This window comes from Kocuria sp. CPCC 204721 (assembly GCF_040980945.1).
Lineage (GTDB): Bacteria > Actinomycetota > Actinomycetes > Actinomycetales > Micrococcaceae > Kocuria > Kocuria marina.
Genome location: NZ_JAVKPO010000008.1, coordinates 1 through 54,831, shown reverse-complemented (window position 1 = coordinate 54,831; position 54,831 = coordinate 1). Strand labels below are relative to the sequence as shown.

The 54,831-nt window shown below is 69.2% G+C and carries 60 protein-coding genes (1 of these 60 only partly in view); 30 read left to right on the top strand and 30 right to left on the bottom strand.

Translation table 11 applies throughout. From position 1 onward, the window contains the following. Together RF637_RS09085 and RF637_RS09080 are read right to left on the bottom strand one after the other, a co-directional pair. Window positions 1-488, bottom strand: partial view of a glycosyltransferase gene (locus tag RF637_RS09085; RefSeq protein WP_167318914.1) — the 5' portion only. Its footprint begins 628 nt before the window's first position; only the first 488 of its 1,116 coding nucleotides appear in the window; its start codon is at window positions 486-488; the stop codon falls past the left edge of the window. A gap of 5 nt (window positions 489-493) precedes the next feature. Beyond that, the gene (locus RF637_RS09080; RefSeq protein ID WP_368844668.1) at window positions 494-1,030 is read right to left on the bottom strand and encodes a DapH/DapD/GlmU-related protein; all 537 of its coding nucleotides are present in this window, start codon (window positions 1,028-1,030) and stop codon (window positions 494-496) included. A 564-nt stretch (window positions 1,031-1,594) separates the two neighbouring features. Between RF637_RS09080 and RF637_RS09075 the strand changes: the two genes are divergently transcribed. From RF637_RS09075 to RF637_RS09055, 5 genes are all read left to right on the top strand, one after another. Then, window positions 1,595-2,941, top strand: a complete 1,347-nt coding sequence (locus tag RF637_RS09075) for a Wzz/FepE/Etk N-terminal domain-containing protein (RefSeq protein ID WP_368844667.1) — start codon at window positions 1,595-1,597, stop codon at window positions 2,939-2,941. Between the two features lie 17 nt (window positions 2,942-2,958). Beyond that, window positions 2,959-4,371 (top strand): hypothetical protein, encoded by a 1,413-nt coding sequence (locus RF637_RS09070; protein ID WP_368844666.1) that lies wholly within the window; start codon window positions 2,959-2,961, stop codon window positions 4,369-4,371. Between the two features lie 68 nt (window positions 4,372-4,439). Beyond that, the gene (locus RF637_RS09065; RefSeq protein WP_368844665.1) at window positions 4,440-5,294 is read left to right on the top strand and encodes a glycosyltransferase family 2 protein; all 855 of its coding nucleotides are present in this window, start codon (window positions 4,440-4,442) and stop codon (window positions 5,292-5,294) included. Then, on the top strand, window positions 5,288-6,547 hold the full coding sequence (locus tag RF637_RS09060; RefSeq protein ID WP_064845616.1) for a lipopolysaccharide biosynthesis protein: 1,260 nt from the start codon (window positions 5,288-5,290) through the stop codon (window positions 6,545-6,547). The genes RF637_RS09065 and RF637_RS09060 overlap by 7 nt, the downstream gene beginning before the upstream one ends. 173 nt (window positions 6,548-6,720) lie before the next feature. After that, the gene (locus tag RF637_RS09055; protein WP_238400109.1) at window positions 6,721-6,936 is read left to right on the top strand and encodes a phosphatase PAP2 family protein; all 216 of its coding nucleotides are present in this window, start codon (window positions 6,721-6,723) and stop codon (window positions 6,934-6,936) included. Here the strand turns inward: RF637_RS09055 and RF637_RS09050 are convergent. From RF637_RS09050 to RF637_RS09030, 5 genes are all read right to left on the bottom strand, one after another. Further along, window positions 6,923-7,384 (bottom strand): zinc-binding dehydrogenase, encoded by a 462-nt coding sequence (locus tag RF637_RS09050; RefSeq protein WP_368844664.1) that lies wholly within the window; start codon window positions 7,382-7,384, stop codon window positions 6,923-6,925. The genes RF637_RS09055 and RF637_RS09050 overlap by 14 nt on opposite strands. Before the next feature lie 10 nt (window positions 7,385-7,394). Further along, on the bottom strand, window positions 7,395-7,601 hold the full coding sequence (locus RF637_RS09045) for a hypothetical protein (protein ID WP_197493074.1): 207 nt from the start codon (window positions 7,599-7,601) through the stop codon (window positions 7,395-7,397). A gap of 121 nt (window positions 7,602-7,722) precedes the next feature. Next, on the bottom strand, window positions 7,723-8,724 hold the full coding sequence (locus RF637_RS09040; RefSeq protein WP_186317211.1) for a GDP-L-fucose synthase: 1,002 nt from the start codon (window positions 8,722-8,724) through the stop codon (window positions 7,723-7,725). Window positions 8,725-8,783: 59 nt separating this feature from the next. Then, window positions 8,784-9,824: a GDP-mannose 4,6-dehydratase gene (gene gmd / locus RF637_RS09035; protein WP_035964951.1), complete on the bottom strand. Its 1,041-nt coding sequence runs from the start codon at window positions 9,822-9,824 to the stop codon at window positions 8,784-8,786. Window positions 9,825-9,875: 51 nt separating this feature from the next. Continuing rightward, complete coding sequence (locus RF637_RS09030) at window positions 9,876-11,135, bottom strand: glycosyltransferase family 4 protein (RefSeq protein ID WP_368844663.1); 1,260 nt, start codon at window positions 11,133-11,135, stop codon at window positions 9,876-9,878. A gap of 523 nt (window positions 11,136-11,658) precedes the next feature. Between RF637_RS09030 and RF637_RS09025 the strand changes: the two genes are divergently transcribed. The 8 genes from RF637_RS09025 to RF637_RS08990 all read left to right on the top strand — a co-directional run bounded on the left by RF637_RS09025 (window position 11,659) and on the right by RF637_RS08990 (window position 21,264). After that, a complete protein-coding gene (locus tag RF637_RS09025; protein ID WP_368844662.1) occupies window positions 11,659-13,332 on the top strand; it encodes a hypothetical protein in 1,674 nt (557 codons plus the stop codon). Further along, complete coding sequence (locus RF637_RS09020) at window positions 13,320-14,465, top strand: alpha/beta hydrolase (protein ID WP_368844661.1); 1,146 nt, start codon at window positions 13,320-13,322, stop codon at window positions 14,463-14,465. The genes RF637_RS09025 and RF637_RS09020 overlap by 13 nt, the downstream gene beginning before the upstream one ends. Then, complete coding sequence (locus RF637_RS09015) at window positions 14,462-14,917, top strand: holo-ACP synthase (protein WP_368844660.1); 456 nt, start codon at window positions 14,462-14,464, stop codon at window positions 14,915-14,917. Before RF637_RS09020 ends, RF637_RS09015 begins: the two co-directional genes overlap by 4 nt. Window positions 14,918-14,999: 82 nt before the next feature. Next, window positions 15,000-15,254 carry an acyl carrier protein gene (locus tag RF637_RS09010; RefSeq protein WP_064845610.1) on the top strand — a complete coding sequence of 85 codons (255 nt, stop codon included), beginning with the start codon at window positions 15,000-15,002 and terminating at the stop codon, window positions 15,252-15,254. Further along, window positions 15,247-16,452, top strand: a complete 1,206-nt coding sequence (locus RF637_RS09005; protein WP_368844659.1) for an acyl-CoA dehydrogenase family protein — start codon at window positions 15,247-15,249, stop codon at window positions 16,450-16,452. Before RF637_RS09010 ends, RF637_RS09005 begins: the two co-directional genes overlap by 8 nt. Further along, window positions 16,449-17,390, top strand: a complete 942-nt coding sequence (locus tag RF637_RS09000; protein WP_085106552.1) for a hypothetical protein — start codon at window positions 16,449-16,451, stop codon at window positions 17,388-17,390. Before RF637_RS09005 ends, RF637_RS09000 begins: the two co-directional genes overlap by 4 nt. Next, a complete protein-coding gene (locus RF637_RS08995) occupies window positions 17,387-18,493 on the top strand; it encodes a DUF1839 family protein (RefSeq protein ID WP_368844658.1) in 1,107 nt (368 codons plus the stop codon). Before RF637_RS09000 ends, RF637_RS08995 begins: the two co-directional genes overlap by 4 nt. 5 nt (window positions 18,494-18,498) lie before the next feature. After that, on the top strand, window positions 18,499-21,264 hold the full coding sequence (locus tag RF637_RS08990) for a glycoside hydrolase family 2 protein (protein ID WP_368844657.1): 2,766 nt from the start codon (window positions 18,499-18,501) through the stop codon (window positions 21,262-21,264). A 162-nt stretch (window positions 21,265-21,426) separates the two neighbouring features. Here RF637_RS08990 and RF637_RS08985 read toward each other — a convergent pair whose 3' ends face one another. Next, window positions 21,427-23,178 (bottom strand): alpha/beta hydrolase, encoded by a 1,752-nt coding sequence (locus tag RF637_RS08985; protein WP_368844656.1) that lies wholly within the window; start codon window positions 23,176-23,178, stop codon window positions 21,427-21,429. Window positions 23,179-23,393: 215 nt separating this feature from the next. Continuing rightward, window positions 23,394-24,347, bottom strand: a complete 954-nt coding sequence (locus RF637_RS08980; RefSeq protein WP_368844655.1) for a hypothetical protein — start codon at window positions 24,345-24,347, stop codon at window positions 23,394-23,396. A 124-nt stretch (window positions 24,348-24,471) separates the two neighbouring features. On the opposite strand from RF637_RS08980, the gene rlmC reads away from it, so the two are divergent. Next, entirely contained in the window at window positions 24,472-25,611 is a 1,140-nt protein-coding gene (gene rlmC, locus RF637_RS08975) for a 23S rRNA (uracil(747)-C(5))-methyltransferase RlmC (RefSeq protein WP_368844654.1), read from the top strand. 167 nt (window positions 25,612-25,778) lie between these two features. Here rlmC and RF637_RS08970 read toward each other — a convergent pair whose 3' ends face one another. The 3 genes from RF637_RS08970 to RF637_RS08960 are packed head-to-tail and all read right to left on the bottom strand — an operon-like array spanning window position 25,779 to window position 27,990. After that, the gene (locus tag RF637_RS08970; RefSeq protein ID WP_260850644.1) at window positions 25,779-26,309 is read right to left on the bottom strand and encodes a gluconokinase; all 531 of its coding nucleotides are present in this window, start codon (window positions 26,307-26,309) and stop codon (window positions 25,779-25,781) included. A gap of 5 nt (window positions 26,310-26,314) precedes the next feature. Further along, window positions 26,315-27,544: a D-mannonate dehydratase ManD gene (manD, locus tag RF637_RS08965; protein WP_368844653.1), complete on the bottom strand. Its 1,230-nt coding sequence runs from the start codon at window positions 27,542-27,544 to the stop codon at window positions 26,315-26,317. 44 nt (window positions 27,545-27,588) lie between these two features. Continuing rightward, window positions 27,589-27,990 (bottom strand): hypothetical protein, encoded by a 402-nt coding sequence (locus RF637_RS08960; protein ID WP_368844652.1) that lies wholly within the window; start codon window positions 27,988-27,990, stop codon window positions 27,589-27,591. Between RF637_RS08960 and RF637_RS08955 the strand changes: the two genes are divergently transcribed. From RF637_RS08955 to RF637_RS08945, 3 genes are all read left to right on the top strand, one after another. Further along, window positions 27,967-28,494, top strand: coding sequence for a rhomboid-like protein (locus RF637_RS08955; RefSeq protein ID WP_368844651.1), 528 nt, complete (start codon window positions 27,967-27,969; stop codon window positions 28,492-28,494). The genes RF637_RS08960 and RF637_RS08955 overlap by 24 nt on opposite strands. Window positions 28,495-28,755: 261 nt before the next feature. Next, entirely contained in the window at window positions 28,756-29,367 is a 612-nt protein-coding gene (locus tag RF637_RS08950) for a GntR family transcriptional regulator (protein WP_064845601.1), read from the top strand. Next, window positions 29,364-30,587, top strand: coding sequence for an MFS transporter (locus tag RF637_RS08945; RefSeq protein ID WP_368844650.1), 1,224 nt, complete (start codon window positions 29,364-29,366; stop codon window positions 30,585-30,587). The genes RF637_RS08950 and RF637_RS08945 overlap by 4 nt, the downstream gene beginning before the upstream one ends. A gap of 79 nt (window positions 30,588-30,666) precedes the next feature. On the opposite strand, the gene RF637_RS08940 is transcribed toward RF637_RS08945, so the two are convergent. Then, on the bottom strand, window positions 30,667-31,416 hold the full coding sequence (locus tag RF637_RS08940) for a TSUP family transporter (RefSeq protein ID WP_368844649.1): 750 nt from the start codon (window positions 31,414-31,416) through the stop codon (window positions 30,667-30,669). A gap of 149 nt (window positions 31,417-31,565) precedes the next feature. On the opposite strand from RF637_RS08940, the gene RF637_RS08935 reads away from it, so the two are divergent. Next, a complete protein-coding gene (locus tag RF637_RS08935) occupies window positions 31,566-32,582 on the top strand; it encodes an urea transporter (RefSeq protein WP_368844648.1) in 1,017 nt (338 codons plus the stop codon). On the opposite strand, the gene RF637_RS08930 is transcribed toward RF637_RS08935, so the two are convergent. From RF637_RS08930 to RF637_RS08885, 10 genes are all read right to left on the bottom strand, one after another. Continuing rightward, window positions 32,543-33,604, bottom strand: coding sequence for a HoxN/HupN/NixA family nickel/cobalt transporter (locus RF637_RS08930; RefSeq protein ID WP_368844647.1), 1,062 nt, complete (start codon window positions 33,602-33,604; stop codon window positions 32,543-32,545). The genes RF637_RS08935 and RF637_RS08930 overlap by 40 nt on opposite strands. Before the next feature lie 18 nt (window positions 33,605-33,622). Then, window positions 33,623-34,624 carry an urease accessory protein UreD gene (locus tag RF637_RS08925; RefSeq protein WP_368844646.1) on the bottom strand — a complete coding sequence of 334 codons (1,002 nt, stop codon included), beginning with the start codon at window positions 34,622-34,624 and terminating at the stop codon, window positions 33,623-33,625. Then, a complete protein-coding gene (gene ureG, locus RF637_RS08920; RefSeq protein ID WP_368844645.1) occupies window positions 34,621-35,232 on the bottom strand; it encodes an urease accessory protein UreG in 612 nt (203 codons plus the stop codon). Before ureG ends, RF637_RS08925 begins: the two co-directional genes overlap by 4 nt. A 34-nt stretch (window positions 35,233-35,266) precedes the next feature. Next, window positions 35,267-36,088 (bottom strand): urease accessory protein UreF, encoded by an 822-nt coding sequence (locus tag RF637_RS08915; protein WP_368844644.1) that lies wholly within the window; start codon window positions 36,086-36,088, stop codon window positions 35,267-35,269. Continuing rightward, window positions 36,088-36,573 (bottom strand): urease accessory protein UreE, encoded by a 486-nt coding sequence (gene ureE / locus RF637_RS08910; protein WP_368844643.1) that lies wholly within the window; start codon window positions 36,571-36,573, stop codon window positions 36,088-36,090. The genes RF637_RS08915 and ureE overlap by 1 nt, the downstream gene beginning before the upstream one ends. A gap of 146 nt (window positions 36,574-36,719) precedes the next feature. Then, the gene (gene ureC, locus RF637_RS08905; RefSeq protein ID WP_144931617.1) at window positions 36,720-38,447 is read right to left on the bottom strand and encodes an urease subunit alpha; all 1,728 of its coding nucleotides are present in this window, start codon (window positions 38,445-38,447) and stop codon (window positions 36,720-36,722) included. Continuing rightward, window positions 38,444-38,767 (bottom strand): urease subunit beta, encoded by a 324-nt coding sequence (locus RF637_RS08900; protein ID WP_085106537.1) that lies wholly within the window; start codon window positions 38,765-38,767, stop codon window positions 38,444-38,446. The genes ureC and RF637_RS08900 overlap by 4 nt, the downstream gene beginning before the upstream one ends. Before the next feature lie 13 nt (window positions 38,768-38,780). Next, the gene (locus RF637_RS08895) at window positions 38,781-39,083 is read right to left on the bottom strand and encodes an urease subunit gamma (RefSeq protein ID WP_035964916.1); all 303 of its coding nucleotides are present in this window, start codon (window positions 39,081-39,083) and stop codon (window positions 38,781-38,783) included. A 330-nt stretch (window positions 39,084-39,413) separates the two neighbouring features. Next, window positions 39,414-39,710 (bottom strand): hypothetical protein, encoded by a 297-nt coding sequence (locus RF637_RS08890; RefSeq protein WP_144931611.1) that lies wholly within the window; start codon window positions 39,708-39,710, stop codon window positions 39,414-39,416. A 46-nt stretch (window positions 39,711-39,756) separates the two neighbouring features. Continuing rightward, complete coding sequence (locus RF637_RS08885; RefSeq protein WP_368844642.1) at window positions 39,757-41,088, bottom strand: DUF2254 domain-containing protein; 1,332 nt, start codon at window positions 41,086-41,088, stop codon at window positions 39,757-39,759. A 120-nt stretch (window positions 41,089-41,208) separates the two neighbouring features. Here RF637_RS08885 and RF637_RS08880 point away from each other — a divergent pair, with 120 nt between their 5' ends. Continuing rightward, entirely contained in the window at window positions 41,209-41,814 is a 606-nt protein-coding gene (locus RF637_RS08880; RefSeq protein WP_368844641.1) for a class I SAM-dependent methyltransferase, read from the top strand. A 33-nt stretch (window positions 41,815-41,847) separates the two neighbouring features. On the opposite strand, the gene RF637_RS08875 is transcribed toward RF637_RS08880, so the two are convergent. Genes RF637_RS08875 through RF637_RS08865 form a run of 3 tightly spaced genes read right to left on the bottom strand, consistent with a single transcriptional unit; the run spans window position 41,848 to window position 43,759 of the window. Further along, entirely contained in the window at window positions 41,848-42,195 is a 348-nt protein-coding gene (locus tag RF637_RS08875; protein WP_085106532.1) for a GNAT family N-acetyltransferase, read from the bottom strand. A gap of 44 nt (window positions 42,196-42,239) precedes the next feature. Further along, a complete protein-coding gene (locus RF637_RS08870) occupies window positions 42,240-43,250 on the bottom strand; it encodes a pirin family protein (RefSeq protein ID WP_368844640.1) in 1,011 nt (336 codons plus the stop codon). Continuing rightward, complete coding sequence (locus RF637_RS08865) at window positions 43,247-43,759, bottom strand: carboxymuconolactone decarboxylase family protein (protein WP_206479094.1); 513 nt, start codon at window positions 43,757-43,759, stop codon at window positions 43,247-43,249. The genes RF637_RS08870 and RF637_RS08865 overlap by 4 nt, the downstream gene beginning before the upstream one ends. A 295-nt stretch (window positions 43,760-44,054) precedes the next feature. On the opposite strand from RF637_RS08865, the gene RF637_RS08860 reads away from it, so the two are divergent. Both RF637_RS08860 and RF637_RS08855 read left to right on the top strand, forming a co-directional pair. Then, on the top strand, window positions 44,055-44,525 hold the full coding sequence (locus tag RF637_RS08860; RefSeq protein WP_368844639.1) for a MarR family winged helix-turn-helix transcriptional regulator: 471 nt from the start codon (window positions 44,055-44,057) through the stop codon (window positions 44,523-44,525). Between the two features lie 129 nt (window positions 44,526-44,654). Beyond that, on the top strand, window positions 44,655-45,785 hold the full coding sequence (locus RF637_RS08855) for a DUF808 domain-containing protein (RefSeq protein ID WP_144998483.1): 1,131 nt from the start codon (window positions 44,655-44,657) through the stop codon (window positions 45,783-45,785). Here the strand turns inward: RF637_RS08855 and RF637_RS08850 are convergent. After that, a complete protein-coding gene (locus tag RF637_RS08850; RefSeq protein WP_368844638.1) occupies window positions 45,763-46,902 on the bottom strand; it encodes a trans-acting enoyl reductase family protein in 1,140 nt (379 codons plus the stop codon). The genes RF637_RS08855 and RF637_RS08850 overlap by 23 nt on opposite strands. 88 nt (window positions 46,903-46,990) lie before the next feature. Further along, window positions 46,991-47,734, bottom strand: a complete 744-nt coding sequence (locus RF637_RS08845) for a hypothetical protein (RefSeq protein ID WP_368844637.1) — start codon at window positions 47,732-47,734, stop codon at window positions 46,991-46,993. Window positions 47,735-47,863: 129 nt separating this feature from the next. Here RF637_RS08845 and RF637_RS08840 point away from each other — a divergent pair, with 129 nt between their 5' ends. From RF637_RS08840 to RF637_RS08800, 9 genes are all read left to right on the top strand, one after another. Next, window positions 47,864-48,703 (top strand): arylamine N-acetyltransferase, encoded by an 840-nt coding sequence (locus tag RF637_RS08840; protein WP_368844636.1) that lies wholly within the window; start codon window positions 47,864-47,866, stop codon window positions 48,701-48,703. Between the two features lie 241 nt (window positions 48,704-48,944). Beyond that, complete coding sequence (locus RF637_RS08835) at window positions 48,945-50,408, top strand: hypothetical protein (protein ID WP_368844635.1); 1,464 nt, start codon at window positions 48,945-48,947, stop codon at window positions 50,406-50,408. A gap of 195 nt (window positions 50,409-50,603) precedes the next feature. Beyond that, a complete protein-coding gene (locus RF637_RS08830) occupies window positions 50,604-50,981 on the top strand; it encodes a DUF2087 domain-containing protein (protein WP_368844634.1) in 378 nt (125 codons plus the stop codon). A 689-nt stretch (window positions 50,982-51,670) separates the two neighbouring features. Further along, window positions 51,671-51,799: a hypothetical protein gene (locus RF637_RS08825; RefSeq protein ID WP_368844633.1), complete on the top strand. Its 129-nt coding sequence runs from the start codon at window positions 51,671-51,673 to the stop codon at window positions 51,797-51,799. A 3-nt stretch (window positions 51,800-51,802) separates the two neighbouring features. Then, entirely contained in the window at window positions 51,803-52,063 is a 261-nt protein-coding gene (locus RF637_RS08820) for a hypothetical protein (protein ID WP_368844632.1), read from the top strand. Window positions 52,064-52,203: 140 nt separating this feature from the next. Then, window positions 52,204-52,689 (top strand): TIR domain-containing protein, encoded by a 486-nt coding sequence (locus RF637_RS08815; protein WP_368844631.1) that lies wholly within the window; start codon window positions 52,204-52,206, stop codon window positions 52,687-52,689. Continuing rightward, a complete protein-coding gene (locus tag RF637_RS08810; RefSeq protein WP_368844630.1) occupies window positions 52,680-53,132 on the top strand; it encodes an HIT family protein in 453 nt (150 codons plus the stop codon). The genes RF637_RS08815 and RF637_RS08810 overlap by 10 nt, the downstream gene beginning before the upstream one ends. Next, window positions 53,125-53,610, top strand: coding sequence for a hypothetical protein (locus RF637_RS08805; RefSeq protein WP_368844629.1), 486 nt, complete (start codon window positions 53,125-53,127; stop codon window positions 53,608-53,610). The genes RF637_RS08810 and RF637_RS08805 overlap by 8 nt, the downstream gene beginning before the upstream one ends. A gap of 69 nt (window positions 53,611-53,679) precedes the next feature. After that, complete coding sequence (locus RF637_RS08800; RefSeq protein WP_368844628.1) at window positions 53,680-53,868, top strand: hypothetical protein; 189 nt, start codon at window positions 53,680-53,682, stop codon at window positions 53,866-53,868. Between the two features lie 19 nt (window positions 53,869-53,887). Here the strand turns inward: RF637_RS08800 and RF637_RS08795 are convergent, their stop codons facing one another. Next, window positions 53,888-54,049, bottom strand: coding sequence for a hypothetical protein (locus RF637_RS08795; protein WP_368844627.1), 162 nt, complete (start codon window positions 54,047-54,049; stop codon window positions 53,888-53,890). Between the two features lie 129 nt (window positions 54,050-54,178). After that, window positions 54,179-54,403 carry a DUF2188 domain-containing protein gene (locus tag RF637_RS08790; protein WP_368844626.1) on the bottom strand — a complete coding sequence of 75 codons (225 nt, stop codon included), beginning with the start codon at window positions 54,401-54,403 and terminating at the stop codon, window positions 54,179-54,181. Window positions 54,404-54,831: the final 428 nt, after the last annotated feature.

The following is a 54,831-nucleotide window of genomic DNA, read 5'->3' as shown; positions in this document are numbered from 1 at the left end:
TCCTGTTCCTCCTGAGGGGTGAGATAGCAGACCCGGTGCGCGTCCCGCAGCACCCGTCGGGTCAGCAGGGCGTCCAGGGGCCCCGCGAGGGGATTCTCGGACGGGTCGATCATCCCGTGGGTCTGCAGGACGGTTCGGGTGCCCGCGCGCTCCGCGAGCCACGCGGCCGGCAGGGTCAGCAGGTCACGCGCCGTGTGCACGTGCACCACGTCCGCGGTCGGCGCGACCCGGCGCAGCCACGACAGCATGGCCGGCGATGTGAGACCCGCGAAACCCGCACCCGGCAGGGCCTGGACGGGACGGAAGAGCTGCGTGCGCACGCCGTCGCGTTCGGTGGGCAGAGGCGCGCCCAGATCGGAGCCGGTCGCGGCGAGGATCACGTCGTGTCCGGCGTCGGCGAGCGCGCGGCACTGGTTGAGGGCCACCGTGGTGGGCCCGCCGTACGCGTTGGTGCCCGAGACCAGGGCGACGACCTGCAGGATCCGCATGCCGCTCACGCCTTCGTGGCCACGGGGGCGAGCACGCGCGCCCCGGCCGGGACGTCCCGCGTGATGAGCGCGGTGGCTCCCACGACGGCGCCCTCGCCCACCGTGACGCCGCGCAGGACGGTGGCTCGCAGGGCGATCCATGCGCCGTCGGCCACGGTGATGGGGGCGTTGTCGAACTCGAAGGCCGGGTCGTCCGCGCGGTGGCTGCCCGTGCACAGCATGGCGCCCTGCGACACGCACACGTCCGAGCCGATCGTGATGGGCTCCAGGTTGAGCAACCATGCGCCCACGCCGATCCACGAGTTCTCGCCCACGGTCAGTTTCCACGGCCAGTGGATCCGCACGTCGTGGCGGATCAGTGTGCCCTCCCCGATCTGCGCGCCGAAGGCCCGCAGGATGCGGGTGCGTACGCTCGGCGGGCACAGGACGGACCGTTGCAGCGGTTCCGCCACGAGGGCCCACGCGGCGCACTGCAGTGTTCCCCGGCCCTTGTCGTAGCCGCGGCCGGTGAAGGTGGCCAGGCGTCTCGTCGTGTGTGTCATGGTCTCCCCCTGTCGTCGAGCCGCAAATAGGGCTGCGCGCTGCGCGCAACCGGTCCGCTCTCCCCGCGGGCGCGCGGCTACGGGATCCAAGCTTGGCACACTGCGCCCGTCGATCCGCCTGCTTCTGACCCCATAAGTGGAGACACCGGGACTAATGCCGTCGCTTCGTCCTCGATATCTCCTCGACGCCGACGGGCGCCTGGGTCGGGGTCCTTGCCCGCATGCGTCCGGGAAGACTTTCCGCAACGGCGCAGGTCGCGCACTGTCTCGTTGCTGAGGGCAACGTACTTGTCGTGGGAATGATTCTGCTTCTGCGAACAGTTTTGCAGCCCTCATTTCTTGCGGGTTCAAATTGCTGTCGAGATCTGCCGATGAAGGTTTATCCCCCAATTCGGGTACAAAATAATTCTACAGAAACTATCTGCGTGTTCATCGACATGATTTCGCGCGTTAGACTGAGGCCCATTACAGGGGAGCGATGAAGAGACTGGCGGGACGTGCTCGGGGGCTGGGCAGCGTCCGAAACGAACCGTCTTTCATTGTGATCAGGGGCTGGGAGGGCACATGACGCTGCATGATTACGTCAATATTTTGAAGAAATGGTGGAAAACCGTCATCACACTGACCGTGGTGGGCTTGTTGGCCGGGGGGATCTACGCCTTGGTGTCTCCGGACATGTACAAGGCCACGTCATCCCTCTACGTCTCCATTCCCGCGAGTGACTCCGCCACGGAGTTGAACCAGGCAGCCACGTACCTTTCGCGAGAGCTGAAGTCGTACGCGACCGTGGCGACGTCCCCCTACATCCTCAAACCCGTCGTCGAGGACACGGGTGTGGATAAGACGGTCGCGCAATTGCAGGACATGTTGGACGTCACCAATCCGACGGCCACCTCCATCATCCAGGTCGATGCCACCGCGGACTCGCCTCAGGAGGCCCAGACGGTTGCCAACGGGGTCGCGGATCAATTGACCAGAGGGGTCGGGTCACTGTCCCCCGAGGTCGCCAACCGGGGAGGCACCGTTCAGGCCACGGTTCTTAGCCGGGCGCAGCTCCCGGATGAAACCAGTGGCCTGCCGTCGTGGCTCTATCCGTTGTTCGGTGTGGTCGGTGGCGCGCTGTTGGGCGTGATCCTCGCCTTCGTGTTGGAGAGTCTGGTTCGGCGGCCGCGGACCACGACGGAGCTGCGTCGTGTGCCGGGTGCATCGCTGGTCGCGTCCGTTCCGCGACTGAAGCACAGGACTGACGCGCGCAGCTTCTTTCCCGCGGGTGGCGAATCCGCGCCGGCGCGGGAGGTGTCACCTCACGTCACTTCGCTGCGCTCGCGCATCCAACAGGGTCATGCCGAGGTCCTGCCCCATGTGGCCGGCTGCGCGGTACTGGTGGTGACCGGTCAGCGTTCGGGCGACGGTGCCACCACGGTCGCCGTGGAACTCGCGCGTAGCTTTGCCGGTCTGGGCAGCCGCGTGGCTCTCGTGGATGCCAACCTCTCCGACCGCGGGGCAACTGTTTTGCTGGCCCAGCACAATCACCTCGGTGTCTCGGATCTCGTGGAACGTCGGGCCGGCGCAGACCAGAGCACTGTTCGCCTCGAGATGGGGCTGACCTTCTTACCCGCGGGTACGCCGACGCCGCGCCCGAGTGACCTGGTGTGCTCGGAACCGATGGCTGCGTTGGTGGGTGAGTTGCGTTCGGAATTCGACGTTGTCGTCCTCGATTGTTCCCCGTTGCAGGACTCCGTGGACGCGGCGGTGCTGGGCGAACTGGCGGATGAGGTCCTGCTGGTCACGGTGCCCGGGAAGACCTCGACCGATCAGCTGCAGTTCTCGGTTCAGGGATTCCGCGAAACGCCCGTGGCATTGGTGGCCAACCAGGTGCGCCCTTCGCGCGCACACTCCGGCGTTCTCTGAAGCCCACGATGAACACGATGACTCCTTTCGGCTGGGCCGTGTTCCTCCTGGGGGCCACGACCGCCGTGGGTGCGCTCGCGCTCATCCACATCTGGACCAGGGACCGGGTGGACGGGCTGAACCTGCGGATGTGGCTCGTGATCAACTTCCTCGTGGCCAACGTCCTGTCCGGATTCGCCCATGTATTGGGGTGGTCCAGGGACCGCGGATTCTACGAGGCCATGTCCGGTACTCCCGCAGGTGCTACATCCGGCTTGACCACGGCCGCCTGGGCGACCTTCTTGGGCATGTGTGCCCTCTGGGCGGGGCTGACGATCCCGCGGCCGCGGATCCTGGCCGCACACCGTGGTCCCCGACAGGTTCCCCGGCGCCCTCTGGTACCCGAACAGTTGTATTCCTTCGTATCCCATCACCGGGTCAGCATGGGGGGCCTGGCTCTCGTACTCGTAGCAGCGGGCGCCGTGGGACTCGTGCGAGTGATGGGCGCCACGACCGACCAGACCGGCGGGCGGATCATTTCCGTGGACGGCGGCAATGCCCGCTACGCATTCCTGGCGGGTTGGCTGCCGTGGGGCATTACGATCCTGGTCTTGGCGCTCGCGAGCCGGAAGCGTGTGCCCGGCCCAGCGGTGTGGAACACCATCATCCTGGTGGCCGGGTTGGCCGCATTGGGCGTCAGCGCCACGTGGAACGGTGGGCGTTCCGAGATCGCCTACGTGGCATTTCCCCTGCTGGCTCTGATGCTGCCCCGGATCAACGTCCTGCGGTGGCCGCTGATCGTGGTGGGCGTGACCGTGTTCGTGGGGTTCATCATCGCGACCACGGCCCGGCGCGTAGGTGCCACCACGGACCCGTGGTCGTTCGTGGATTGGCAATGGGGTCGGTTCTCCATGGCCGCCTGGGCCGAGAACCACGTCCAGTTCCACGGGGCACTCCAGGGTGAGACCCTGTTGAGCGCTCTGCTCAACGTCCCGCTTGCGCTTCTGCATTTCGCGGGTATCCCGGCGGAGAATCCTTTCCGGTCCATGGTGCAGGTCTCGGGATACGACTTGTTGGGTGGGGAAGACCAGATTTACGTGGTTCCGGGGCTCAGCGCAGAAATGATCCTGAATTTCGGCCTGCTCGGTGCGATCGTCGGCTACTTCGTGTTGGGGCTGGTGTCTGCCATGGTCTCCGATGCCTACAGTCGCAGCCGGAGTGAAACCAATCGGTTGTTGTTGGCCACCGTAGGATCCACGCTCGTCTTCCAGGGCATCGTGGGGCAGCTGGAGTCCCTCGAGGTGTTCTTGACGTTGTCGATCCTGCCCCTGTGGGGGTTGTGGATCGTTGAACGCATCTTCGGCCGTGGTGATACGAAATCACCGCCCGCGGGAATAAGATCTTCACCGGCCACGGAGCTTTCACCGCGGACACCGGCAGTTCACAAATAAATCAGCTCAACGGGTGTGGAGGGGCGACCTTCGCGTTCCCGGGGCTTCATCAACGGGAGTGGACCACTTTGCCCAGGCTTACTGTCATCATGCCCGCCTATCGGGCGGGCGCCACCGTGGAGAGCGCCATGCGTTCCACGCTGCGGGCCATGCCGCGGGACGCGGAGTTGGTGGTGTCCGTGGACGGCCCGGACGCCGAGACCGAACGCGCGGCACGCCGCGTGACGGACCGCCGCGTCGTCGTGCGTGCCAACCCGGTCAATCGGGGCACCGTGGCATGCATGCGTCACGCCCTGGAGACGACGGACAGCGAACTCGTGGCGAAGATGGACGCCGACGACGTGTGTTTGCCGTGGCGGTTCCGTGTTGAGCTCGCGGCCATGCAGCACGCGGACATCGTGTGCGGCAGCGGCATCCGGTTCGGCCATCGCGCCGTCCCTCGACCCTCATACCTGGGGTCGCTCACGAGCAAGGAGGTGGGGCTTCTGTTGCCGTTCACGAATCCGTTGTTCCACCCGAGTCTGTTGGCCCGGCGGCAGACACTTCTGGACGCCAACGCATACGCCACGCCCTCGGCTGCGGAGGACTATGTTCTATGGGTCGATGCGCTACTCAATGGGTCCACGATCCACAAGACGGCCACCGCGGTGATCGCGTATCGGATCAGTGCGAACCAGATCTCCGGCGCCCCAGACTACCTACGGCGGGTCAAGGACGATCCCCAGGTCGATCGCGCCTATCGCGCCTGGGTGGAGGCCTTGGGGATGTCTTGGCTGATGGACAACGGGGGAGGGACCATGCACCCCGTGGCCACGCGGGCGCAGCTCGAGGACGTAGTAGCGCGAGCCCGGCCACGGACCCGGCCCTATATGCGCCGACAGTTGTGGAGGAACGCCACGCTCATCCCGGCGCCGGCATGCTGAACCAGATCAAGTCGCTCATTGAGCGCGCGATCCCGCGGATGTCCTCCGCGATCGTGATCCTCACGCTCGCCGCGTTCACGTCCCCGCATTACGTGGGAATCTACAACGTGGTGACCCTGCTCTACACGGCCATCCAGGTCACGATCGACTCCGGGGCCCGGTTCGCGGTGATCCGTGTGCTGACCGAACCCGGGGGCATGAAGATCATGAACCGCTACCGGGTGATCATGCCCGTCCTGGCCTTCGTGATCCTTACCGGGCTCATGCTGTTCCTGCTGCACAACGGGACGCTCGAGAACTGGGGCGAGTTCTTCCAGGTGCTGCCCGTGGCGCTCGCGCCCGGTTTCGGGGCCCTGGGTCTGCTGTACGTGGGCACGCTGCAGGCCACCAACCAGTGGGGGACCCTGGCCCGGATGCAGTTGCGGGCCTCCCTCGTGGGTTTGCTCGTGGGCGGGACCATCCTGGTGCTGACCCACTCGCTGCTGGGCCCGGCCCTGCAGCTGGCCGTCACGGAGGGCATGTTCGCCCTGCTGTGCTGGCGCCGTGCGCGCCGTAACACCCAACCCCTGCCGCACTCCACGCCGGGCGAGCGTTCGATCCTCTCCGACATGGGCACGATGTCCGGCTACGCGCTGGTGTCCTGGTTCCAGGGCCAGGCCGAGCGACTGTTCATGGCCGTGTTCGCCGGCACCGCCGTCCTCGGTACCTACACCGCGGGCAGCGCCGTGGGCCGCGCCCCGGGGGACGCCCTGGCCGCGTCCACCGCGAACGTGGTGCGCGTGGGGATTGCGGACAAGGAGACCCCGGAGGAGATCCGGAGCGCGAGTGACCATTTGTTGCTGCGCGCACTCATGCTCGCGTTCGCGTGCGTGCTGATCGCCCTCACGGCGAGCGTGGTCCTCACGCCCCTGCTGGGTGGCGACTGGAAACCCGCGATGTCCATGGTGCCGTTCATCGCCATGGTGTCCTTCCCCGTAGTGCTGTCCTGGGCGGCCTCCGTGCTGCTCGTGCGCACCGGTGCGGCCTGGAAGACGTTCGTGGGTCCGGTGATCGGCGTGGTCTTCGGTGCGCTGATCGCATGGGTCGCGTCGTTCGACCTGCACCTCGCGGCCACGCTGCTGGTCATCCGTGAGTTCGCCGTGGTCCTCGTCGCATACGTCCTGGTGGGACGCAGTGCGCCGTGGCGGTCGTTCCTGGTGGCTGCGGTCCTCTCGACCATCGGGCTGGCGGGCTGCTGGCTCCTGGTGGCGTAGGGCCAACGCACAACCCGTTCCCGGTCTGCGGACGCAGCATGACGCCATGACCACCTCGACCCCGGCGACCGGCCGGTCCACCTTCCTGCGCGGGCGCCTTGACGAGCCCGCGGTCACCGGCGGCGGGTCCCGCGGCGGCGTCGTCCTTTGAGGCCGCAACGGGTACGACGACGCTGCGCCCTTCCCGCTCCCCGCTCACCCGATGGTGGGTGGCCGCGGCGGGGGTGGTGTTGATCGGGGTGGTCGCGTTCAGTCGGCTCTACCTGGGGTACCACTGGCTCACGGACGTGACGGCCTCGCTGCTGCTCGCGATCGCGATCCTGGGCCTGGTCGTGGGCGTGGACGCGTGGCGTCCCGCGGCGCGGCGGGCGGAGCTCACTCGAGCGTGAGCACCGCCTCGATGGCCTCCTCGAGCACGGCGATCACACCGGTGCATTCGATGGCGTAATCCGCTGCCCCTCCGGTGATCTCCCGGATCTGTTCCAGCGAGTCCTCCTTCCGGGAGGTGATCCCGTGCGTGGCCCCGTAGCGCTGGGCGAGCTCCAGGCGGGAGTCATGCAGGTCCACCGCGATGATCGTGGCCGCGGCCGAATTGTGGGCTGCCATGATGGCCCCGAGTCCCACGGCACCCACACCGTAGACCACCACGGATTCACCCGGGGCGGGGTTCGCGGTGTTGAGCACGGCTCCCGCCCCGGTGGTGATACCGCACGCGAGGGGGCCCGCGAGTTCCAGGGGAACGGACTCGTCCACGGCCACGTTCTCCACGCCCGGGCCGATCTTCGTGACGATCCCGACACCCTCGTGGCCCAGCACTCCGGGCAGCGGCAGCGGCATATTTGCCCGCTTAGGTGTTCAGGTCCGTGTGGCACAGGCCCGTGGCCACGATCTTAACCACCGCCTCACCGGGACCCGGCTCGTCCACGGTGAGTTCTTCCCACCGGAACGGTGCATCGACGTGATCGACCACGTAGGCGTGGATGTTCATGGCTGCCTTCTCGAGCAGGGCGCTCGGCTCTGAACGCCGGGCTCCCATGCTATTTGCGGTCGGCACGCCGCGGTCATCCCCCCCGGGGCGGCGGTGACGACCCGCATCGCGCGGGTCGTCACGGCATCATGCGGAGAGTTCGCCCATGACACGGAGTGTCCCCGCATCACGCGGGGCATCCCGTCGCTCAGGCGCCCCGCGCCTGCTCGCGGTGCGCGCGGTACCAGGCCACGGCGTCGTCGAGCCCGGTGGGCAGGTCGATCGAGGCGGACCAGCCCAGCGAACGCAACAGGGAGACGTCCATAAGCTTGCGGGGCGTCCCGTCCGGCTTGGAGGTGTCCCACGAGGTGGTGCCCTCGTACCCGGTGGCCGAGGCCACGAGGCCGGCTAGTTCCTTGATGGTCACGTCCTCGCCGGTGCCCACGTTGACCTGCTGGGGCCCGTCGTAATGCTCCATGAGGTACAGGCAGGCCGTGGCCAGGTCCGACACGTGCAGGAACTCGCGCCGCGGTGAACCCGAACCCCAGTTGGTGATCTCGGTGTCACCGGCACGCACGGCCTCGTCGTAGCGGCGGATCATGGCGGGCAGCACGTGGGAGCCGGACGGGGAGAAGTTGTCCCCGGGGCCGTAGAGGTTGGTGGGCATCGCGGAGATCCACGGCAGCCCGTACTGGCGTCGCATCGACTGCACGTGCAGGATGCCGGCGATCTTGGCGATCGCGTAGGCGTCGTTGGTGGGCTCCAGGTACCCCGTGAGTAACGAGTCCTCGCGCAGCGGTTGTTCCGCGAGTTTGGGGTAGATGCAGGAGGAGCCCAGGAACAGCACGCGTTCCACGCCTGCGGTGCGCGCGGCGTCCAGGATGTTGAGCTGGATCCGCAGGTTGTCGGACAGGAAGTCCACGGGCTGGGAATTGTTCGCGCCGATCCCGCCCACCTTGGCCGCCGCGAGCACGAGGTAGCGCGGCCTGTGCTCGGCTATGAACGCCTCCACGGCCGCGCGGTCCCGCAGATCCAGCTCACGGGAGCTCGCACCGATCAGGTTCTCGAAACCCTCGTCCTGGAGGTGACGCCAGATGGCGGAACCCACGAGACCGCGGTGACCGGCCACGTAGAACGGCGCGGAGCGGTCCAGCGCGCCGGGGGTGTAGGCGACGTCGTCGGTCGTGCGAGCATCGGCCGGGTCGCTCACCGTGTGCGGCCAGTGCTCCTGGCCGGCAGTGGTGTCCCGGCGGTTCGCCACGTCCGCGCTCACGCCGCGTGCTCCGGCGTCCAGATGCGCTCGGACACGGTGTCGATCCACGGGGAACCGGCGCACTCCAGGGCAGCGCGGTCCGCGTCCACCATGATCCGCGCGAGCTCCGGGGCGTGCACCGTGGCCTTCCACCCGAGCTTCTGCTCGGCCTTGGACGGGTCACCGATGAGCGCGTCCACCTCGGTGGGGCGCAGGTAACGGTCGTCGAAGCGGACGTGCTTCTCCCAGTCCAGCCCGGCGTGCTCGAACGCGGTCTCCAGGAACTCGCGCACCGTGGACGGGCGGCCCGTGGCCAGCACGAAGTCCTCCGGTTCGTCCACCTGGAGCATGCGCCACATGCCCTCCACGTACTCCGCCGCGTAGCCCCAGTCGCGCACGGCGTCCAGGTTGCCCATGTAGAGCAGGTCCTGCTTGCCCGCCGCGATCGCGGCCACGGCACGCGTGATCTTGCGGGTCACGAACGTCTCGCCGCGGCGCGGGGACTCGTGGTTGAAGAGGATCCCGTTCACGGCGAACATGTCGTACGCCTCGCGGTAGTTCTTGGTGATCCAGTAGGAGTAGATCTTAGCCGCGCCGTACGGGGAGCGCGGGTAGAACGGGGTGTCCTCGTTCTGCGGCGGGGGAGTGGCCCCGAACAGCTCGGACGTGGAGGCCTGGTAGAAGCGGCACTTCACCCCGGCGCGGCGCACGGCCTCGAGCAGACGCACGGTGCCGAGGCCCGTGGTGTCACCCGTGTGCTCGGGCTCGTCGAAGGACACGCGCACGTGCGACTGGGCCGCGAGGTTGTAGACCTCGTCCGGGTCTATCTCGCCCAGCAGCGTGACCAGACGGGCGGCGTCGGAAAGATCGCCGTAGTGCAGGAACAGCCGCGCCTGCGGGTCGTGCGGGTCCTGGTACAGGTGGTCGATGCGGGACGTGTTGAACGTGGACGCGCGGCGGATCAGGCCGTGGACCTCGTAGCCCTTGGCGAGCAACAGCTCCGCGAGGTAGGAACCGTCCTGCCCGGTGATGCCGGTGATGAGTGCTTTCTTGGTCATGAGTGGTCTCCCCTGTGTGACGTGGTACGTCGGGACGGGTGTCCCGGCCGATCAGGAATGCAGTGCCGCCGCAGGTGCGGTGGTCTCGGTGGGTAGCAGTGCGCGCAGCGCGGTGCTGAAGGCGCGGACCGCGGCGCCGGCGCTGAGCACGTCGCGCACGTAGCGGCGTCCGCCGCGGTGCGTGGCGCCGCCGGTCGCGATCCACTCCTCGTGCAGTTGCAGGGCGCCCGCCACGAGTGCCTCGGGATCCCCGGGCGCCACACGGATGCCCGCGTCCGCGGCGTCGAGCTCGGCGGCGGACGGGCTCTCGGCCTCGACGGCCGCGAGCACGGGACGGCCAGCGGTGAAGTAGCTCGTGAGCTTGCTCGGGACGCACATCTCCTTGAGCCCCGGTCGTTCGTTGACCAGCAGGACGTCCGCGGCGCGCAGCAGTCCGGCGTAGGTCTCGTCGTCGACCCCGGGCAGGACCTCGAAGCGCGGCGTGCGCCGGGCCAGCTCCTCGAGCTGTGGGCGCTGGTGCCCGCCGCCCACGAGCACGAACCGCAGCGGCGCTCCCGTGCGCTCGGCCACATCCGCGGCCGCGGCGACGTTCGCGAGGTCCTGTTTGGCCCCCATGTTGCCCGTGTGCAGGACGACGACGTCGCCCGCGCCCCACCCGAAACGACGCCGTAGTTCGTCGGTGTCCACCGAAGGGGTCTGGGAGATGTGGGTCCAGTTGCGCACGGTGCTGATCCGGCGCGCGGGCACGGCCATCTCGCGGCGCAGGTAGTCCGAGAAGCGGTCGTGGATCACGACCACCCCCTGGCACGAGCGCAGGAAGGTGCTCTCGATACCGCGCATGACGCGCGCCACGGGTCCGCTCGCCGCGCCGGTCTCGGTGAGCCCGGCGGTGTAGATGTCCTGCACCCACGCGATCACCGGCGTGCGGTTCAGTGCGGCGCGCACCCGCACGATCGCGGACGAGAACAGGGCGGGGCTCACGACCACGACGGCGTCGGGATCGCCCCACGCGGCGGTCGCGGCACGCAGACCGAAGACGATCTCCATCCCCAGCCGGCGCAGCTGTCCGGCGTCGTGGGGAACGGGATGCGGCACGCGCAGGACGGGTACACCGTCGATCTCCTCGTGCGCGGCGCGGCGGTGCGAATACCCTTCGTGGACGCGCCACTGCGGGTAGTGCGGGAGACCCGTGACGACCCGGGCGTCCCATCCCTCCTCGCGCAGCGCGCGAGCCATGCCGGCGGTGTACGGGGCGATGCCCGTGTGTTCCGGTGAATAGTTGAGTCCGATGATCAGGACGCGTGCTGCCACGCTTTCTCCTCCCCCATGAAAAGCGGAGCAACTCAGCCGCTGCCGCTTTTCCCGAATGGGCGGACTTCCCCAGTCCGCCTCCGCGCCACGTGGTGCAGCAATGCCTCATGGCTGTCCCACCGGGAGCGGTGAATGTCGCCGAAACACGAATCCCGCGTGTGCCGACGTTTGCCATCATAATCGTGTGCACAAGCACCTAACACCACAGTGATGACAATTCTGTGTGGGCTCATATAGGTACACGTGGGTATCACCTCAGGTGGGAGCGTGAAAAACAGTGATCTTGATGTAAAACCACACATTAGGGGACGGTAATCTCGGTCACGACCGGTGTCTCCCTGGCTATGCTTTATGAGTGCAAACATGCACGACTCCCGCGGGGGAACGCGAAAGTGACGCGGAGTTCGGGGCATCGATCCGCACTTCGGGGTGGGGCCCGGTCTTCGAGAGGGCACCCATCACCACGGGGGACGTGCGAAGGGGCGCGGCTGAGGCGCACCGGAGCAGAACTGGGGGAGATTTCATGCGTATTGCCGGGCAGGCAACTTTCTTGACGGACCACGACCACACCATCCACGCGTGGGTCCACGGCCCCGCGGACGATCGTGTGCGCGGCGCCGTGATCGTGGCGCCGGCCTTGGCGCGCGAGGAGGTCGTGAGTCACCGCAGCATGCGCCTCGTGGCCGCGCGCGCCGCGGAATCCGGGTGGCTCGTGATCCGCCTGGCGTGGAGCGGGACCTCCGAATCCGGTGCGCGTCCGGCCCTGAGCAACCCGCTCGAGGTGTGGCACGAGGACCTCGCGGTGGCCCACCGTGCCGCGCGGGAGCTCGTAGGACCTGATCTGCCCGTGCACGGGATCGGGCTGCGCATCGGTGCGGGTGTGCTCGCGACCTCACCCCTGCCGTTCGATCGGCGCGTGCTGTGGGAACCGGTCTCGGGCGCCGTCTACATGCGCCAGTACACGGGCCTGCGGCGCACGAGCGGGTTGATCCTGCCGCCCGAGGTCCCCGACGGCGTGGAGATCGGCGGCGCACACTTCACCGACGCCGAAGCCGCGGCCATCCGCGCCCTACCGGATCCCCGCAAGATCAAGACCCCGGGTCTGATCACGGTGCGCGAGGAGGACCGGCGCATCGCCAAGAAGTTATACGGCGTGGCCGCGATCTACGCGAAGGCGAGCCCGGAGGCGATCGCCGCCCTCGTGGGTCGACTGGACGATTCCGTCCCCACCACGTCCCACAGGGAGGACTGGGTGGACGTGAGCGGCTGGCGTCCCACGACGACCGCGTGCTTCCATGTGGCGGAGTTCGGCGCGGAGGTCCAGGAGGACCTGCTGGAGCTGGGCCCGGACCACTTGCCGACCTCCTACACCCACCCCGTGGGCCGCGACGGCACCGGGGCCGGCGCGGTGGTGCTCGCACCGCCGTCCGCGGACCCCAAGGACGGGCCCACGGGACTGTGGACCGTGCAGGCACGCCGACTCGCCGCGCGCGGTGTCCCCGCGCTGCGCATCGAGCGTCACCACTGCGGTGACGCCGCTGGCCTGGACGAGGTCAAGGACATCAACCCTTACACGGGGCAGGGCGTGGCGGACCTGGACCTGGGTGCCGCGTGGCTGGCCGAGCGCACCGGGGAAAAAGTCACCGGGGTGGGGCTGTGCGTGGGCGGCTGGCTGGTCGCCATGGCCCCGCCCACGAGCGCCATGACCACCCGCGTGGTGCTCAACAACGTGGCGTGGCGCGCGGCGGAGAGCTACTACGACAAGCTCTATCGCAACTGGGACGTGGACGCCGTGCTGGAACAGCTGCGCACCATGAGCGACGTGGAGGTCACCACGAGCTGGCGCACGCGCGCCAAGGACCGGGTGCGCCGCCGCATGCCGTACATCGCGTGGCTCGTGCTGGGCCGGCGCAACATCCCCAACGTTCCCGAGGTGGTCATGGAGTACGCGTCCCGGGGCGCCGAGGTCACGTTCTACTTCGGGCCGGAGGACGGTCTGCTCTTCCAGCAGGAACGCGGGGAGGAGGGCCTGGCCCGGTTGCAGCGCCAGGGCCGCCGGATCAGGGTGGCCCACGTGCCCGCCCTGGACCATTCCCTCCAGGCCCACGCCTCACGCCTCACGGCCCTCGAGATCGTGGACGCCGCCCTGGGCCTGAGCCCCTCACCCGCCGAGGAGGTCGTCCCGTGCGCCGTCTGAGAACACGCAGCGCCCGCGCGCTCGCCGGGTGCGCCCTCACGGCCGTGCTGCTGAGCGGCTGCGCGGCCGGCGGGTCCGGCGACCACGCGCCGTCCTCCTCCGGTGAGAGCCTGGGTTTCGACGACGCCGCGCTGTCCCAGGTGGGTTTCGCGGACCCGCAGCAACTCACGCAACCGTCCCACGGGATCACCGTGACGGGTGCGCGGGGGCTCTCGGAGCGGGCCGCGGAACTCGCGGTGAGCACGGACCAGGTCTCTGCCGAGGCCCCGGGCGGGCGCAACTCGGTGGTGGTGATCACCCCGCAGGACTACGACCCCGCGAAGAAGTACCCGGTGGTGTATCTCCTCCCGGGCAGCGGTGCCACGGAGTCCCCTGCCCTGCAGTGGTACGAGGCGGGTCAGGCCGAGCAGCTCACCCAGGGTCTGCCCGTGATCACTGTCATCGTGAGCGGGGGCAAGGTGGGCTGGTACTCGGACTGGGCGTCCCAGGAGGAACTCACGCAGAACTGGGAGACATTCCACCTGGACCAGGTGGTCCCGTGGGTGGATCAGCACCTGTCCACCAGGGCGGACCGCGAGCACCGCGTGATCATCGGCAACTCGATGGGCGGGTACGGCGCCATGCGCTACGCCGAGCAACGTCCCGATCTCTTCGGGGAGGCCGTGAGCCTGTCCGGGTTGCTGGACCTGTCCTCGAACGAGGCCAAGCAGACGATCGCCACGGGATCCCAGGAGGCCACGGGCCGCACCGATTCGGTGTTCGGCAACGGCTCGATCACGACCGAGGAACAGTGGCGTGCGAACGATCCCGCGGTCCGGAGCGGGGAGCTCAAGAATGTCCACGTGCAACTCTTCGCCGGCCGGGGAAACGGCCAGGAGGGGGACATCGAACCCGCTCTGAAGGCCACCACGGTGACCATGGCGCGCGAGCTCGAGTCACAGGGAGTGGATTACCAGTACACCGAGTACGGCCAGGCGGGCCAGTGCAACGGCGGCCACGAGTTCCCGTGCTGGACCCCCGCGGCCACGGTCGCCCTCGGGCGCTGGGCCGATCGGGTGGGCGTGAAGCGCACCTCGCCCCAGCCGTCGGTGCCCTCGGCATTCGAGGACGTGACCTCACGGAGCTCGTCGTGACGAGCGCGCCCGTGACCGTGACACGCGGGACCGAGGCAGGGGACGGTGTCGTCGGCGTACCCCGCGTGGGCTGCGACCTGCAGGAGGTCGCGCCCGTGGCCGAAGCGCTCGCACAGCGCGGGCAGCGGTACCTGCGGGCACTGTTCGCGCCCGAGGAGATCGCCGACCTCACGCGTCCGGACGGACGCCCGCTCGCGGCGGAGTCCGTGGCGGGGTGCTTCGCGGCCAAGGAGGCCGTGCTGAAGGTCTTGCGCCCGAGCGCCGACGACGCCGTGGCCTGGCCCCAGATCATGATCCGCTCGGACGCCCACGGTGCCCCTCGCGTGGAACTGCGGGGCACGGCCGCCCGCCTGGCCCGCGGCGCCGGACTCGGGGCGTGGAGCGTGAGCACGTCCCACGACGGAGGCTTCGCGATGGCCGTGGCCCTGGCCATCCGCTCACCCCAGCCCTGACCGGAGGCCAGACCACCGCGCCGACCGGTACCCGGGGCGCGGACATCGAAAACCACCACATCAACCGAAAGAGGTTCACCCCATGGATTCCACCGCCATCGAGACCACCGTCCGCTCCGTGCTGGGCCAGCACGGGAAGCTGTCCGAGGACGCCGGGACGATCGCCGCGGATGCGGACCTGTACCGCGCAGGCATGACCTCCCACGCGTCCGTGAACGTGATGCTGGGCCTGGAGGACGAGTTCGACATCGAGTTTCCCGAGGAGCGCCTGACCAAGGCCACGTTCACGTCCATCAACTCCATCACCGAGGCCGTGGAGGCGATCAACAATGACTGATCATGCAGTATTGACCGACACCTCGCAGCGAGGTGCCGAGGACACCGACCGGGCCGAGCGGGTCGCCGCGCGCGCGGAGGCCGTGGCCGCCGTGGCGCGCGAGTTCGCGGACGCGGTGGACTCGGAGTCCCGGTTCCCGCGGGAGGCCATCGAGGAGGCCCGCGCCCAGGGCCTGTTGGCCGCGCCGATCCCGGAAGCGGACGGTGGGCTGGGCTACAGCATCACCGAGCTGTGCCGGATGCTCGAGCGCGTGGGTCGGGAGTGCACCTCCACGGCCATGATCCTGGCCATGCACCACTCCCAGGTGCTGTGCCTCACCCGCCACGCGGACACCGACTTCCTACGGGACTACACCCGCCGCGTGGCCGCCGAGGGGCTGTTGTTGGCCTCCGCCACGACCGAGGCCCAGATCGGCGGGGACACCCGCAATTCCACGTGCGCCGTGCGCCCGATCGAGGACGGCCGGGTGGCCCTGCACAAGAGCTGCCCCGTGATCTCCTACGGTGCGTACGCGGACGCGATCCTGGTGACCGCGCGGCGCAGCGAGGACGCGGCGTCGAGCGACCAGGTGCTGTTGGTGGTCGAGGCCGAGAACCTGCAGCTGGACCGCCAGCGTGGCTGGGACGCCCTGGGGATGCGGGGCACGTGCTCCGAGTCCTTCGAGCTGGACGCCACCACGCCCGCGGACGCCATGTTCACGGTGCTGTTCGAGACGATCTCCGCGCAGACCATGCTCCCGGCGGCCCACTGCCTGTGGGCCTCCGCGTGGTTGGGCATGGCTACCCAGGCCGGGCTCACCGCCCGGTCCGTCGTGCAAAAGGCCGCGCGTAAGACCCCGGGGACCACACCGCCGTCCGCGCTGCGACTCGCGGAACTCGAGGTGCAGCTGCAGTCCATGACAGACGTGGTGCGTGCGAGCGTGGCCCGCTACGAGGCCGCGTGGGACGATCCGGCCGTGACCGAGTCCATGCAGTTCGCGATCGCCATGAACACCCTCAAGGTCTCGGGCGCGGAAGCAGTGCGCCGGATCGTGGGGGACGCCATGGTGATCGTGGGCATCACCGCTTTCGCCAATCGTTCGCCCGTGAGCCTGGCCCGGTTGTACCGGGACAGCATCGGGCCCTCGGTCATGGTCAACAACGACCGCATCCTGCTCCACACCGCCACACTCCAACTCGTTTCCAGGGGGCAACGATGAGCGCCACGGACACCACACAGGACCTCTCCCAGCTGCAGGACACCTTCCGCGAGGGCCTCGAAGCCCACGGCTGGTTCCTGCCCACCCTCGGGGACGGCGTGACCGGGCTCGGTCCGCAGGCCGAGGACGTCGTGCAGGGCATCGCCGCCGCGGCCCGCAAGGTCGCGGCGCGATTGTCCCCGGACGCGGGAACGCGCCGGTTGCGCTTCCCACCGGTCAACGGGACCCGGTTGCTCGAGCGCACCGACTACGTCGCGTCCTTCCCGCAACTACTCGGGACCATCTCCGCGTTCGAGGGCGACAACAAGGCCCACCGTGAGCTGCTCGCCACGTACGAGGAGCACGGTGACTGGTCCGCCCAGCTCACCCCGGCCGGCCACGCGCTGGTCCCCGCGGTGTGCCACCCCTTGTACGCGTACCTCGAGGGCTCGCAGGTGGACGGCTCGGTGTTCGAGCTCGTGGGCGAGTGTTACCGCCACGAGCCCAGCCCGGACCCCATGCGTTTCGTGACCTTCCGGATGTTCGAGGCGGTGTGCCTGGGCACGCCGCAGGAGGCCCGGGAGCACCGCGAGAAGTGGCTCGAGGCGGGGACCAACCTGCTGAGCTCCCTGGGGCTCGAGGTCCAGGCGGACACCGCCAACGACCCGTTCTTCGGCCGCGCGGGCAAGTTGCTCAGCGCGGGTCAGCGTGAGGCGCAGCTGAAGTTCGAGATCCTCACGGAGGTCTACCCGGGCCACCCCACGGCGATCGCCTCGGCGAACCTGCACGAGGACCACTTCGGCGAGGCTTTCAGCATGCACACCGCCGACGGTGCCGTGGCCCACTCCGCGTGCTTCGGCTTCGGTCTGGAGCGGGTGGCCCTGGCCCTGGCCATGCGCCACGGTTTCGACACCGCCGCGTGGCCCGTGACCGTGCGTCAGGAACTGGGGTTGCCATGACCGCCGTGACCGTGAACCACGGTGGGCCGGCGGATACCGCGTCCGTGCGGGAGCCCTTCGGCCACGAGGTCCTGGCGGTGCGCGGGTGCGAGTCGCTCACCGTGGCGAACGCACCGCGCTCCGTCCTGCACGACCCGGCGGAACCGTGGTCACCCACGAACTGCTACATGGACGTGTGGATCGGTCTCACCGCGACCCTCGGGTTGGACCCGCTGCCCATGCTCGGGGCCGCGTTCAGCGCGGACTTCCTGGGGGACCAGTGGGAGTTCCTCAAGCCCCGGCAGGAGGACCTCGAGACGCTCTACGGCCTCACGGTGGGGGAGTACGACACGTGGCGGCCCCTGGCCGAACACGTGCAGCTGGTGATGTCCCGCGGGGACGCCCTGATCGTGGAGGTGGACGCCTACCACCTCCCGGACACCGAGGGCGTGTCCTACGGACGGGCCCATACCAAGACGTCCATCGTGCCGTTGCGCCTGGATCCGGTCGCGGGGGAACTCATCTACCTGCACAACGACGGTGTCCACGTGCTGCACGGGGAGGACCTCGACAACGCGCTGGGCACGGGTGTGGGTTCCGGGTGGGTCCCGTACCCGTACGTGGAACTCGTGCGCCTGGACGGCATCCGGTCCCTGGCGCCCGAGGCGCTGTGGCAGCGCGCCGTCGAGATCGCGCGGGGGCACGTGCGCCGCGCTCCTGATGCCGGGGCGGGGAATTCCGCGCGCCCCGATCCGGCCGACCGGCTCGTGGCCGCGATCCGGGAGCACGTCCCGGTGCTCGCCGAGCGGGGCATGGAGTACTTCCACCAGTACTCGTTCGCGACGACGCGCCAGGCCGGTCTCACGTCCGGGCTCGCCGCCCACGCGTGCCGGTACCTGTCCCGCGGTGCGCAGGAGTGGCCGAGCGACGTGGACGCGGAGCAGCTGATCGAGGCCGCCGAGCAGTTCGATGCCGCCGCCGGCGCCGCCAAGGCCCTGCAGTTCAAGCTCGCCCGGGCGGCCTCGGGCAGGACACCGCGCATCGACTCGTCCGCGGAGGCGTTCGTGGCCGGGCACACCGCGGGCATGCGCGCGGTGCGTGAGGCCCTGGGCCTGGGGGAGTGACCGGGGTGCGCGACGCCGCGTGGACGCTCCGGCGCCTCGACCCGTCGCAGGACCCGGGCGATGCCCTCGCTCGTGTGATTCCCGCGCGGGTCCCGGGGACGGTGTCCGGTGCCCTGCGGGACGCCCTCGGGGAGGACCGCGTGGCCACCGTGCTGGCCACTGACGGTCCCGACACCGTGTGGGAGTACCGCACCCGGGTCACCACCGCCGGTGGTCGGCACCGGTTCATGTCCACGGGCGTGGCCACCGTGGCGCAGCTGCTGGTCGCGGACCGGGTCGTGCACGAGTCCCACAGTGCCTTCGCACCGTGGGACGTGATCGTGGAGCTGCCGTCCGGGCCGTGTGAGATCGCCCTACGGGTCCTGCCCACGGCGTCCGTGAGCGTGCCGCGCAAGCCGCGCGCCCGCTGGTTGTCGCCGCTCGTGTCCGACCGCTCCCTGCGGTGGCGCCGCACCCCGCTGATCGGCTCGATCGACTGGCCCGGTGCGCTGCCCGTCCTGGGTCCGTGGGGCGGCCTGCGCGCTGTCCCACTTCCTTCTTCCGCCGACGACGACACTCCCCACCCCTCGCTCGGACTCGTACCGCGCGCGGTGCGCACGCGGGTCGGGGAGGACGGTAGCGGCGTCGTGACCGTGGAACTCGGCCCGACCACGGGTACGACCCCGGATCTTTACGCGGACACGGCCGGGAGCGCGGGCGCGGCCGCGGAGCTGGCGTGCGTCGGATGCTCAGCGGACCCGGATGTTTTGGTGGCCCGCGGCGCTGCGGTGGAACATGCGCGTGAAACCGTACACATCACCGTGGAGCCTCCCTATGAGGTGGACGCGCAGCCGGTGACCGCCGAGTGCGTCGTGACCGCGTCCGATGCCACATCGCGCGAAACGTTCACCGTGGACGTGGCCGTGCCCGACCCCGCGCTGTGGTGGCCGCACGGGATGGGCGAGCAACCGCTGTACCGGGTGCGGGTGCGCACCGGGCAGGGGGAATGCACGTACGCCGTGGGGTTCCGGTCGGTGTGTGCCGAACCGCGGGACCGGGACCATCGCGGTTTGGCCCTGCGGATCAATGACGTCCCCGTGTTCGCGAGGGGTGCCGTGTGGGCCGGTGCGGACCCCTTCGAGGTGGCCGCGGACCCGCAGCGCACCCGCGACGTGCTGGAACGCCTGCACGCGGGCGGCAGCACCATGATCCGCGTCCCGGGAACGGCGTGCTACGAGACCGAGGACTTCCACCGCGCGTGCGACGAGCTGGGTCTCATGGTCTGGCAAGACGTGGCCCTGGGGCCTCAGGACCCGCCGGACGATCCCGAGTGGCGCGCCGGGCTGCGCCACGAGGTCCGATACCTCGCCTCACGGTTGGCCTCTCATCCGTCCACGGTCGTGATCTCCGGGGGCACCGAGGTCATCCAGGCCCCCGTGCTCGCGGGCCGGCCCGCCGAGCAGTGGCGCACAGACGTGGTCCTGCGGGACGTTCCCCGCGCGGTCGGGGAGGCCGATGCGGACGTGGTGGTCGTCCCGTCCTCTCCGTGCTCGGACGCGGACCTGGACGCCGCGCAGCACGCGTACGAGACGGGCGAGGCCTCGGGGGAGCGGGCGTCGTCGTCGGTGCCGACCGTCGCTCCCACGGACGCGGCCGATGGCGTGTCCCACTATTTCGGGGTGGGGGCCTACGGGCGACCGCTCGAGGACGCGGTGACCCGCGGGGTGCGGTTCGCTGCGGAGGCGCTGGCCTTCGCGGTGCCGCCGGAACCCGCCGCGGTGCGGGAGCAATTCGGGACGGACGGTCCGCTGGACGATGGGGATTCCACGGACGCGTGGCGCGCCGGTGTGGCCCACGACCCGGGGGCGGAATGGACCTTCGAGGACACCACCGCGATCTATGTCCACCGACTGTTCCTGGACCGGGACAGCGATCCGGACGCCGGTCTGGCGACCCCGGGGCAGCCAGCGTCCGACGGCGCAGGGACGGGTCACGTCGAGCGCCTCGAGTACGAGCGCGCCGCGCTCGCCCACGTGTTCCAGCGGACTTTCGCCCAGTGGCGCAGCAGGGATTCGCCGTGCCGGGGAGCGCTCGTGCTCTCGGCGCTGTCCATGGCCGCGGGGCCCGGGTGGGGTGTCCTGGATGCTTCCGGGCGGCCCACCGCCGCGTGGTACGGGATGCGCCGGGCGTGCGCGCCCGTGGCCGTGTCCTTCCTCCCCGCCGGCGGCGACGGACTACCCGTCCATGTCTGGAACGACGGCCCGACCCCGCTCACGGCCACACTGCGACTGACCGTGGCCACGGTGCACGGCGGCTGCCAGCAACCCCTCGACATCCCGGTCACGGTGCCCGCGCGCGGCGAGACCGTGATCCGCGCGGACCTCGCGGACGGTACGTTCCGGGACCTTGACCACGCGTACGGTTTCGGCGAGCGGGAGTACGACGCCGTGTCCGCCCAGCTCGTGAACCCCTCCGGTCGCGTGCTCGCCCGGGACGTCCACCTGACCGGCGGACCGCGACGCAACGATGCACCCGATCCGGGACTTGACGCTCACTGGGTCAGGACGGAACAGGGGGAGTGGTCGGTGGCCGTGACGGCGTTCGGACTTGCGCGATTCGTGGCCCTGGACCTGCCCCGCGGGGCCGTGGCCGAGGACGGCTACGTCCATGTACTCCCGGGTGAGACGGTGCACGTTCCGGTCAGCGGAGCCCTCGCCGACGAGGGTCGTGCGGCCGCGCGGGTGCGGGCGCTGGGCGTCCCATCGGTACCGGTGGGCGCCGAGTCCGAGTAGCCGACGATCTATCAACGGGCCGGGTGAAGCGTCACCTCATGACGGCCCCATGAGCCGTATCGACGAGAGAGCCCCGCACGTGCTGGCAACGCCACCCGTGCGGGGCTCCTGAGTCATTTGCCGGCGGTTGTCATCGGCCCGCTGTCCCGTACGCGCCGCGGTTCACACCTCGGGCACGTACGCCAGGACGTAATCCACCATCCGGCGGCACGATTCCGTGGCGAACAGCGAGTGGTCCAACGGGTCCAGGACGGTGAGCGTGCTGCGCGGGCCCAGGCGCTGGGGTGTGACCCCGCAGTGCTTGGCATCGGCGGGTCCGAAGACCGCGTCCACCGTGAGTCCGGGGATCTTGGCGAGCCGGCGCAGCGTGGGCTGCGGGACGTCGATGACCCCCACCCCGGCCGCGAGCGCATTGACCCGAGGTGACGCGTTGCGGGCGCGGTGACGGGTGCCGCGTACCACGGTGCGCGCCGTCGTCCCCACGTAGGCGTTGAGCCCGGCCAGGACGGCATCCCAGCGGGAGCCGGCGGGTGCGTCGTCGGCGGCGAGAGCGGACGACGGCGCTGCCGCCGCCTCGTCCTGCCCGGGCAGGGTCGGGGCCAGGGGGCCACCGCGCAGGCCCTGGCGCCAGTAGCGCCACGGTGCCCGCTGCCACGCGACGTTGTTGATGACCATGAGCGTGAGTCGTTCGCTCACGGTTGCGGGCAGTTCGTGGGCCGAGGCCACCAGGCCCCACGCGCCCAGACAGATGCCTGCCCCCAGGAGCGGACCGTCCGTGAGCTCGCTCAGGTGCATCACGAGTTCCCGGGACTCGGTGAGCGTGTGGTGAGCGTACGGGTTGGAGTCCTGCGTGATGTCCGAGCGCACGAGCTCGCCGGTGTCGGATCGTTCGGCAAGCAAGCACACGGCGCCGCGCGCGGACGCGAGCAGCGCGGTGCGCAGCCACAGACCGCCGGAGGCCTCCATGACCTCCGAACCTGGGGAGATGAACGCCAGCCCGGGGGCGTCGTGGTCGCGGGTCACCGGCTCGGTGATGATGGCCGGGCGTCGGGCGGCCCCGCTGGTCGAGCGCCGCAGCACCACGGATGTCCCGGCCACGTCCACGGTGATCTCCTGCTCGGGGACCAGGCCGTCCCCGTCGGGACGAGCGGTGTCATCCGGCGTCGTCCCGGCCGGGGCGGCGTCCAGCGCGGTGCGCACGGTGGCGATCAGACGGGCGGGGACGGCAGCCGCGCGGGGGTGCACGTTGATCGGGAGTGCGCCTGCTTCTTCGTCGGACAGGATGCGGATCCGACGATCGGGACCGTCCGCGGGCTCGGGAAGCGCCTTGAGCGCGGCCGCGCCGTGCGAGGACAGCTGCAGGTTCATCAGTTCCGTGCCCTCGCTCACGCGGGGCGGTAGGTCGGGCCCGCCCATGCGGCGCAGTGCGCTCTGGTGGCGCACCCACTGCTTACCGGACACGGGGGCCAGCACCAGCCGGGAGGCCCAGCCATGATCCTCGGTGGCGGCGAGCACGGTGCCGCCCAGGCTGAAGCCCACCCCGTGGACGGGGCCGTGGGAGCTCGCCCAATCGCGGACGGTGGTCAGGTCGTCGACCCACAGTCCGGCGTCCACGGCTTCCTCGGCGGTGGGGCTCTGACCGGTCCCGGACCAGTCGAGGCGCACCACACGCCACCCGTGAGCGGCCAGCGCCCGGGCCGTGTGGATCATGCTGCGGGTCAGGGTCACGCGCTCGCGTCCCGGGGACCCCACGATGATGACGGTCCCGCCGCGCTCGGTGGCCGTGGATTCGTGCACGTCCACCGCGATCCACCGGTTCCCGGCAGGCACCCACCCGTGGCGTACGGAGTCCTCCTCGCGAACGCGTGAGCGGTGGCCGGGCCTGGAACGGCGCAGCTGCGAGTACGTGAGCATGAATGATCCCCCAAGTAATACGTGTCTCCGCCGCGGGCGTCCGGTTCTTCCCCAAGAACCTCGGCGCGCTTGCCCCCTGACGAACTTTTGCCCAGACTAACCATTTTCCCCGGGACGGGCGGAGGGAACTGTGCAAAATCATACGCCTTTAGCACGTGATTCCGGGGTTCCCGAGGGGAAATGCCTGCCCTCCCTTTAGGGGGTACTTAGGGCAGTTACCGGGTTTTCGCGGGGTCCCGCAGGTCGATCCCGAAGACCCGCTTCACCGCAGTGGTCACGTGGCGGCCATAGCGCTGCGAGGACGGCGTCGAGGAGAACGGCAGGAACCTACCGGGGACGTCCGGGTGGGTGATCTTCCCGTGGGTGGGCCCGGACGTGGTGACCTCGAAGCCCGCCCCGCGCAACCGTTCGAGCAGTTCCCTGCGGTTGGTGGGATAGCGGGTGCCGCTGCCCCCGGGTTTCGCGCCGGTGTGCTCGAGGGAGTCGGGGGTGTCCGCCCAGGTCTCGTCCGGGCGCCGGGCGATCGCCCACCCGCTGCGGTAGATCCCCACCACGCGGTGCTCCGCCCGGGTCACCTGCACGCACAGCCGGCCGCGCACGTAGTAGTCGGTGCGCCCGAGGTCCGCGGTCCAGGTGTCCTCGGGGTCCGCCACGACGGCTTGCAGCGCGCTCTCGCTCACGTCCCACACGCCCTGTACGACGACGCCGTCCGCGGGCACCTCGAGCGTCGGGGCCCCCGACAGATCGGAGTCCACGGTGTAGAACGCACGCTCGGGGGCAGTGGTGTCGGGGGTGATGCCCGCGCGCAACAGGCGAACGAACTCCGCGAGCTGCGGGTCCACCGTGAGCTCGCGTGGTGCTTCGGACGCGATGGGCGTGGTGGGTTCCCCGGCGGGGACCGTGCGCGGCCCGGGGCCCGGTTTGGGTGCCCCGCCCGTGGCAGGAACAGCACGGGTGCCGTCCGCGCCGGGAACTGTTCGGGGCCCGGGACCTGACCGAGGCGTCCCGTCCGGCGCTGCTCCGGCCCGAGGTTCGGAGTCATCGCCGACGGCGTCCGCGTCCCCTTGCCGCTCGGAAGGGCGCCACGAGGTGTAGTCCACCGGACGGACGCCCAGTGCGGGGTCCTTGCGGCCGCGCATCGCGGCGGGGGAGGGGTGTGGAGTGCTCATGGCAGGTCCTCGGGCGGAAGGGGCGGTGTCCGTGCCACGCTGTCACGATACCGCCGGGATTGCCAGCGGGCGGGCGGCCCGAGCGGGGAAGGGGCGCGTGCGGCGTCGTCGTAGAATCGAGCGGGTGGAATGCGGATATCACGACCGGGACCTGTGCCGATCCTGCACGGTGATCGAGGTACCCTACGCGCGGCAGCTCGCTCGCAAACAACAGCTCGTGCGCGACCTCGTGGACTCACACGGTGAGCCGCGGTGGCTCGAGCCGGTCGCGTCCGCGGAGGCGGGGTTCCGCAACAAGGCCAAGATGGTCGTGGCCGGGAAGGTCGGCGCACCGACCCTAGGCATCCTGGACCGCGGGGGCCGCGGGATCGACCTGCGCGACTGCCCGCTCTACCCCGAACCCGTGACGCGCGCGATCCACGCGCTCGCCGAGTTCATGGCGCGGGTGCGGCTGTTGCCGTACGACGTGGCCAAGCGGCGCGGCGAGCTCAAACACCTGATCGTCACGGGGAACCCGGACGGGCGGCTCATGATCCGGTTCGTGCTGCGCAGCACCGGGCAGCTGGCCAAGATCCGGGACAACACGGATCTGCTGCGCGAGTTCGTGCCGCACGCGGACGTGCTCTCCGTGAACATCCAGCCTGAGCACAAGGCCGTGATCGAGGGCGCCGAGGAGATCCTGCTCTCGCGGCAGGGCGAGCTGATCATGCCGGTCAACGGCATCGACCTGCGAGTCCGGCCGCGCTCGTTCTTCCAGACGAACACACGGGTCACGGAGCAGCTGTACCGCCAGGTCGCGGACTGGGTGGACGCGGTGGACCCGGCGAGCGTGTGGGACCTGTACTGCGGGGTCGGGGGTTTCGCGCTGCATGTCGCCGCTCCCACGCGCGAGGTCGTGGGCACCGAGATCTCCGCCGAGGCCGTGGCCTCCGCCCGGGACACCGCCCGCGCCATGGGGCTACCGGATGAGGGTCCGGGCTCCGTGCGTTTCCTCGCCGACGACGCCGCCGCGACCCCCGCGGATCTGCCCGGCACCCCGGAGCTCGCGATCGTCAACCCGCCCCGCCGCGGGCTGGAAGCGTCCCTGTGTGCGTGGCTCGAGAACTCATCGGTGGATCATGTCGTGTACTCGTCGTGCAACGCCACGACGCTCGCGCGGGACCTGGGCCGGATGCCGTCCTTGCGGCCCGTGGAAGCACGACTGCTGGACATGTTCCCCCACACCGGACACTACGAGGTCGCGGTCCTGCTGCGCAGGGGGTGAGGGGCGGGACTACCGGTTCGATGCCGGCGACCCGGCGAGGCTGACGACGGCGCCGGGCCCGGCGCCGTCGTCCCGGGTCGCGGACGGGCACGCGCATCGAAGAAGCGTCCCGGGGTGCCCTGTCGAGCACCCTGGGACGCTTCGGATGCTTACCGCGAAGGCGCGGACTACGAGTTCGCCGCCGCCATGGCCCGCAGCTTGGTCACCGCCTCGTTCACCATGTCCGGCACGGACTGATCGATGTCGAGCTTGTAGCCGCCCTCCTCCTGCGCGAGCGGCTCGAGGGTGTCCAGCTGGGACTGCAGCAGCGTGGCCGGCATGAAGTGCCCGCTGCGGCCCTCGATCCGCCGGGTCAGCACCGCCACGGACCCATCCAGGTGCAGGAACAACGCCGACGGCGCTTGCGAGCGGATCCGTTCCCGGTACTTGCGCTTGAGCGCGGAGCACGCGATCACCATGCCCTCGTGCTGTTCACCCCGCTCGTGCAGTGTGCGGCCCACGATCTCGAGCCAGGGCCAGCGGTCTTCGTCGTCGAGCGGCGTGCCCGAGGCCATTTTCTGGACGTTCTCGATGGGGTGCAGGCTGTCCCCGTCGACGAAGTCCACACCCAGCTCGTGGGCCACGAGCGTGCCGATCGTGGTCTTGCCCGACCCCGAGACGCCCATGACCACCACGAGCGGTGCGATGTCCGTGCTCACCCCGCTCACCGGTCGTGCACCGTGCCGTCGGTGAGGCGGTTGTAGGGCAGGTGCGCGGTGGTGTACTCGTACTTTTCCGCCTCATCCTCGTCGATCTCCACGCCCAGGCCCGGGGTGTGGGAGGGGTGCAGCAGACCGTTCTCGAACGTCATGTGCTGACGGAAGACCTGGTTGGTCTTCTCCGAGAGAGGCATGTACTCCTGCAGGCCGAAGTTGTGGATGGCCATACCCACGTGCAGCTGCGCCGCGAAGCCCACGGGGGAGACGTCCGTGGAGCCGTGGAAGCCGGACTTGACCTGGTACATCGCGGCGTAGTCCATGACCTTCTTCAGCGGAGAGATCCCGCCGAAGTGCGTGGACGCGCAGCGCACGTAGTCGATCAGCTGTTCGGAGATCAGGTCCTTGATGTCCCAGATCGTGTTGAAGACCTTGCCGATGGCGAGCGGCTGCGTGGTGTGCTGACGCACCAGCCGCAGGGCCTCCTGGTTCTCCGCCGGGGTGCAGTCCTCGAGCCAGAACAGGTCGTAGGGCTCGAGCGACTTGCCGAGCTTGGCGGCCTGGATAGGAGTCATGCGGTGGTGGCCGTTGTGCACCAGGGGCAGCTCCGGGCCGAACTCGTTGCGCACGGCCTCGAAGACGCACGGAATATGGCGCAGGTACGCGCGGGTGTCCCAGTCCTCCTCCGCGGGCAGCGCGGCACGCTGTGCCGGCTGGTAGTCGGAGCGCTCGCCGGGGGCCTGCGGCTGGGCGGCCACGCCGTACAGCGCGGTGATCCCCGGGACCGAGGACTGCACGCGGATCGCGGTGTAGCCGTGCTCCTGCTCGGAGCGGATCGAGTCGAAGATCTCCTCGGTGTCCCGCCCGGAGGCGTGGCCGTACGTGGACAGCCCGCGGCGGGAGGCGCCACCGAGCAGCTGGTACACCGGCATGCCGGCCACCTTGCCCTTGATGTCCCACAGGGCCATGTCCACCGCGGCGATCGCGGCCATGGTCACGGGGCCGCGGCGCCAGTAGCCGGAGCGGTACAGGAACTGCCACGTGTCCTCGATGTTTGCCGGGTCGCGGTCGATCAGCAGGGGTGCCACGTGGTCGGACAGGTACGTGGCCACCGCCAGTTCGCGGCCGTTGAGGGTCGCGTCACCGATCCCGGTGACACCCTCGTCGGTCGTGAGCTTGAGCGTCACGAAGTTGCGTGAGGGACTGGTGACGATGACCTTGGCTTCGGTGATCTTCATGGTGTTTCCTCTCTGGAACGGTGGGCCCGCTCGATTATGGCGGATCAGCGTGTGGACGGGCCGGACCCGTCGCCGCGCTCGGACGGCACGGACGGGCCCTGGGTGGTCATGGGGTGGGAATCCCGGGCCGTGGGGCCGGGGCGGTCGGTGCGGGTCCCCGCGGGAGCCGGGACCTCACCGGGGTGCAGCTGCTCGTGGCGCAGCGAACGGTTGGCCTCGATGGACTTCATGATGTCCTTGAACTTTGCTTCCGTGAGCGGGTAGCCGGCCATGATGAGCATGACGATCAGGAAGATCACCGCGGGGATCAACCCGCCCGCGACCGCCATGCCGTTCACGGTGTCCGGGCTCTGCTGCGGGGCGTGCTGGTCGAACGCCACGACCACGAGCGGCAGGGCGCGCTCGGCGAGGGAGCGTTCCTCGTGGAGCAGTCCACGAGTCTGCATGAGCTGGGCATCAATCCGGTGACCGTTCTGCTGCGCAGCGCCATGTGCGTCTCACCCATCGAGCTCGCGGTGTGGTGGATCGCGTTCTCCCTGGTCGTGGCGCCCAGGGAACATCGCTTCGGGTGGCGGCGCGTGTTCGCCGGCTTCGTGATCGGGCACGTGGGTGCCACCGTGTCCACCGCGGCACTGCAGATGTGGGAGGCCCAGGCCTTCCCGAACCCCGACTTGATCCCGGAACGGATCGACGTGGTCGCGAGCTACGGGTTCTTCGCGTTCGCCGCGCTGGCCACCTATCACGGTTCCGCGCGCCGCAGGCTCCTGTGGGCCGCCGGGCTCGTGGCCGCGGCGGCCGGGGGAGTGGTCCTGGATTTCGGATGGACGGCCATCGGGCACGCGATCGCGGTGCTGCTGGGGCTCGCGTGCTACCGACTCGTGAATCCCGACGCCGCGGTGCACCACGAGGCGCGCGTCCGGGCCCGGCGGTTGTACGAGATGGAGCACTGATCCGGCACGGGCCTCGGTCCCGTGGGTTCGGATCGGCTGAGTTCCACCGCGCTACGGATTGCGACGGCGTAGCAGAGTTCGACGACGCTGCGGAGCCACTCGTCTCGGTTGCCCGCGTGACGTGTGACACTTAGTATGCAGCTTGTATCTATGCAACCCGCGGACTGATCGCCGCGGGTTGCCGCTCGCCCCACACCCCGGGGCACGCGGCCGTGCCAGCGGGTACGGAACCGGCCGGAGCGACGTCGAACAGGGAGCACCATGGCGTACAACGCGGCCGAGCGCGCGTACGAGCACGTCAAGGCCAGGATCCTCACGGGTGAGCTGGACGGGCACATGTTGTCCGAGGGCGTCTTCGCCACGGAGCTGGGGGTCTCCCGGACTCCGGTCCGTGAGGCGTTCCTGCGGCTCCAGGTGGAGGGGCTCATGCGGCTCTACCCCAAGCGTGGTGCGCTCGTGGTGCCGGTGGGCCCGCACGAGTCCCGCGAGGTGCTCGCTGCGCGGCGGGTCGTGGAATGCGCGAGCGTGAAGGAGGCGATCGGGGATCCCGATCTGCCCGACACCCTCGCCGACCTCCTGGAACAGCAGCGAAAGGCTGCGGGCACGCCGCGATTCGGTGAGCTGGATGCCGCGTTCCACACCGCTCTCGTGGAGGCCGCGGGCAACAGTCTGTTGAGCGGTTTCTACCAGGGGCTGCGGGACCGGCAGATCCGGTTGATCGCCACCGCGGTGCGCACGGCCCAGGAGCGGTCTGACGAGATCCTGGCGCAGCACGCGGAGATCGTGGCGGGCGTTCGGGAAAAAGATACGGAACGGGTGGAAGCCCTGTTGGCGGAGCATTTGCAGCGCGTGTACGAAGGGATCGTGTCATGAGTGTGAAACCCTGGATGAGGGTCAGTTCGGCGCTGTTGGCGGTGGCGTGGGGTGGTAACGAGTTCACCCCGTTGCTCGTCATGTACCGCACGGTGGAGGGGTACGAACAGGTGGCCGTGGACATGCTCCTGGCCGCGTACGTCCTGGGGATCGTGCCGGCCCTGTTGATCGGCGGGCCGTTGTCCGATCGGCACGGGCGGCGGGCACTGATGATCCCCGCGCCCATCCTCGCGATGGTGGGCAGCATCCTGTTGGCCATGGGGGCAGGGAGTCTGGTGCTGCTTTTCGTGGGCCGGGTCTTCTCCGGGCTGGCCCTGGGACTGGGCATGGCCGTGGGGACCTCGTGGATCAAGGAGCTCTCCGACCGGCCGTACGAGGAGCACCCGGAGCGGGTCTCGGGCGCTCGCAGGGCGTCCCTGTCGCTCACGGCCGGATTCGCCCTGGGTGCCGTGATCGCAGCGATGCTCGCCCAGTTCGCCCCGCTGCAAACCGTATTGCCGTACGTGATCAACCTCTTGATCTGTCTGCCCGCGGTCCTGCTGGTCGCGGGAGCACCCGAGACCCGCCACGCAAGCGCACCGCACGGCTCCCTCCTGTCCGATCTGAAGATCCCGGCCACGCGTCAGCACAGGTTCTGGTTCGTGGTGGCGCCGTCCGCGCCCTGGGTGTTCGGATGCGCGGCGTCCTCGTACGCGATCCTCCCGGCGCTCATGGCGGACGTCGTGGGCCCGGACTACGGCATCGCGTTCTCGGGGCTCATGTGCCTGGTGGGCCTGGGCTGCGGGTTCTTCATCCAGCCCCTGGGCCGGCACCTGGACCGCGACGGTTCCATCCGTTCGCTCGCCGTGGGCATGGTCGCGGTGATCCTGGGCATGCTCACCGCGGTGGCCTCCGCCGCGACCCTGAACATCCTTGTGGTCCTCGCGGCTTCCGCGGTCCTGGGTTGCGGCTACGGTCTCGTGCTGGTCTCCGGGTTGCAGGAGGTCCAGCGCATCGCCCGCCCGGACGACCTCGCGGGACTCACCGCGGTCTTCTACTCCCTCACCTACGTGGGCTTCTTCGTGCCCATGGTCCTCGCGCTGATCGCCCGGTTCACGTCCTACCCGTGGCTGTTCGCCTCCGGTGCCGTGATCGCGGCCCTGTGCCTGGGCATCATGGCCTACGGGCGGCGGCACGAGGTGCGCGACCTGGACGCGCTCGAGGCGGCGGCCGCGCGGTAGCAGGGGCAGCGGCGTCGTCGTCCCGTGACGAATGCGCCCGTACGGCGGGTGATGCCGGGTCGTCGCGGGGCGGCCGTGCTCAGCCGAGGACCAGGGTCGCCGCGCCGCGCAACAGGACGACGACGCCGCCCGCGGCCGCGAGCGCTATGGCCAGTTTCTGCGCGGTCGCCTTGGTGAGGTGGCGGGACAGCCAGGTCCCCACCGCGATCCCGGCCAGGACCGTGAGCACGAGCGCGCCCACGGCCGCGAGCGCGGGGACGGGCAGGGCGAAGTGCACCCCGGCCGCGAGTTTGGAGACCACCGACAAGGCCCCCATGGACATGAACACGGGCTGCATCGTGGCCGCGAACCGGTGTTGGTCCCAGCGGGTCACGCGCGAGTAGATCACCATGGCGGGGGCCGCCACACCCGCGGTGGAGTTGAAGAATCCCCCGATCACCCCGGCCGGGACCATGGCCTTGCGGCGGGAGAGCTCGGGGGTCGCGGGGGAGAAGCGCGTGACGGCGAGGCCCGCGAGCACCACCGCACCCACGGCCACCTGCAACCACGCGCTCGGCACCCAGCGCACCACGAGCGCTCCGGCCACGATCCCGGGCACGGCGGACGCGACCAGCACCGCCGCGTGCCGCCATTCCACGAATCGGCGCACGGACAGGGTGATCAGGAAACCGGAGCACGTGGTGGCCGCGTTCGTCGCGAGGACTCCCGGGCCGGGACCCATGATCAGGGACAGCACCGGTGCCACCACGAGGCCCACCCCGGTGCCGGACACCCGTTGCAGGACGGTACCCATGAGCACGGCGAGCAGGGCGGCGATGAGGATCAACATGGGCGGCTTCCGGTGAGCGGGGTCGGTGGTTCGAGGGTATCCGTGTGTGCGCCGGCGGGTGGCACCACGTGGGATCCGTGGCGCATGTCATGGGTGCTGCACCCGGGACATGGGTCGCGACCTGGGGATGACGGTAGGAGGATAGGGGTATGAGCTTCCTCCGCGGCATCGTCCGGGCCCAAGGCCAGATCTTCCTGCAGGCCGGATGGGGCCCCGCGGTGTTCGCGCTCGCCGCCATGACGGTGGCGTCCGCGTGGTTCGCGCTCGCCGCGCTCGCGGGGGCGGCGGTCCAGGCAGGGTGTGCGCTGGCGCTCGCCAGGTGGGACGACGCGCGGGGCCTGCACCGTCTCCGGGAGGGCGGGACCCGGGCCCGGAGTGGCATCCCGGGACACGATCCCGAGAGCTCACGGGTCGGTGCAAAGGCCCTGGCCCGGAGCCGAGCAGGGGTGATCCCCGCAGAGGTAGACCAGGGATTGCACGGGTTCAACGGTGCGCTGACGGGGTGTGCCGCGGTGCTCGCGTGCGGGCCCGGGATCCCCGCGGTGGTGTGGACCCTCGCGGGTTCGGCGGTCTGCGCGCTGATCGTGTGGGGCGCCCCCAAGCTCTCGTGGCCCCAATCCCTTCCGCTGCTCACGGGGCCGTTCTGCCTGGTCAACAGCATCGCGGTGACCGTAGCGGTCCCTTTCGAACGGACCCAGGGAGCCGTGGTGCCCCTGGGCTCCCCCGTGCACGACGTACTCGCCGGGGCCGTGCGGGGAGCGCACCAGGTGATCCTGGGCGGTTCCGTGCTGGGCGGGCTGTTGGTGCTCGCGGGGATGTTCGCCGCCGGGTGGCGGGTCGGTGTGTGGGCGGCGGCCGGGACCCTGGTGGGCACGCTCACCGGGTTCGTGGGGATCGGGCGGGGCCCCGCCGCATCCGGGTTGCTGGGCTACGGCGCGTTGCTCGTGACCGTGGCGCTCGGTGTCGCGTTCCCCGCGCGGGGGTCCCGCATCCTGCGGATCGGGGTGCCCGTCCTGGCCGCCGCGCTCACCGTGCCGCTGTGGTGGGTCATCACGGCCGTGGGGGTCGCGCCGTACACGTGGCCCTTCGTGCTCGTCACGTGGACCGTTCTGGCGCTGCGCTCCCGTCAGTGGAGGGCGGGGGAGGCCCGCCACGACGAGCGGTGAACCAGGGCGAAGATGCCCCACACCGCGAGCAGCCCCGCGATCAACAACAGTCCCGCGTGGCCCAGGTCCACGGAGGCCAGGAAAGTGGTGAGCGGATCGTTGAGGTCGAACGCGGTGTTGAGCACCGCGCCCACCGTGATGAAGGCGATGAACAGGGCGGAGACCGCGGAGATGCCCGTGATCACCGCGTTGAACCCGAGTTTGCGCATGGGATTGCGCCACGTGGAGCCGTACATGCGCAGCACGGCCAGTCCGTTGAGGGAATCGCACAGGCACATGCCCGCGGCGAAGAAGAACGGCAGGGAGATCAGGGTCCACGTGGACACCCCTGCCACGGACGCGGACGCCGTGATGATCAACAGGGACACGGTGCCCGCGGTGTCGAAACCCAGACCGAAGAGGAAACCGAGCACGTAGATGTTGCGCGGGCTCTTGACCCGCTGCAGCGGCCGGTCCAGGACGCGGGCGATCAACCCCTGGGACCGCATGTCCTTTTCCGTGATCTGCTGCCCGTCCGCCACCGCGCGCCGCAGCCGCCACGACCGCACGCTCGCGGTGGCGTTGTACGTTCCCAGCACCAGCAGGAAGACCCCGGATACCGTGCCACCGATGATCCCCAGCGCGGTGTTCGCGGTGGTGCCCTCTTCGATGAACGAGGACACGAACGTGGCCCCGAGCACCACCAGGACTCCCGCGAGGATCACGACCGAGCTGTGCCCCAGGCTGAACGCGAGACCCACGCTCGCCGGTCGCTTGCCCTGGGAGATGAACCGGCGGGTCGAGTTGTCGATCGCGGCGATGTGGTCCCAGTCGTAACTGTGCTTCACCCCCGTGAGGTAGCACGTGATCACGAGTCCGATGGACAAGGGAACGGAACTCTCCAGGGCCCCGGCACCCAACATGCCCAGCGCGAGGACGTGCAGCAGCACCACCGCGCCCAGGGTTGCGAGCACCCGGGAGCGCAGACTCCACTCACTCACTGCCGTGCGGGTCACCGCCGTACTTCCATCGGTGCGCGTCATCTCTACCTCCAACGGACGTCAGTACTTCCTCAGGTTCACGGGCCCCTGGCCGAAGAACCGTTCGCGAACCACGGCCACCGCGGCCAGGATCAGCTCGTCGATCTCCTGCGTCGAGTTGCCCAACACACGCAACGCGAACCCGGGCACGGCCAGGGCGGAGGCGCCGCCACGGAGGTGCCCCGCGCGCTCGGTGAGCAGTGCGCGGACGGCTGCCAGAGCGGCGTCGTTCACGCGGGGATCCAGGACCAGCAGCGAACCCACGTGGCTGAACCCCTCGAACGAGCCCACACCGTCAAACCCCGGCTCATCCCCGGAGGGTTCCAGGCGGATGTTGTCGAGCGCCACCGGGCGCCCGGACATCCGCACCTCGGTGCGCAACCGGACACTGTCGTAGCGGAACGGCTCGCCCGTGGGGGACCAGCCGGGCGTGACGACCTCCGCGAGCACCAGGGTCGCGGACGGGTCCATGTCCACGAGCGTGTGCTGCCGATAGCGTGAGTCCCGGTAGGCGATCAATTGGTCCGGCAGGTACTCGAGCCGCGCGCCCGAGCCCAGGCACACCGTCATCTCCTGGGTCGAAAGACCCACGGGGGTGCGGTAGACCTTGGTCGCGGACTGGGTGGTCAGCAGCAGGTCCGCGCCGTCCCCGACCGTGACGGCCACGCGGTAACGGTCACCGTCCAGGTACGCGCCGCCGGGATTGACCACCGTGTAGGTCACCTGCCCACTCGCGTCCAGGTAGTGCGGGCGCAGCACGCGCAGCGCCCCGCGGTGGAACTGGTGGGTTGCCACGGAACGCCCCGGGCGCGCCGTGATTCCCAGTTCCAGTTCACCGCGCCACGTCTCTCGCGCAGTTCCGGGGGACGACGACGCCGCGGTCACCGTGTTCGCCGATGCCGCCACAGTCAGCTTGGTCGCAGCTGTCCCCGCGGTCGTCGACGCCGACTCGGACGCGTCGTCCCGCGTGGCCGTCGGCGCGGCGGAGGCGTGCGTGTCGGTCACCGGTGCGGCTGGGCTCACGTGAGGTCCTGCATGAGGACGTCGTGGCGCAACCACTCGATCACGTGCTCGAGGCCCTCGTCCGTCTTCAGGTTGGTGAAGCAGAACGCCTTGTCCCCGCGGAACTGGTGGGAATCGGCCTCCATGACCGTGAGGTCCGCCCCCACGTGCGGCGCCAGGTCCGTCTTGTTGATGATGAACAGATCGGACTTGATCATGCCCTGGCCGGCCTTGCGGGGGATCTTCTCGCCCTGGGCCACGTCGATGATGTAGATCGAGAAGTCCACGAGCTCGGGGCTGAACGTGGCGGAGAGGTTGTCCCCGCCGGATTCCACGAACACGATCTCGAGGTCCGGATGCTCCTGCTCCAACCGGTCGATCGCCGCCTGGTTCATGGAGGTGTCCTCGCGGATCGCGGTGTGGGGGCACCCGCCGGTCTCGAGTCCCACGATCCTGTCCAGGGGCAGCACGCTGTTGCGGGAGAGGATCTTGGCGTCCTCGATCGTGTAGATGTCGTTGGTGATCGCCGCCATGGAGATGTCCTGGCTCAGCGCCCGGGTGAGGCGTTCGATCAACTGGGTCTTGCCCGCGCCCACCGGTCCGCCGATCCCGATCTTCACTGCCGTCATGTGGTTTATTCCTCCGTACGTTCGGTGGCGCGGTTCAGCTCATGAACATGCGCGCACGTTGGGTTTCGTGATGCATCTGGGCGATCTCCAACCCCGGGGAGACCACGCCCAGATCGGACATGTCCAGCGTGGAGATGCGCTCCCATGCGGCCGCGACCCGGGGGCGCAGTGCTCCCAGGGTGCGCTGGCCCGCGTTCTGCCCGATGGGGATCCCGCGCACCGCGTTCTGGGTCAGCGAGGTGAGGGTGGAGAACAGGAAGGCCTGCGTGATCGCTGCCGGGGGCACACCGTGGTCCACCCCGATCAGCGCGAACACGATCGCCTGGTGGCCGTGGCACGTCCCCTCCGCCACGAGGCGGGCGTAGCGTTCCAGTCCCGGGCCGGGTAGGGACAGCGTGCCGATCTCGAGCAGCCGGCGTCCCATGGTCAGCCCGGCTTGTCGCACCTGGGCCGGTAGGGCCTGGGCGAACATGAGGGCGTCGAGTCGGACGAGGCCGGCGTCGATGTCGGAGTCGGGTGTCGCGTCCGCCGGGGCTGCGGGGGGATCCGCGGGCGACGCCGCGCCATCGGCGGCCGCCAGCGCGGAAGGTGCCGTGCCCGCCGAGGCTCCGTTCGCCGTCGTCCCCGCGAACAACTCCGCGGTGAGCCGCACGGCCAGACCGTCCGCGTAGACGAGCTGGTGGTCGAGGAAACGTTCGAGCCAGTCCTGGAAGCTCGCTTGGTCCGACACGGTGCCGCGTTCCAGGTAGGTCTCCATGCCGAACGTGTGCGCGAATGCCCCCGTGGGCAGCGCGGAATCGCAGATCTGCAGCAGCGGCAGGAGAGATCCCGCCCAGTCCTGTGCGTCCCCGGTCATTAGTGCGTATGCTCCGCGTGGCGGAACGGGACCGGCATCACGCGCTCCTGCCGCTCGTAGGGCACGCCGTGCTCGTCCAGGTACTGGGTCACCGTGTGGTCGAGCTGCACCACCATGACCTCTGCGCCGTATTCGGAGGACGCGTCGAAGAACTGGGCCTGCAGGTGCCGGTTGCCCAGCCCGTGCGCCGTCATGCCCATCTCGGTGATGGTGCGCGGGGCGATCACGAGCACGTCCGTGGCCTCGACGGACACGACGACGACGCCGCGCTCGTCCCGGAGCAGGATGTCCCCGTCCTGGAGGTCGCCGGCCGCGCCGCGCGGACTGTCCAGGCGCAACCCCAGGGTGCGGCCGTGATCCGTGGTCACGCGCTGGATCCGCTTCACGAGTTCGGAACTGGGCAGCACCACCTTCTCCACGTGCAGCCCCTGCCGTTCGGAGGGGGACAAATCGGCCAGGTTGCCCAGGACGCGGTCGACGATCACGAGATCCTCCTTGTCGGGAACGTGTCAGGAATGGTTGTTCGGGGTGCCGGTGCCGGGGCGGCAACGACGGGCCCGCAACGACTGGTTGGCGGCGCCGGGTGCCCGCCGAGCGCCGTCGTCCGCGGATTGCCGGCGGCCGCGTGGGCTCAGAACAGGAAGTACCGCTGGGCCATGGGGAGCACGTCCACGGGCTCGCACGTGACCTTCTCGCCGTCCACGCGCACCTCGTAGGTTTCGGGGTCCACGTCCAGCTCGGGGGTCTCGCCGTTGAACGCGAGGTCGGACTTGCGCAGGGACCGGATGCCGTGGACCGCCTTGACAGTCTTCCGCAGACCGAGCTGCTCCGGGACGCCCGCGTCCACGGCCGCCTGGGACATGAACGTGATGGAGGAGGAGTGCACCGCGGAACCCAACCCGCCGAACGAACCGCGCATGGTCATGGGCTGGGGCGTGGGGATGGACCCGTTGGAATCACCCATGAGGGAGGAGACCACCTGCCCGCCCTTGAACACCATGAACGGCTTGACGCCGAAGAACGCAGGTTCCCACAGCACCAGGTCCGCGAACTTCCCGGCCTCCACACTGCCCACGTAGTCACCCACACCGTGGGCGAGCGCGGGGTTGATCGTGTACTTGGAGATGTAGCGCTTGAGCCGGAAGTTGTCGCCGCGCTCGGTGTCCCCGTCCAGCTTGCCGCGCTGCTTCTTCATCTTGTCCGCGACCTGCCACGTCCGCAGGATCACTTCCCCCACGCGGCCCATGGCCTGGGAGTCGGAGCTCGTGATGGAAAAGATGCCCATGTCCTGCAGCACGTCCTCCGCAGCGATCGTCTCCGGGCGGATGCGGGAATCCGCGAACGCCACGTCCTCGGGGATGTCCGGGTTGAGGTGATGGCACACCATGAGCATGTCCAGGTGCTCCTCCTCCGTGTTGCGTGTGAACGGCAACGTGGGGTTCGTGGAGGCGGGCAGCACGTTGGGGAACGCGGCGATCTTGATGATGTCCGGGGCGTGGCCGCCGCCGGCACCCTCGGTGTGGTACGTGTGGATGACCCGCCCGTCGATGGCCTTGATCGTGTCCTCCACGAACCCGGCCTCGTTGAGGGTGTCCGTGTGGATGGCCACCTGCACGTCGTAATGGTCGGCCACCTTCAAGGAGTTGTCGATTGCCGCGGGCGTGGCGCCCCAGTCCTCGTGCACCTTGAGCCCAATGGCCCCGGCTTTGATCTGCTCGGCCAGCGGTTCCACCGCACTCGCGTGCCCCTTGCCCAGCAGGCCCACGTTCATGGGGAAGTTCTCGACGGCGCGCAGCATGTTCGCGAGGTTCCAGGACCCGGGCGTGATGGTCGTGGCCTTCGTGCCCTCCGCGGGTCCGGTACCGCCACCGATCATGGTGGTGATCCCCGAGTTCAGGGCGGTGGCGAACTGGTCGGGGCTGATGAAGTGGATGTGGGTGTCCAGGCCCCCGGCGGTGAGGATGCGGCCCTCACCGGCCACGGCCTCGGTCGCGGGACCGATCACCACGTCCACGCCGTCCATGATGTTGGGGTTGCCGGCCTTGCCGATGGCCAGGATCCGCCCGTCCCGCAGCCCCACGTCCGCCTTGTAGATGCCCGTGTGGTCCAGGACGATCACGTTGGTGATCACGGTGTCCGCCACGGCCAGGTCACCCGGGGCGCCGTCGCGGACGGTGTTGCCGTCCTGACCCATCCCGTCGCGGATGACCTTGCCGCCGCCGAACACGGTCTCGTCACCGTGGCTCGTGAGGTCCTTCTCCACCTCCAGGAACAGGTCCGTGTCCGCGAGCCGGACGGCGTCCCCCGTGGTGGGGCCGTACAGACCGGCGTACTGCTGCCGGGACATCTCGAAGCTCATGAGCGTTCCTCACTGTCCAGGGGGCCGTTGACGGCGTTGCGGAATCCGAACACGGCACGGTCACCGGCCATCGCCACCAGGCGGACGGTCTTCTTGTCTCCCGGTTCGAAGCGCACGGCCGTGCCGGCGGGGATGTCGAGGTGGAAGCCGCGGGCGGCGTCGCGATCGAAGCGCAGCGCCGGGTTGGCCTCCGCGAAATGGAAGTGGGAGCCCACCTGCACCGGGCGGTCGCCGGTGTTGGTGACGTCCAGCTCCACGGTGTCGCGGCCCTCGTTGCACACCACGGGGGTGTCCGCCAGGACGTATTCGCCAGGGATCATGGGAGTCTCCTGCCTATCGGATGGGGGTGTGGACGGTGACGAGCTTGGTTCCGTCCGGGAAGGTGGCCTCCACCTGGACGTCCGAGATCATCTCGGGCACACCCTCCATGACGTCGTCCCGGCCGAGGATGGTGGTCCCCCAACTCATGAGGTCCGCCACCGTGCGGCCGTCCCGGGCGCCCTCGATCAGTTCGTAGCTGATGATCGCCACGGCCTCCGGGTAATTGAGCTTCAGGCCCCGGGCCTGGCGTCTGCGTGCGAGGTCCGCGGCGACGACGATCTGCAGTTTCTCCTGCTCGCGAGGGATCAAGTGCATTGCGGCTCCAAGGATGATCAGAAGGACGTCCGGCAGGGAAAGAAGACTACCTAACAATCGGCATGCTACGCCTGACGTGTGAAAACACACCCCGTAGGGCTCCGTCGTGTTCTTAGGAGTTGCCCGGGAGCCGTCCGGGCCTGCGCTCGGAGGTGCCCGAGTCGCAAAGGTCGCCGGGTCCGGTCGACGACGCCGCGCAGTGCCCGACGCCGCGTTGGGTGCGCTCCGCGGGTACGACGACGCCCGGGCTTCGTGTGCGGAACCCGGGCGGCGTCGTCGTGCGGTGGTCGTGGCGCGTTCGCTACGCGCGGGCACCACGAAGGATGGAGCCTACAGCTTCCACTCCCAGGCCTGGTCCACGAAACCGGGCGCATAGACCAGGGTTCCCGTTTTCGCTGGCACGTCCAACACAATCTTGCCGGTCGCACGCTCGGCGGGCCCCATCTCTGAGATCTGCTCGGCTTGCGTCAGACACGAGAACGCCGGGGCGGAAGCTACCGAATTCGCCGTGGTCCCGGACGGGGTGATGAACTTCCAGTCAAAGGGGTTGAACATGTATTCGCTGCCCTGGAAAGCCTCCTGGAACTGCTCCCGCGGTCCGGTCTCAGCGGACACATCGAGAGTCACGAAGTGCCCGTTCTCGGGTTTCTGTGCGTAACCCGGCGGGGGCGGGTCACCGACTGTGGTCGGCGGGATCCGTGTGGTCGGAGGACAGGGAGCGGAGGTGGCGTAGATCCTCGGGGTGCATGTCCTTCTGCGCTTCGAGCCCGTCGAGCAGCAGTTGCATCTGTCGCTGCAGTGCCGGAACCAGATCGGGGTGCCCCTGGTCCCGCAGGTGGGTGATCAGCATCCGCAGCCCCCGCAACATGGTGGCGGCCACGTCCGGCTGGTCGAGGCACGTCTGCCGGAGCTGATCGAAGGCGTGGGCGATGTATTCCTCATGGGAGAGGTTCCAGGGCTGGACGAGCACCCGGCGGGATCCGTCCTGCAACGCCGGGGGCGGAAGTGGAGTGATGAGCAACGTCCGCATCAGACTCCCCAGCCGCAGGATGACCTCCACGGCGGTCGTGGGGTCATTCACGGCCGGACTCAGGGCACGCAGCCCGATGTCCACGAGCTGCCGGATGGAGAAGTCGACGTCCTGGAGCGTGGTGCGCATATCGGACACGCCGATCGACTCGGCGAGACCCTTCCTACTGGCGGCCGAGGGGCGGGGCCACACCGTCAACAGGGGTTCACCGGCGTGGATGTAAGCACCCACGCGGGTGTCCATGCGCACGGTGGTATCGGGGGAGGCGGCTGCGAGGAGGTGGCGGATGTCCACCTGGCTGATCCATCCGCTGCGCGTGGCGGGAATGACCGCGGCGTCATCGGGGGCATCGTGGAAGTCCCGGGGGTCGACCTCACGCATCCCGGAGGGCACTTCGTCAAGTGCGGCGGCCACCTTCTCTCCCTCGTCCGCGATGACCCGGGCCACGTTGCCCACCTGGAGCCCGTGGGCCAGGTGATCCAGGTGCACGATGATGCCGATCACGGTGATCAGCGTCAGCACCACGGCGAGCGTCAGCGACACCTTCGGCGCAGGGGCCGTGGTCTCCCCGCTGACACTCGGCAGCGCCAGCACGCAGTAGAAGAAGGTGGCCACGAGCAGGCCAATCACGCGCTGACTCAGCCGGTCCCGGATGAAGGACCGCATGACCCGAGGTGAGAACTGGCTGCTGGCCAACTGCAGGCTGACCACGGTCAGGGAGAACACCACGCCCACGGTGGTGATCATCGCCCCGGCCACGGTGGCCAGCAACCACGTGGCCGCGTTGCTGCTCATCTCCAGCATGAACGGCACGTGGGTGTCGTACCCCAGGGCATGATCGACGGACGTCGCGATGATTGCCAACACGATCCCGCCCAGCATGATGATGGCGGGATAGAGGAACAGGCTCTCCTCAAATCGGTACCGCAGCGCCGCGAGGCGCAGCCGCCACGAGACGCCTCCACGTCCAGCCACTGTCTGTCCTCCGAGCATTGTTCGCCGACGAGCCTGCCGATCGTCAGCCTACCCAGACCGTTCACGGAGGCGGGCACGCGGAGCGTGGGCAAGGGGGCGGCACCTCGATAGCCTGGCCCTATGACGGAACAGAACAAGTGGCTTGCCCAGGTGGCTCAGAACCCCGGGCATTCTCAGTGGTATATCGAACGGTTCCGCACCATGGCCGCGCGCGGGGAGGACATCGTGGGGGAGGCCCGGCTCATCGACGCCATGGTTCCCCGCGGCGCTCGCATCCTGGATGCCGGGTGCGGAGCGGGGCGGCTGTCCGGGTACCTACACGCGGCCGGGCATCGGGTGGTCGGGGTGGACGTGGATCCCGAGTTGATCGACGCCGCCCGGCAGGACTACCCGGGCCCTGAGTATCGCGTGGCCGATCTCGCCGTACTGGCCGACATGGACCTCGGGGACGCCTTCGACGCCATCGTGTGCGCGGGCAACGTGGTCACGTTCCTAGCGGAAAACACCCGGCGGGACGTGCTGCGCGGCTTCCGCAGTCACCTGGGTCAGGACGGCCGCGCGGTGGTCGGTTTCGGCGCGGGGCGCGGCTACTCCGCCGAGGAGTTCTTCGCCGACGCCGCTGCGGAGGGTCTCACACCGCAACTCACCCTGGCGGGGTGGGACGTACGCCCCTGGTCCCCGGACAGCGAGTTCCTCGTGACCGTGTTGGGCGCCGCGGACGGGTGAGTGGAAGCGGCTGTGCTGAGGCGCCGATAGAAGTTACCGATTCATCCCCGACAACGCCTGCAAATGCGTCGGGCGGACCGCAGTGGCGTGGGGCTGGTAGTCGTCGTGCTTGCCGAGCCAGGACTTGATGTAGGGGCACACCGGGACGATGGTCTTCCCGTCGGCGATGGTGCCGTCCAAGGCCACCCTCGAGAGCGTGGACGCGAGACCCTGACCGCTGTAAGCGTCGTCGACGGTCGTGTGGTAGAAGATCCGCCGCGGCTCGTCGGCGCCGTCGAACGGCAGGTAGTGCGCCTCGCCGATGACCGCGTCACCGTCGAGGAGTTCGTAGCGGTGCCCGTCGGCGTTGTGGCGGACGGTGATGTCGGATTCGGTTTCCACGGGACTCTCCTGGGTGGGATCGGGCGGGGCGGGATCGGGCGGGCTCAGCCGCGGGGTCGCAAAGTGATGGTGGGCAAAGTCGGGGCCGGCAGTGGCGCGGGCTGACCGTCGGGAAAGGGGCCGAAGCGCGGGTACGGGGTCCCGTCCGAGTAAGTTCCGGACTCTGGGGTGGGGGCCGGTTCGGGGTCGATCTCGGCCTGCCACTGCTCACGGTAGGCCACGACCTCCTCGTGGGTGCGGCCCACGAAATTCCACCACATCACGATCTGCTCCCCCAGGGGCTCCCCGCCCAGGAGCATGGCCCGCACGGGCTTCTCACCGGCGGTTAGGACCACGCTGTCCCGCCCCGTGGGGAGGTAGGCCAGGTGGTCCTCCGGGATCGGCGCCGAGTTCACGCTCAGGTCCCCGGTGTCCACCAGGACCCCGTGCTCGAAGGACGGGTCCAGGTCCAGGTCCAGTTCCGTTCCCGGCTCCATGAGGATCTCAGCGGCCACCAGCGGGGGTGTATAGGTGTTCACCGGGGACGTGGATCCGGCCAGCTCACCGATGAATATCCGCAGCTCGGCGCCGTGGTTCTTCACGGGCTCTGGCGTGTAGTGCTCGAAGGTCGGTGCCATGTGACGGGTGTCGTCCGGCAGGGCGTACCACAGCTGCACGCCGTGCAGGGTGGTGGTGTCCGGGGTGGAGAACTCCTGGTGGGAGATCCCGCGCCCGGCGATCATGAGGTTGACCTCCCCGGGGCGCACGTCCGCGCTGTACCCGGCGGAGTCCAGGTGGGAGATGCCGCCGGTGAACAGCCAGCTCACCGTGGCCAGGCCGGTGTGCGGGTGGCGCGCCACGGACATGCCCCCGGTGTCCGCCACGGGATCGGGGCCGTAGTGGTCCAGGAAACACCACGCGCCGATGAGACTGCGATGGCGCTGGGGGAGGGTGCGGCGCACGGTCATCGCCCGCGGGCCACCCAGGGGCACGTCCCGCGGGGTCAGCAGGGCCGCCCCGGCACCGATCGCCTCGGTGCACAGGACCTCTTGCGGGTTGCGTTCCAGGTTGGTCATCGCGCACCTCCGGTGCTCGTGGTCGCACCGGCCGGCGCGGACGCAGTCTTACGGGGACGGACGGGGTGTCCGGACAGGATGGAGATCCGGTTGAAGGCGTTGATTGCGATCGCGGTCCACTGCAGGGCGGAGTACTGCTCGTCGTTCAGTGCTTCCCGGGCCGCGGCCTGCTCGGCGTGCCGCGTGTTCTCGTCGGGCAGCAGGGTGGCCGTTTCGGCGATGATCAGGGCGGCCCGTTCCACGGCATTGAAAAGAACGGTGTCACGCCATGCGGGGAGCACGGCGAGTTGCTGCGCGGTCACCCCGGCAGCCTCGGCCTTGCGAACGTGCAGGTCCAGGCAGAACGCGCACCCGTTGAGCTGGGACACTCGCACGTTGACCAGCTCCACGACCGAGGCGGGGGTGCCCGCATCCTCTGCAGCGGCACCGACCTTGCGGGAGAAGGCGTTGACCGCCCGCCAGCTGGAGGGGTCGGACTTGTCCAGGAAGAAACGGTCCTGCTCGGTCATGGCGGCTCCTCGTGGTTTCGTGCGCCGACTGTATTCGCCGGGGTCGACGACGCTGCTGTCGCGGCCACCCGGCGCGGGTCCGGGATGCGACGGGGCGGTCCGGGTGGAGATGAACTTGTTTAAACAGAAATATCTTCCTCGCAAGGCTAACTTGCGGTCGGGGTCCGCTCAAGGGGGCGGGACAGGGTGCGAGGCTGGAGATGGCTGCGCAAGAAGATTCTTAGACAAATGTTTTTGAGGCGAGGTAAAATCATCCCTCAGCTCAACGAGTTCTAAGGGCTTGAAAGGGGAGATCATGACCGCGCACACCGACACCGCTGCCCAGGCGGTGGACCCCGTGACCCTGTGGGGCCAGGTGATCGAGGGGTTCCAGAGCGCCAACAAGAACCTGCACCGAGAGGTGGCCGCGGCCCATGCGTTGAACGCCGCGGAGGCCGAGGCGTTGCTGCGTCTGACGCGCACCCCGCACCAGCGCATGCCCATGGCCGAATTGGCCCGTCAGGTGGCCTTCAGCACCGGCGGTTTCACCAAGGTTGCGGACCGGCTCACCAAGCGCGGCCTGGTCCGGCGTGCCCCGTGTCCCGAGGACCGGCGCGTCGTCTACCTCGAGCTCACCGCCGAAGGCCGCACCACGGCAGGGAAGGTCCGTGATCTCGTGGCCGAGACAATGACGGCCACGTTCGTGGACGTCCTGGGCCCCGAACGCGCCGTCGTGGTCGCACAGGCGATGGCCGATCTGCACCGCAGCGGCCTCGACCGTGCGTAGCGGTCTCGGCGACCGAGGCGCGAACCACCTCGGACAGGGGCCGATGCCGCTCGTGGTTCGCGCCGGCCGCGGCACCCTTTACGCTTGTCCTTAATCGAGATGGCTGAGCACAAGGATTGAGGGAGCCTGATGGCCGCTGGACTGGCTGCGCTGCTGGATGACATCGCGGCACTCGCCAAGCTGACCGCCGCGAGTGTGGACGACGTCGCCGGGGCGGCGGGGCGTGCGAGCGCCAAGGCCGCGGGCGTCGTCGTCGACGACACCGCGGTGGCCCCGCGATTCGTGCAGGGTGTTAACCCCAAGCGGGAACTACCGATCATCAAGAAGATCACGATCGGCTCCCTGCGCAACAAGCTGCTGATCATCCTGCCGGTGGCCCTGATCCTGAGCCAGTTCGCGCCGTGGTTGCTCACGCCGCTGCTGATGCTGGGCGGCACGTACCTGTGCTTCGAGGGCGCAGAAAAAGTGATCGAGCACCTGTCCCACCAGGAGCACGCCCCCAACGAACCCGCCGCGGACCGCGGTCCGGAGGCAGAGAAGAAGATCACCTCCGGGGCGATCCGCACGGACCTGATCCTCAGCGCGGAGATCATGGTGATCGCGCTCAATGAGGTCTCCCACGAGCCGTTCCTGACCCGCACGCTCATCCTGATCGTGGTGGCGATCTTCATCACGGTGCTCGTCTACGGCGTCGTGGCCCTGATCGTGAAGATGGACGACATCGGCCTGGCCCTGGCCCAGAAGGACTCCGAGGGCGCCCAGAAGTTCGGCCGGGGCCTGGTCAAGGCCATGCCCACGGTGCTGTCCGTGATCTCGATCGTGGGTGTCTTCGCCATGCTGTGGGTGGGCGGGCACATCATCCTGGTGGGCATGGCCGACCTCGGGTTCACCCCCGTGTACGACTGGGTCCACCACCTGGGCGAGTCCGTGCACCACGTGGCCGGGGTGGGCCCCGCGCTCGCGTGGCTCGTGGAGACGTTCTGTGCCCTGGTGCTGGGCATCGTGTGGGGTTCCATCATCGTGGGCATCGTCCACGTACTGCCCTTCGGCAAGAAGCACGGCGACGACGACGTTCACTCCTCCGATGCCGCCGGCCGTGAGTCCTCGGATGCCGACGACGCCGTGTCTACCCACCGGGGGAACGTCGCCGCGGTGCGCGGAGCGCCGTCGTCCGGGGTCTCGGCGACCGGGGCGTCGTCATCGGCAGATCCTCACGTGGAAGGCGGCTCGACCGCGGTCAGCGAGCCGCCCCGGGGCTGACCTCCCGCAACCCCGCCGAAGCGCACAGCTCCACGAGGCCTTCCATGCCGAAGGCCTGCAGCGGGCCCACCACCCCGCGCGCCCGTGAACGGTCCTTGAGCACGTGCTCCGCCCCGGCCGCCAAGAGGTGACCCGTGAGCGTGTAGACGTTGGGACCCGCCACATGGACCTCGGACACGGTCTCGCCCCGGGAGTCGGTGACCATTGCTATGGCCAGGGAGGACGACTTCGCCCGCTCACTCGCGCTCGGCCCGCCCTCGGACCCGGTCAGGGCGGTGATGCCCTTGCCGAGCGCCTTGCGGGCCAGGGACGAGGAACCGGCCACGGCCATCACGGGCAGCGCAGCCTTCATGACTGGCCCCGGCGCGGAGAACCACCCGTTGAACACCTCGATGTTCGCAACCTCCGGGAACGCCTCCGGCAGGAACACGATCTCGCTCCCGGGGACCATCACCGCATTGCGCTTCGCCCCGTCTACCGTGAACGTGTGTTGCCGCGGTATCCGCCCCGGCTTCTGCCACCGGTGATCACGCCACACCAGGAACGGTTTGCTCAGCTCTTCGAGCATGGTGGTCATGGTCCCGCCGCTCAACCCGGTAGGGCCCGCCCCGGGGGCGAAGTAGCCCACCCGCAGGGTCTCGGCGCGGTCCCCGGCGCGTTCCAGAGCCAGGGATCCCGCGAGGATCCCGGGCACGTAGTCGTAACCGAATGCGGGCAGCATGGTGCCGCGGGGCGCATCACCCGGCGCAGCGGCGTCGTCGGACGCGGCGGCGGGATAGCGCTTCTGGAGTCGACGCACGAAGCCCACCTCACCCGTCGAGTCCAGGTAGTGGGCACCCTGCGACGCGGCGGCGTCCGCGGCCACGTCCCCGAGTCGCTCGAAGGGACCCACGGTGGTGACCAGGACGTCCCCCTCGGAGACCAGCGCGCGGACGGAATCGGGCTCAGCCAGGTCCGCGGTCCGCACGTCCAGGCCGCCCAGCGTGCAGGCCAGCTGGTTCAGGGGCCGTTCGCGGCGCCCGGCGAGGACGGGGCGCACTCCCCGTTCCACGAGGGACTCGACCACCAGGCGGCCGGTGTATCCGGTGGCTCCGAAAACCACCACGTGAGCGTTCATGGGTGTCCTCCTGCGCTGAGACGGACCGCAACGGGTGCCGTGCGGGCTGGTTCGTCACGTTACGGGATCGGGCCGGAGTGCGCGACGACTACGCGGGCTCTCCGCGCACCACGTCCACGTGCACGTGGTCCAGGTGGCGCAGGATCTCGTTCGCGGGCGGCGGCGCGTTGTAGGGGTGCCAGCGCCCGGCGGGGGAGCGCGAACCCCAGACCATGTCGTCGAAGATCACGTACTGGACGTCCAGGTCCTCGGCGTGGGCCACGAGCCAGTGCGCGAGCTGCCACCCCTGCCGGCGGTTCTCCTCCGTCACGGGGCGGAAGAACACGTCGACGGCGCGCCCGTCGTAGTGCGTGGAATTCTCGCCATGTCCGTGGCCCACACCGCCCGGGGCGTAACCGCCGAGGCTCAGGGGGCCGAAGACCTCGATCATCGCGTCCCGGACCGCTTCGGCCCGGGGCGTCAGCCCGGAGGGGGTGATCTCCTGCGCCTGGAGTCCCTCGCTGCTGTGCCCGCGGCAGCGCAGGCTGGGCCCGGCGTCGTCGGGCGGGCCGTGCGTGAGACGCTCCATGACAGTCGGCTCCACGCCGGGTACCGCGGAGGCGTCCGCACCGCGCACGACGGCGGTGGTCGCGGCCTTGGCCTCCTCGCGGGTCAGAGGGACGTCCCCGTCCTGCGTGGTCACCGTGCATTCCGCCCTGCCCAGTGCGGGAGGGGCACTCGACACGAGCGAACGCAGCGGTCCCGAACCGGCCCACACGGCACCCACCACGAGGGCCAGCACCACGAGCAGACCCAACGTCCAGCCGACGGCGCGTCCCGGAGCGCGGCTCATGAGGGGGACGGGGACGTGGTGTGCGGATGCATGACGGGTCCTTGTCGGGGTGCGGTCGTGTGTCACCATGATGCCGGGTCAACCTTGCCGCGCCCCGCGTACCGGCCCGCTCCCGTGCCACCGGAGGTCATGATGAACGAACGCCCCGCGTCCCCGTGGCGGATCGAGGACGTGGACGTCCCCGGCTACCTCGCGGCATTGGACGTCGACGCCCCACAGCTCGCCGCCGCCCCGCGGGACCTGGGCCTGCTCGAACGGCTGCACCGCGCCCATGTTTTCACGTTCCCGTTCAGCAACGTGGAGGTGCTGCTCGGACGGCATCCCGGGGTGGAATTGGCGACCGCGCAGGACCAACTCGTCCGACGCCGCCGCGGCGGATACTGCTTCGAGCACTCGCAGTTGTTCGCGGCCGTTCTGGAAACGCTGGGCTTCACCGTGCGCCGCGCCCTGGGCCGCGTGCGTTCGTTCGACAGCCCCCGCACCCACATGACCGTGCTCGTGGACCTCGCCGGCACACGCTACCTGTGCGATCCCGGCTTCGGTTTCAGCATCACAGGTCCCATCTCGTTGCACGACGGCGCTCGCCGCGTGGAGGGGAACCGCACCTTCTCGATCGGGCGGGTCACGGACGAGGGCTGGCCCGTGTGGTCGTTCGAGCGGGACGGGGACATGGAACACGTGCTGGACGAGTCCACCATCCACCCCGCGGACGTGCGGATGGGCCACCTGCAGACCTCGACCGGTGCGGAGTCCATATTCCGCCATCACCTCATGGTCATGAAGCACACCCCGCGGGGCCACGTGACCGTGACCGAACACGGCACCACCGTGCGCACCCCTGGGCGGCCGACCCGGCAGCGGGAACTGACGGCCCCGGAGATCGTGACCGAGGTCCGGGATCTGGGCGTGCGGATCACCGAGGAGGAAGACGCGCAGCTCACCGACGTCGTGACCCGGATGAGGGGCTGATCGGGGCGGGATCGGCGGCCGCAGGCGGCCAGTCGTGGGGGGGGGGGGCGACGGCTGCGAGCGGCCGGGACACCAGAAATTAACGCGGCACGGGCTTCGCGTTCGCAAAATTCCATCACGCCGATGGCATGATCTTCACCTGGCTGAGCATTTCCCCCGATGCTCGGCCAGTGCTGCGCCCGGAATGAGCTGACCGGGCGGGCCACAACTGAATACCCCCCCATGTAGAAAGCAGCCCCCCATGCGTTTCTTCCGTTCCTCCGTGGTGCCCGCGGCGGCCCTCGCCGTGGTCACGGCGCTGTCCCCGTTGGCGCTCTCCCCGTCATTCCTGGCCCCGGCGAACGCCGCTCCCGCAGTGGCCGCTCCCGCGGTCCGGACCGCGCCGCGGGTTCCCGAGGCGCCCGTGCTCGCGGCTCAGGCCCCCGCCCTTCCCGCGACCGCCCATCACAAACCCTTCAAGGCCGCGGGCAAGAACTCGAGCTACCACATCTACACGAACGGCATCGACCGTTCGAAGGCCGTGGGTGTGCTGTTCTACCTGGGCGGCGACTACGACAACCCCGGCGAGACCTGGGTGCACAGCCCCCAAGGGACCGCGCTCACAGCACTGGCCGCTCAGGCCCGCAAGAAGAACATGATCCTGGTGGTCCCCATCTCCCCGGACCACAAGCTCAAGCCCAACGGCATCACGTGGTGGGAGGACGCGGACGGCAACGGCGACTACTTTCGCGCGCTCAAGGACAGCCTCGTGAAGACCTACGACCTGGACACCTCCCGCGTGTGGCTCGCCGGCTACTCGGGTGGCGCGGAGTTCATCACGTACGAGCTGCTGGCCGATCGGCAGAACTGGATCCGTGGCGGCGGTGCGACAATCATCGGCGGCGGCGGTGCCAGCGGCATGCAGACCGCGCCGAGTGCCGCGGTGCGCTCCCTCCCGATCACGTGGCACGCGGGGACCAAGGACGTGGCCGGCAGCACCAACCCGCCCACGTGGTCCGCGTCCGCCGCCGCAGCCCAGGGCATGAAGCGGTTCCGGGCGGACGGGTTCACCCGCACCTCCCTCAAGACCCTGCAGGGCTACAACCACGACGACTACGACATCGTGGGCCTGATCGCCCAGGGCTTGGCCACGCTGCCGCCCGCGCCGACGACGACGGGCCAGAACGCCACACTGGGCACCCCTCAGACGTCCTGGCTGCGCGGGGCCATCCGGACCGACTACGTCGCCACGGGCGGGATGGGGACATATGGGCAACCGACGTCGGCGGAGAAGCCCACGGGCCGCGCGGGCGGGGTCTACCAGGGCTTCACGAAGAACTACACGTATTACTGGAGCCCCGCGACCGGCGCCCACCCCGTGAAGTGGGGGACCGGCATCGGTAACGCCTACAAGGCTGCCGGTCTGGAGCGCGGGTGGGGCTATCCCGTAATGGCGGAGCGCAAGATCCCCGGCGGCGCCTACCAGGACTTCCGCAACGGCAACGCCCGCTACCGCGCCATGTACTCCCCGGCCACGGGCACCCGCGTGATCAAGCTCAGCGGCGGGATCGGTACGGCCTGGCAGAAGGCCGGGCACGAACACGCGTGGGGGTACCCCGCGACCGACGAGTACGCCGTCTCCGGCGGTATGGCCCAGCGCTTTTCCCGCGGTGTGGTGGCCACGTGGCACCGCTCCACCGGCAAGGTCACGGTGAGTCGGGGGTAGCGGTACCCGACCGGTGCCCCGGACGCACGGCAACCACCGTGCGTCCGGGGCGTGCCACCCGGGGTGTTGCGCCCATGGTCCGGACGAGGGCGTGATGCCCCGGCCCCCGCGCAGGGACACGACCGGCGCCTGCAGTTTCTCGGCCAGCGCGCGGATCTGATCCGCAGCGTACCGGGCCCGCTGCCCACCATGATCATGGGATTGCGCGCACTCGTGAGTGCCTCCACTGCCGTGAAGCTCGGCTTCGCGCGGGAGGAGTCCGGGCGGATCAGGGTCTCGGACGAGTTCCTGCGCAATGGCCAGGACGCCCTCGAGGGCTATTTGGGTCCCGACGGGGTGCTGCAGGGTGAGTTGATCGACGTGCCGGACCTGCCCGTGCGCTGGGTCGACGACGTCGTGGCCGCGGTGGCCCGGCGGGTCGTGCGCCCCGGGGAAGCCGTCGCGGAGTCCGCGCTCAACGGGTGGCTGCGGATGTTCGTGCCCGACGCCGCGTTCTTCCACCGGCACGTCGTGGACACGGGAGTGCTCAGGCGCGCCCCGGACGGGGCCCGGTACGAACTGACCGAGGATTGAGCGGGGGCCGCGGCGCGAGGGGCCGGCCGCACCATCGATGCGGAGGGTTCCCGCGGTCTCCGTCGGCTTCCGTTCCACGGAGCCGTCCGGTGGGGAGCGCCGGATAACGGTTGCCTTCGACCGACCCAGCGAATGACGAAGTCCCGCCCGACCTTCCGGTCGAACGGGACTTCTTGCGGTGGCTATTCATGGAAACGGTGAAACCCCACGTCAGACGCGCCTCTCGCGGACGGTCTGAACACTTCACCACACGCCCAACCGTAGGTTCACCACACGGCGCTGGGACTCCAGAACTGTCAGTGACCTCTGGCAACGTGCTGGACATGACGCGCGCCTACACCGCCCTGTGCGACACGACCGACCGGGGCCAGGACGCATCACCGCCCTTCGCTGGGCCCTGGACCACGCCGAGGACGGCCAGCCCGTCACGCTGTGGTGCTGGGACAAGGGGGGCCTCCCTGCGGGGCTAGAGTCCAAGGCCGGAGCCCCGAACGCCCCGGGGTGGAGCGCTCAGGGCCTGGTGTCTAGTTGGCGAACTAGGACTGCGACTCTAGTCGCTCCATGCGCAGTGCTCGCAGTGGGCCAAGGCCCAGAACGGAGGCGAGCCAATGGCACGCACCGCGCGTAGGAGCGCCCGCACGGGGCGCTTTGTGAAGGCTTCGACCGCACGTCGGAGTCCCCGGACGACCATGACCGAGCGGATCGGTCGCGGCACGTCCAACAAGACGACCGTCCACCGCTCCACCATCACCGGACGGTTCGTCAAGGAGTCCACGGCCCAGAGCCACCCGAGCACGACGATCAGTCAGCGGGTGTGAGCCATGGCCAACTTCAAGATGAGTCCCGGCTGGGAGAAGGAACTGGAGAAGGCTGTTCGGCCCGCTCTGAAGGACATCGCCTCTGACTACCAGAAGATGTTCGACTCCCTCCTCCGGCGTTACAAGGGTCGGCCCGTCTCCGAGATCAAGCCCGTGCTGCGGCGCGAGTGGTCACGGGTCGGTGGGTCGATCTCCGATCCCGAGTTGACCGAGTACGCGACTCACATCAGCGAGGGCACTCACATCCAGATGCGGGTCAAGTAGGTCAGGTGGGATGCGGCGGCGAGGGGAAGCGTCCGCTGCACCCCACCCCTCACGGCGGTGCCCTAGGAGTGTCGGACCCGCCTGCTAGAGATGTTCGTGAGCCCGGAGAGGCCGGGGAGCGCATGAAGGGAGCCACCACCATGGCCAAGTCAGTCTTCTACTCATTCCACTACGACCGTGACAAGTTCCGGGTGCATCTCGTCCGCGAGATCAACTCCCTCACTGGCGCGCCCGAGGTCACGGGGCAGAACTGGGAGCAGGTCCGTCGCCAGAGCGAGGCGGCTGTTCAGAAATGGATCGACAAGGAGATGAACTACAAGAAGGCGGTCATCGTCCTCGTCGGTCGCGAGACTTCCAAGCGACCCTACGTGCAGTACGAGATCGAGCGAGCCTGGTCGATGAGGAAGCCGTTGCTCGGTGTCCGCATCCACGGGCTCGCCTCCATGAGTGACGGGGCCGACTCTGCGGGGGCGGACCCGTTCAAGGCGGCGGGCCTCTCCGGCGTGCCCCTGTTCGACCCCACGGCAACCGACTGGAGCGGTCGAATCGACACCAAGGCGACCTACAACAACCTGGTGCGTCAACTGCCCTCTTGGGCTGACCAGGGCGTGACGAAGTGGCGGTGAAGGAAGGCGAGGGCTGCCCCTTCTGCGAGATCGTTCAGCGGGACGATGAAGACGCCCGCGAGGTGTACCGGGACGATCACGTCGTGGCCTTTTTCCCGACCGATCCTGCCGTCCTGGGCCACACGATGGTCGTACCACGAAAGCATGTTCCGGACATCTGGTCACTCTCGGAGGAGAAGGCGGCTCATCTGGCCCGCGCCACCGTGCGCCTCGCTGGGGCGATCCGAGAAGCGGTGCACCCTGAGGGGCTGAACCTCATCCAGTCCAACGGAGAGGCGGCAACCCAGACCGTCTTCCATCTCCACGTGCACCTTGTGCCCCGCTGGGGCGGGGATGCGATGGGACCTATCTGGCCGGAGGAGACGGACTACAGCGAGGATCGGAAGGACCATGCCCTCAGGGCTGTGCGTGAAGCGTGCAGGAGCCTGAGCAGCGATGTGTGAACACAAGCCGCCGCAGCGTGACCCAGAGGACACCCGCAAGCACCTCGACTTCATCCAGGCCGTCGTCACACGCATGTCCGCCGCGTCGTCCACGGCCAAGGCGTGGCTCCTGCCCGTGGTGACCGCTGCCTACGGCTATGCCCTGACGCAGAACGCCGACTCGGTGGCACTGCTGGGTCTCGGGGCGACACTGCTATTCGCCTATCTGGACGCCAACTACCTCCGGCAGGAGAAGCGCTTCCGCAGCCTCTACAAGACCGTCGCCCAAGGCAAGCACGACATCGCCACGTTCTCGCTTCAACCCGATGACCTCCCCTCGGACGTTCCCACGAAGGAGAAGGGTGACTGGCCTGGCCGTGCGCCGGAGTGGATCAATCGCGTATTGCCGGGACCGAACGTGTGGCTCTCCTGGTCGATCCTGCCGTTCTACGTCCCCTTGGTCCTTGTAGGCATCTTCATCGCCTGCTGGGTTCGGTGAGGGTCGTACACCTGTCTCCCTACGCTCGATAGCACCCAATAGCGCAAGCCCACCTCAGGAGGGACCGACATGACCCAGCAACACCCCAAGGACACCCTCCAGGCCGATCTGGAGGCGCTGGCTGAGGTCTTCGAGGCCGAGGAGCGCGAAGACCGCCGCAAGGAGGCTCAGCGCCGTCGTGACGGCCTCCCCGAGCCGGGGCGGGACATCCGCACATTCGAGGGCTTCGCGGACGGTGGAGCGACTCCTCGAACCTGAGCACCTCGCTCCCGGGCCGCTACCTCTGCGCGACCCATGCCTCCACCAGGAGAGTAGAGGCAACGGCGTACTCGCAGCGGTCTCGGTCGAGGTCGGGGACGAGGTGGGTGAGGTCGTTCGTGGCGCGCTCGGCTGCGTCGAAGACGGCGGAGATCAGGGTCTGCTGGTTGGTCGCTCTCATGCGCCTGGACTGTAGCCAGGCTGGCCGACATCCTCTGCCACTCCAGCGCATCTGGCCTTGCGACCTACGGCGTCTAGGCGATGCAGAACCCCGCGCCCTCCCAGTGAAGAGCGCGGGGTTCTAGTTCGGTCAGCCCTTCGGCGGGTAGGAGTCCTTCCCGTAGGAGTTCTTCTCACCGATGGTGCCGTCCATCTTCTTGATGACGTGCTCCACGCCTCGGTCCTTGGCCATCTCCCGGCCAGTCGCCTGTGCTGCCGCCTTCGTGTCGTGGACGTTGCTCGCACGGCTGTTGCCCTGCGCGCGGTTCTTCCACTGGCCGTCCTCGTGGTACGTCTCGATGTCGCCCTTGCCCATGCTCACCTCCTTTCTAGGCTGGTCTCTGCTTCCCAGCATGACCGGCACCTCTGACAATCCTCGGCGTCGTAGGCCCTACAGGGCGCTGTCGGCCTCGGTGCGACAGTGGCTCAGGATGTCCTCGCGGAAATGGTGCTTGGGTCGCTTCCTGACCCCTTTAGCGACTTCCTTGGCCACCTTCCAGAAGAGCACCGCCCTCGCGCCCCTTCCAGCCCGCCCGCAGAGCAGTAGCGAACAGCAGGTCCGGCTCGATGACGTGCCCTCCGCTCGATGACGTGCCCTCCCTTGCGCAACTCCATGAGGCCGTGGGTCACGCGGTCACCGTCGCGGGAGTCGTGCATCGTGGTCCCGCCGTAGTGGGCCGCCCCCTTCATTCGGTCCGGTCGCTGTGCGAGTCGTCGGTTTCCGATTGATGGGTGCATTGCCGA

Excerpts from the sequence above, each read along its gene's own strand:
- RF637_RS08960 (WP_368844652.1), bottom strand. The coding sequence starts at position 27,990 with ATGCAGACTCGTGGACTGCTCCACGAGGAACGCTCCCTCGCCGAGCGC.
- RF637_RS08985 (WP_368844656.1), bottom strand. The coding sequence starts at position 23,178 with ATGCTCACGTACTCGCAGCTGCGCCGTTCCAGGCCCGGCCACCGCTCA.
- RF637_RS08825 (WP_368844633.1), top strand. The coding sequence starts at position 51,671 with ATGACCGAGCGGATCGGTCGCGGCACGTCCAACAAGACGACCGTCCAC.
- RF637_RS09050 (WP_368844664.1), bottom strand. The coding sequence starts at position 7,384 with ATGCCGCTGCCGCTGCCCGGAGTGCTGGGCCACGAGGGTGTCGGGATC.
- RF637_RS08805 (WP_368844629.1), top strand. The coding sequence starts at position 53,125 with ATGTGTGAACACAAGCCGCCGCAGCGTGACCCAGAGGACACCCGCAAG.
- RF637_RS08945 (WP_368844650.1), top strand. The coding sequence starts at position 29,364 with ATGAGTGTGAAACCCTGGATGAGGGTCAGTTCGGCGCTGTTGGCGGTG.
- RF637_RS08845 (WP_368844637.1), bottom strand. The coding sequence starts at position 47,734 with ATGAGCCGCGCTCCGGGACGCGCCGTCGGCTGGACGTTGGGTCTGCTC.
- RF637_RS08895 (WP_035964916.1), bottom strand. The coding sequence starts at position 39,083 with ATGCACTTGATCCCTCGCGAGCAGGAGAAACTGCAGATCGTCGTCGCC.
- RF637_RS08830 (WP_368844634.1), top strand. The coding sequence starts at position 50,604 with ATGGGATTGCGCGCACTCGTGAGTGCCTCCACTGCCGTGAAGCTCGGC.
- ureC (WP_144931617.1), bottom strand. The coding sequence starts at position 38,447 with ATGAGCTTCGAGATGTCCCGGCAGCAGTACGCCGGTCTGTACGGCCCC.
- RF637_RS08865 (WP_206479094.1), bottom strand. The coding sequence starts at position 43,759 with ATGACCGAGCAGGACCGTTTCTTCCTGGACAAGTCCGACCCCTCCAGC.
- RF637_RS09075 (WP_368844667.1), top strand. The coding sequence starts at position 1,595 with ATGACGCTGCATGATTACGTCAATATTTTGAAGAAATGGTGGAAAACC.
- RF637_RS09005 (WP_368844659.1), top strand. The coding sequence starts at position 15,247 with ATGACTGATCATGCAGTATTGACCGACACCTCGCAGCGAGGTGCCGAG.
- RF637_RS08815 (WP_368844631.1), top strand. The coding sequence starts at position 52,204 with ATGGCCAAGTCAGTCTTCTACTCATTCCACTACGACCGTGACAAGTTC.
- RF637_RS08820 (WP_368844632.1), top strand. The coding sequence starts at position 51,803 with ATGGCCAACTTCAAGATGAGTCCCGGCTGGGAGAAGGAACTGGAGAAG.
- RF637_RS08935 (WP_368844648.1), top strand. The coding sequence starts at position 31,566 with ATGAGCTTCCTCCGCGGCATCGTCCGGGCCCAAGGCCAGATCTTCCTG.
- RF637_RS08850 (WP_368844638.1), bottom strand. The coding sequence starts at position 46,902 with ATGAACGCTCACGTGGTGGTTTTCGGAGCCACCGGATACACCGGCCGC.
- RF637_RS08790 (WP_368844626.1), bottom strand. The coding sequence starts at position 54,403 with ATGGGCAAGGGCGACATCGAGACGTACCACGAGGACGGCCAGTGGAAG.
- RF637_RS08980 (WP_368844655.1), bottom strand. The coding sequence starts at position 24,347 with ATGAGCACTCCACACCCCTCCCCCGCCGCGATGCGCGGCCGCAAGGAC.
- RF637_RS08940 (WP_368844649.1), bottom strand. The coding sequence starts at position 31,416 with ATGTTGATCCTCATCGCCGCCCTGCTCGCCGTGCTCATGGGTACCGTC.
- RF637_RS08855 (WP_144998483.1), top strand. The coding sequence starts at position 44,655 with ATGGCCGCTGGACTGGCTGCGCTGCTGGATGACATCGCGGCACTCGCC.
- RF637_RS09060 (WP_064845616.1), top strand. The coding sequence starts at position 5,288 with ATGCTGAACCAGATCAAGTCGCTCATTGAGCGCGCGATCCCGCGGATG.
- RF637_RS09080 (WP_368844668.1), bottom strand. The coding sequence starts at position 1,030 with ATGACACACACGACGAGACGCCTGGCCACCTTCACCGGCCGCGGCTAC.
- RF637_RS08995 (WP_368844658.1), top strand. The coding sequence starts at position 17,387 with ATGACCGCCGTGACCGTGAACCACGGTGGGCCGGCGGATACCGCGTCC.
- RF637_RS09025 (WP_368844662.1), top strand. The coding sequence starts at position 11,659 with ATGCGTATTGCCGGGCAGGCAACTTTCTTGACGGACCACGACCACACC.
- RF637_RS08835 (WP_368844635.1), top strand. The coding sequence starts at position 48,945 with ATGCGTTTCTTCCGTTCCTCCGTGGTGCCCGCGGCGGCCCTCGCCGTG.
- gmd (WP_035964951.1), bottom strand. The coding sequence starts at position 9,824 with ATGACCAAGAAAGCACTCATCACCGGCATCACCGGGCAGGACGGTTCC.
- RF637_RS08930 (WP_368844647.1), bottom strand. The coding sequence starts at position 33,604 with ATGACGCGCACCGATGGAAGTACGGCGGTGACCCGCACGGCAGTGAGT.
- RF637_RS08840 (WP_368844636.1), top strand. The coding sequence starts at position 47,864 with ATGATGAACGAACGCCCCGCGTCCCCGTGGCGGATCGAGGACGTGGAC.
- RF637_RS09000 (WP_085106552.1), top strand. The coding sequence starts at position 16,449 with ATGAGCGCCACGGACACCACACAGGACCTCTCCCAGCTGCAGGACACC.
- RF637_RS09010 (WP_064845610.1), top strand. The coding sequence starts at position 15,000 with ATGGATTCCACCGCCATCGAGACCACCGTCCGCTCCGTGCTGGGCCAG.
- RF637_RS08870 (WP_368844640.1), bottom strand. The coding sequence starts at position 43,250 with ATGACCAACCTGGAACGCAACCCGCAAGAGGTCCTGTGCACCGAGGCG.
- RF637_RS08950 (WP_064845601.1), top strand. The coding sequence starts at position 28,756 with ATGGCGTACAACGCGGCCGAGCGCGCGTACGAGCACGTCAAGGCCAGG.
- RF637_RS09070 (WP_368844666.1), top strand. The coding sequence starts at position 2,959 with ATGACTCCTTTCGGCTGGGCCGTGTTCCTCCTGGGGGCCACGACCGCC.
- RF637_RS08860 (WP_368844639.1), top strand. The coding sequence starts at position 44,055 with ATGACCGCGCACACCGACACCGCTGCCCAGGCGGTGGACCCCGTGACC.
- ureG (WP_368844645.1), bottom strand. The coding sequence starts at position 35,232 with ATGACGGCAGTGAAGATCGGGATCGGCGGACCGGTGGGCGCGGGCAAG.
- manD (WP_368844653.1), bottom strand. The coding sequence starts at position 27,544 with ATGAAGATCACCGAAGCCAAGGTCATCGTCACCAGTCCCTCACGCAAC.
- RF637_RS08915 (WP_368844644.1), bottom strand. The coding sequence starts at position 36,088 with ATGACCGGGGACGCACAGGACTGGGCGGGATCTCTCCTGCCGCTGCTG.
- RF637_RS08800 (WP_368844628.1), top strand. The coding sequence starts at position 53,680 with ATGACCCAGCAACACCCCAAGGACACCCTCCAGGCCGATCTGGAGGCG.
- RF637_RS08795 (WP_368844627.1), bottom strand. The coding sequence starts at position 54,049 with ATGAGAGCGACCAACCAGCAGACCCTGATCTCCGCCGTCTTCGACGCA.
- RF637_RS08900 (WP_085106537.1), bottom strand. The coding sequence starts at position 38,767 with ATGATCCCTGGCGAATACGTCCTGGCGGACACCCCCGTGGTGTGCAAC.
- RF637_RS08880 (WP_368844641.1), top strand. The coding sequence starts at position 41,209 with ATGACGGAACAGAACAAGTGGCTTGCCCAGGTGGCTCAGAACCCCGGG.